Source organism: Campylobacter sp. 10_1_50 (assembly GCF_000238755.1).
Classification (GTDB): Bacteria; Campylobacterota; Campylobacteria; order Campylobacterales; family Campylobacteraceae; genus Campylobacter_A; species Campylobacter_A concisus_R.
Map to the genome: position 1 here is coordinate 52,665 of NZ_JH414889.1, position 50,255 is coordinate 102,919.

Consider the following 50,255-nt stretch of genomic DNA (forward strand, 5'->3'; position numbering starts at 1 on the left):
ACTAAACGCCTCACTCTTTTGGCAAAAGGGTCGAATTTGCATAAATTTTCTGCCTAAATTTAGTGAGAAAAATTTAGTAAATGGCAAAAAGCAGCTTAGTTCAGTTTTACCTTTGCCAAAGAGATTTGTGCTGGAGTTTTTAAGAAATTTTGGTTTAAAAGATAGGGCATTTTATGAATTTAGTGATGATGAAAAGAGCATCATAAAAAGGCTTTTTGCATATCATTTTGCCCCAGCTGGGACATTTGGCTTTGAAAGGGCTGAAGTTACAAAAGGTGGCGTAAAGACTAATTTTTTAAATGAAAATTTAGAGTGTAAAAGCGTAAAAGGGCTTTACTTTATAGGAGAAGTTTTAGATATCACTGGTATGCTTGGCGGATATAACTTGCATTTTGCATTTACAAGTGCTTTCAAGGTAGCTAGCGCTTTAAAAAATAGCTAATCAAATAGAAGTGAAATTTAGCTAGTGGCAGCAAAAACTGCCACTAAATTTATTGTTTCTCTCTTAGATACTCTTGCAAGCTTTTTACTTCAAGTGCTTTGCCAGTTTGAACCGTGCTTAATGACTTAGCAGCTGCAAGCGCTGCACGGATCGTTGTGAAGTAAGGGATCTTAAATCTAAGCACATTTTGGCGGATCTTTTTGCCATCATCCACGCTTGATTTAGTATCGCTTGTATTTATAACAAGCGCTATATCGCCATTTTTAAGCCTATCTTCGACGTTTGGTCTGCCCTCGCTTATCTTATAGACAAACTCAGCCTCCACGCCAGCTTCGCTTAAAATTTTATGCGTACCACCAGTTGCGACGATGCTAAAACCAAGCGCTATTAGCTCTTTTGCAAGATCAGGTGCGTAAGATTTATCAGCGTCAGCTAGCGTTAAAAATACCCTGCCCTTGCTTGGCAAAGTGTTGCTCGCAGCGATCTGGCTCTTTGCAAATGAGCTTGCAAAGTCGTGGCTTATACCCATGACCTCGCCCGTGCTCTTCATCTCAGGGCCAAGGATAAGATCAGCGCCACTTAGCTTGTTAAACGGCAGCACGCACTCTTTTACGCAAACATGCGAGCTTACGCGAGGTTTTAAGATGTCGCCATCTTCATAAACAACCTTGTAATCATCATAAAATTTAAGTGCCTCACGTAAATTTCCCTGCCACATAACTCTTGTCGCCACCTTTGCCATAGGCACGCCAGTAGCCTTGCTCACAAACGGCACGGTCCTGCTCGCACGAGGATTTACCTCGATCATATAAAGCTCATTTTCATAGATAGCAAACTGGATATTCATAAGACCGACAACGCCTAAATTTAGCGCGATATCTCTGGTTTGCTTCTCCACTTTTTTTATCATCTCATCGCTTAAGCTCATCGGTGGCAATATGCAAGCCGAGTCGCCAGAGTGAATTCCAGCCTCCTCGATGTGCTCCATTATAGCGCCGATATAGACCTCTTTGCCATCACATATCGCGTCTACGTCGAGCTCTTTTGCGTCTTGTAAAAATTTATCAAGTAGCACTGGCGAGTGGTTGCTAACCTTTACCGCCTCGCTCATATACTCTTTTAGCTCACTCTCGTTATGCACCCTTCTCATCGCTCTGCCACCTAGAACGTAGCTTGGACGAACGAGCACTGGATAGCCAATATTTGCGGCCTTTTGCAAGGCTTCTTCTAGGCTAGTGGCGGTGTCGTTTTTAGGCTGAAGGACGCCTATTTTATTTATAAATTCGCTAAATTTCTTTCTATCCTCGGCCACGTCGATCACTCTTGCGGTTGTGCCGATGATCTTAGCGCCGATCACGCTTAGGCGTTTTGCAAATTTAAGCGGAGTTTGGCCGCCAAAATGCACGATCACGCCGTCTGGCTTTTCACGCTCGATGACTGATCTAACGTGCTCAAAATCGATCGGCTCAAAATACAAAATATCGCTCGTGTCGTAGTCGGTTGAGACGGTTTCTGGGTTGCAGTTATACATTATCGTCTTTATGCCAAGGTCTCTTAGGGCGTAGCTTGCATGCACGCAGCAGTAGTCAAACTCTATACCCTGGCCGATCCTGTTTGGACCGCCGCCTATTATCATCACCTTTTTAGCGTCTTTTACAGGCTCTTTTTTAGGAAATTTAGTGATATTTGTGGTTGAGTAAAGATATGGCGTTAGCGCCTTAAATTCACCCGCGCAAGTATCGACCTCGTTGTATTCAAGCTCGATGCCAAGCTTCTCTCTCGCAAAATAGATATCATTTTGGCTAAGCTCAAGATCGTCTTTTTCATTTATAAGCACAGCTATCATCTTGTCTGAAAAGCCCATGCTTTTGGCCTCTCGCAGTAGCTCTTCGTTGTTTAAGATATCCATGTCGATCTTATCTTCAAATTTAACTATCTCATAAATTTGCTCCAAAAACCAAGGATCGATCTTGCTAAACTCATACACCTCAGCCACGCTAAAGTCATCTCTAAAGGCTTGTGCTAGATATAAAATTCTTCTCTCATTTGCATTTCTGATGCCATAAATCAAAGCGTTTTTCTCTAGGCTAAGGCTGTTAAATCCGCAAAGATCACGCTCTAGGCTACAAAGCGCCTTTTGGATGCTCTCTTTAAATGTCCTACCTATCGCCATGACCTCGCCAACTGACTTCATCGCAGTGCCTAGATATGGGTTTGATCCCGGGAATTTCTCAAATGTAAAGCGCGGGATCTTTGTCACGATATAATCAATCACCGGCTCAAAGCTAGCAGGAGTGCCAGTGATGTCGTTTTTGATCTCATCTAGGCTAAAACCAACTGCTAGAAGTGTCGCGACCTTTGCGATCGGATAGCCAGTAGCTTTACTGGCAAGCGCCGAGCTTCGGCTAACGCGTGGGTTCATCTCGATAACGATCATACGGCCCGTTTTTGGGTCTATGGCAAACTGCACGTTGCTGCCGCCAGTATCAACGCCTATCTCGCGAAGTATGGCAAAGCTAGCGTCACGCATCGCCTGATACTCTTTATCTGTGAGTGTGAGTGCTGGTGCGACCGTGATGCTATCGCCTGTATGCACGCCCATTGGGTCAAAATTCTCGATCGAGCAGACGATGATGCAGTTGTCATTTCTATCTCTAATGACCTCCATCTCATACTCTTTCCAGCCAAGCAAGCTCTCTTCTATCAAAATTTCATGTATCGGGCTTGCGTCAAGGCCAGTGTTGGCTAGCTCTTTAAATTCGTCCATATTGTAAGCCACGCCGCTTCCTGCGCCACCAAGCGTGTAGCTAGCTCTTATGATGAGCGGAAAGCCTATCTCGTTTGCCGCATTTAGCGCGTCGTCCATATTGTAGGCATATCTACTCTCAGGCAGATCCATGCCGATCTTTTGCATGGTCGCTTTAAAAATTTGTCTATCTTCGCCCTTTTTTATCGCTTCTGGGTTTGCACCAAGAAATTTGACATCCTTTAAAAGGCCACTCTCAAAGACCTCCATAGCGGCATTTAGCGCCACTTGACCGCCCATCGTTGGTAAGATGGCGTCAATCTTTTCTTTTTCGATGATCTTTAAAATGCTATCTTTTGTGATCGGCTCTATATACGTTGCGTCGGCGAAATTTGGATCAGTCATGATGGTGGCCGGGTTTGAGTTTATGAGCACTACGCGATATCCAAGCTCTTTTAGCGTCTTGGCTGCTTGCGTGCCTGAGTAGTCAAATTCGCAGGCTTGACCGATGACGATAGGGCCTGAGCCGATTAGCAAAATGGTATTTATATCTGTTCTTTTTGGCATCATTTTTCCTTTGTTACAACGTATAGGTAGTTTGGTATGTTTAGCTTCGCATAGGGCTCAACTATCACGCTTTGATAGGAGCTCTCTTTTAAAATTTTACTCACGCGCCCTACTGGCACCCCACTAAAAAATATCCCGTCAAGCCCGCTCGTAAAGACCTCGTCGCCCTCTTTTGGGCTGAGCCATTGTGGGATAAATTTCACCATTATTTGGCCTTGATTTCCATGCGCGACGCCTGGAATTTTGTCATTTCCTATATAGACTGCAAATATACTTTTTGGGTCATTTTGCAAGTAAGCTAGAGGCTTGCCATCTTTTGCGATGACGATGCCGGCGCTGCTTCCTTGATAGATGAGCCCATAAATTTTATTTGGGTCGTATCCTTCAAACTCGCTTATCCAAATTTTATTATAATCCCCGATATGCACGTAACTAAGCCCTTTTACTAGCTTTACGGCTGGGGCGTAGGCAGTTGAGTTTTTATCTTTTAAAATTTGATTTAGCTCGTTTGCAAAAGTAGATAGAAGCGTGGCTGAGCGCTCTAGCTCTTTGTTTTGCGCTCTTAGTTTTTCTATCTCGCTAGCCTGCCTAAAATATTCGTTTATATAATCTTTCACGCTTTTAGCAAAATTGTCGTATGAATTTATAGCGTAGTTGCTAAATTTAATAGAGATGTTGCTTAAAATTTCGCCCTTAAACATCGAGGCGCCAGCAAGCAACGCTATAAAAACAAAAAGAACAATCTTACTCTTCATTTGTTAGCTGTTGTAAAAGTCCGATCTCTTGAAGTGCCTTGCCTGTGCCTCTAGCAACAGCAAGAAGCGGCTCATCAGCTACAAATACTGGAAGCTTAACGATATCAGACAAGAACTTGTCAAGCCCTCTAATAAGCGCTCCACCGCCAGTTAGCACGATACCAGTCTCTACGATATCGCCCGCAAGATCAGGCGGCATCATCTCAAGCACGGTTTTAAGCGCATCAGCGATCTCTTTTAGTGGCTCTCTCATCGCCTCTCTCACATCCTCACTTGTTAGCTCAACCCTGCTTAAAAGACCGCTCACTTGATCGCGTCCTTTTACCACTACGCTTAGCTCTTTTTCAAGCTGCACAGCAGAGCCCACAGCGATCTTTATCTCCTCGCCTGTTCTCTCACCTATTAGTAAGTTGTATTTTTCTTTTATGTAATTAACAATGCTGCTATCTATCTTGTCGCCAGCTGTGCGGATAGATTTTGATATTACCAGACCGCCAAGTGAGACGACACCGATCTCAGTCGTACCACCGCCGATATCAACTACAAGGTTGCCTTGTGGTTCGCGAACTGGTAAATTTGCTCCGATAGCTGCTGCCATAGGCTCTTCTATCAAAAATACCTCTCTTGCACCAGCACTTAGTGCGCTCTCTCTAACAGCTTTTCTTTCAACCTGAGTAAGTCCGTAAGGAACTGAGATGATGATCCTTGGGCGTAAGAAATTTTTCCTTCTATGGGTCTTTTCTATAAAGTAGCGTATCATCCTCTCTGTCATGTCAAAGTCCGCGATAACGCCATCTCTCATCGGTCTTATCGCCTCGATGTCGCCAGGAGTTTTTCCCACCATCTCTTTTGCAGCGTGGCCGACTGCTAAAATTTTTTGTTTTCCATATTTCTCACGTCTTACTGCAACAACTGATGGTTCATTTATGATTATTCCCTTATCTTTTACCAAAACCAAAGTGTTTGCCGTACCTAAATCTATACCCATATCACTTGAGAAAAAACCTATAACCTGATCTAAAAACATCTATTTCCTTTACGCTATTTTCTTGTCGTGTTTTATTAAAATTGGCTTTGCACCATCTTTTACCGTCTCTTTTGAGATCACGATATCGTAGTCTTTTAGCTCTGGCAGATCATACATTATATCTGTCATGAGCTCTTCCATTATGCTTCTAAGCCCTCTTGCTCCAGTCTTTCGCTCGATAGCAAGGCTCGCTATCTCTTCAAGCGCTTCATCATCAAATTTAAGCGTAGCGCCGTCGATCGCACAAAGCTTTTGATATTGTTTTAATATCGCATTTTTTGGCTCGGTCAAAATTTTAACCATATCCTCTTTTGTTATCTCATTTAAAGTAGCCACTACGTGAAGTCTGCCGATGAGCTCTGGGATGAGGCCGTATTTTACAAGATCGTCTGGCTCAAGTAGGCTTAGTAAATTTTCTTTTTCGTTTTTGCCACGTTTTTCTTGGTTAAAGCCAAGTACGTTTTTGCCAACTCTGCGCTCGATAATGTCAAGAAGTCCGTCAAATGCACCGCCGCAAACAAATAAGATATTTGTCGTATCTATCTGGATGAAGTCTTGATTTGGATGCTTTCTGCCGCCTTTTGGTGGGATATTTACGACGCTACCTTCGATGATCTTTAAAAGCGCTTGCTGCACGCCCTCGCCTGAAACGTCTCTTGTGATGCTTCTGTTTTCGCTCATTCTAGCGATCTTATCGATCTCATCGACAAATACAATGCCCTGCTCCGCCTTTTTCACGTCGCCATTTGCAGCTTGCAAGAGCCTTGTAAGGATATTTTCAACGTCCTCGCCGACATATCCAGCCTCAGTTAGGCTTGTCGCATCGCAAATCGCGATAGGCACGTCAAGAAATCTCGCCAAAGTCTGAGCCATCAGCGTCTTGCCGCTTCCAGTTGGACCAACAAGCAAGATGTTTGATTTTGAAATTTCAGTATCGTCTTTGATGTCGCTTTGTTTAAAAATTCTCTTATAATGGTTATATACGCCGACGCTAAAGACCTTTTTAGCCCTATCTTGACCGATCACGTAGTTATCAAGTACCGCTTTTAGCTCCTTTGGTGTGAGCTTTTGATACTCTATCGCCTCTTCACTTTTACTCTCTTCTACACTTGTATCACCATGTATCATATCGTATGCTGCTGCTATACAGTACTCGCATATATAGGCGTTTCCTTCGATATCTGCTAATAACCTTCTCTCAGCAGACTCAGCCTCGCCACAAAAATTACACTTTCTAGCCATTAATCTCTTCCTTTTGCAAGCGGAATTCCTCTTGTCGTTTCTAATATAAATTTACACATTTTTTTAACATTTTCATCGCTGGTTTTTGCGATCAGCTCGTTTGCTTGATCTTTTAGGCTAATGCCTTGATTAAACAAAAATTTATAAGCGCGAACAAGCTCTTCAACCTGCTCTTTGTCAAATCTACGCCTAATGCCAACTAAATTTAAGCTTCTTATATAGGCTCTGTTGCCCTCAGCTAGGCAAAATGGCACTACATCTTGACTGAGTGCACTAGCACCTGCGACCATGCAGCTCTCACCCACTCTAACAAACTGGTGAATAGGCGTAAGACCGCCTACAACAGCGTAGTCGCCAAGCTCGACGTGGCCTGCTAGAGTTGCATTATTTGCCAAAATGACGTTGCTGCCTATTATGCAGTCGTGTGCGATGTGAGAGTATGCCATGATAAAGGCGTTATCACCGATCCTTGTTATACCATCGCCCTTGTGCGTGCCTGAGTTTATCGTGCAAAACTCACGTATAGTTGCGTGCTCGCCGATGATGACGCCAGTATCGACCTCATCTTTATAGCTGATATCTTGCGGGATGTCACCCACGATCGCGTAGCTAAATACACGAGAGTTATCGCCTATCCTCGTCTTGCCAAGCACTCTTGCGCCTTGTTTTATCGTGACGTTGTTGCCAAGGACCGCATCTTTACTTACAAATGCGTAAGCCTCGATATTTGCGTCATCTCCAATGATCGCTCCATCTTCTATAACTGCTGTTTGGTGGATATTTTTCATTGTCTCTCTTTTTTAAGCAAAAGCCTATTTATCGACTATCATCGCTTTTAGTTCAGCCTCGGCGCATAGCACATCATCAACATATGCTTTGCCCTCAAGCACCCAGATATTGCCTTTATGTTTTAATACATTTAATCTATACTCTAGCCTATCTCCAGGGCGGACTGGATGGCGAAATTTCGCTCCGTCTATGCTCATAAAATAGACCACTTTGTTCTCGATGCCAGCTTGATGCTCATCGCTCATACTCTTAAACGCTAGCACGCCGCCAGCTTGCGCCATGCCTTCTATTATCATCACGCCAGGATAGATCGGGTGACCTGGGAAGTGCCCCTGAAATATCGGCTCGCCAATGGTTACATTTTTATAAGCGACGATGTTTTTTGCAGGCTCTAGCTCGACAACTCTATCGATAAGCAAAAAAGGAAATCTATGTGGAAGAATTTTTTGAATTTCTACGACGTCTATCACGTTTTAGCCTTAGTAATGTAAATTTTGGCAGATTGTAACAAATTTATACTAAGAAAAAAATTATTAGTCTCTTTTAAAATCTCTGAAATTTAGCCTTAGTGGGTCTAAATTTAGCCCTCTAAAACCAAAATTTCTTCGCTGTCGTTGTAAAAAACAGCCTTTGCGTAAATTTCGTAGCTGCCCTTTTTGACCTCGTCTAAGATGATGATAGGATTTTGCGAAAACTCCCCGCATATCTGCCTACGAAATTTCATCTCGGCGTCAAGCTCAAGCGACCTTTTACAAAGCTCATCAACGCTTTTAAATTTACTATTTGTAAATTTATTAAAGCGCTCTATGCTCATAAATATCGCGCCCTCTTTTAGCTCATCATCGAACTCGCAGTCGCGCTCCACATTAAGCTTTAAATTCTCTCTTTTAAAGCCAGAGTAGAGCACAAAGTAGCTTGGCACCACAGCTCCATCAAATTTAACACTAGCGCGCAAAAGTCTGTAGTTTAAAAATCGCCTTCTAAAAAGGTGAAATTTCTCTCCTCTCGCCTCGCAAAGGCGCACCTTTTTGTAAAGCTCAAGTCTAGCCTCAATGCTGCCATAAAGTGCCCTTGCGTGCAGCTCGCTCATTAGCTCACTTTGGGGCAAATTTTGCGAGTCGCGCTGTTTTTTTAGCGCAAAGACGCAACCGCAGTAGTTTTGGTGATAGAGTTTGTCCTTTTTAGCGAGGATAAACTGCTCGCTTGTGCCGCCATTTTTTCTATAATCAACTGCAACGGCTTCTAAATTTGAGCCAGCCACCGCCTCATCAAGCGCCTTTTTAAGCTGAAAAAAGTCCTTTTTTGGGCTCATCAAAAGCGTTGTCGTGATCTTATTTAGACCAAGCTCTATCGCCTTTTTAGCAGAGTCTTTCATACGAAAATCAAAGCAGTATTCGCACCTTTTGCCCTTTTCTGGCTCATCTTCAAGTCCCTTTGTGCCGCCAAGCCACGCTTCGTAGTCGTATTCGCCACATATTAGCTTGATGCCAAGCTTCTCGCAGCTTCGCTTCACGTCCTCAAAACGCAGTAAAAATTCGCTATACGGGTGTATGTTTGGATCGTAAAAATAGCCTACTATTCGCTCATTTGGATGATCTTTTCGTAGGCGCTGTAAAAAGTAGTGGCTATCGACCGAGCAGCAGATATGAACTAGCAAATTTGACCTTTTTTGCTTGCATTATATCAAAGTTTGTCATCATAAAATTTAGCTGCATCAAGGTATTTTTTAAGGACATTTTGGCTTGCAAGATCATCAAATTTACCAAAAGCCACTTGCTTGCCAGATTCGATTATTAGCACCTTTTGCGCTATCTTCATCGCACTTAAAATATCGTGCGTGATAAAAATAATGCTGATCTTTTCATCCAAGCTTAAAAGCAAATTTATGATCTTTTGCTTCGTCTCGTTGTCAAGTCCGCTTGTTATCTCGTCGCAGATTAAAATTTTTGGCTTTGAAAGAAGCGCTAGCAGTATCCCAACCCTCGTCGCCTCGCCGCCACTTAGCTGTGATGGATATTTTTCTAAAATTTCATCTTTTAAATTTAAATTCGCTAGAAACTCTTTAAGCTCATTTTCGCTAAAGCTAAGCTTAAGATATGACCTCACGTGAGCGATGGCGGTTTTTACTTTTAGCGCTGGGTTTAGGGCTTGTTTTTGGTTTTGCAAGATATATCTGATGTCTTTTTTGAGCTCATTTTTATCGGTTATCTCTTCATTATTTATATAAATTTTGCCCCCACTTTTTGGCTCGCTAAATGATATGAGCTTTGCAAGCGTGCTTTTGCCACTGCCACTTTGACCCAAAATAGCTAAATTTTCGCCATCATCAAGCTCGCAACTTATCCCCTCTAAAAGGTGCAGTACTTCAGCTCTAGCGTTAAAATGCTCCTTAAAGCTTAAACTTTTTGATACGTTTTCAAGCCTGATTTTCACGCATTTTCCTTTAAATTTAGCCGCCCATCTCTCATCTGCCAAATTTCATCACTAAGATAGCTTGTCAGCGCCTCATCGTGCGAGATAAAAATGACACTCATCTTGCCCTTTAAACTCTCCAAGATGCCCGCCACGTGGCTACCACTAATGCTATCAAGCCCACTTGTTATCTCATCGCAGATTAGGATTTTTGGCTTTAAGCAAAGCGCAAGAGCGATCTGCACACGGCTCGCCTCGCCGCCACTTAGCTCGTATGAAAATTTGTGCCAGATGAGATTTGCATTACCCAGCCCAAACTCCCTAAAATAAGCAAACGCAAGCTCTTTATTTGATTTATTATCGCCGCCAAGATAGGCGTTAAAATGATCGCCCACGTTTAAGAGCGGATGAAGGCTTGCAACTGAGTTTTGAAAAACGAGCGCAGCGACCTTTTTTCGGTGCTCTTTTAGCTCATTTTGACTAAGTTTTAAGATATCTTTTTTATAAATGCTAAATTTATCCGCCCTCACTCTAAAATCATCATCAAAAAGCCTTATTAAACTCTTTGCAAAAAGCGATTTGCCACTGCCACTTGCACCCGTGATACCTATAAATTTACCCTCGCCCATGGCAAAATCAAGCTCACGCAAAAGCTTTTTATCCTTATAAAAAACGTTTAAATTTTTAATCTCTATCATATTTTTATATTGCCATTTTTTGAATTTGATGTGATGATCGAGGTTGCAAGGATGAGCAAAAAGAGCGTCACGCCAGGGAAAAGCACCATCCACCAAGAGCCAAGAAAAAGCGCCTCTTTGCTCTCATTTAGCATGATGCCAAGGCTTATTTTATTTGCGTCACTTCCCACGCCAAAAAAGCCAAGCGTAGCCTCCATGACGACCGCGTTTATCGCGTTTATGCCAAAGATGCTAATTATTAAATGCTTTAAATTTGGCAAAATTTCAAAGCAGATAAGACTAAATTTACTAGCTCCATTTATCACGGCTTGCTCGGCGTAGTCGCACTTTTTACTAAGTCTTAAATTTTGCATAAAAACTTTTGCGCCTTGCATAAAGGAGCAAATGGCGATAATAAAAGAGGTTATGAGCAGATCTCCGCTACTAAATGAGCTAAAAAGCATGATAAAAACGATGTTTGGGATACTTAAAAAGGCATCAAGCCCCTTATCAAAAAGGCTCTCACAAACCCTGCTCCTACTCGTGCCAAAATATGCGTAGATGAGCGAGAAAAGCGTCATTAAAAAGCCAGCTAAAAGCAAGATAAGAAGCGAGTTTTTAAGCGCGTAGGCCACTCTTATGAGATTGTCCCTGCCTAGGATGTCAGTGCCAAAGATATGCTCGCTACTTGGGGCTAAATTTACTGCCATAAAGTCAGTGAAATTTGGCTCAAATTTAGAGAAAAATGGCGTCACAAAGGCAAATGTGACAAGCGACAAAAAGACAAAACAGGCTAAGAAAAATATGACTTTTCTCATAAATTTCTCTTATCTGCTAATATGGCAAAAATTTTAGCTAGCAAATTTGCAAAAACGACAAAAACAGCCGTTAGCAAAATGGTCGCAAGTGCGACTGGATAGTCTTTGGCGATCACCGCATCAAGGCTAAGCTTGCCTATGCCTGGAAATGAAAAAATGCTCTCAATGACGTATGAGCCAGCAAAAACGCCAGCCACAAGGGTTGCGAAATAGTAGACTATGTCGGTGCTTGCGTGCTTTATGGCAAAGAGATAAATTTTGCCCCGTCCCAAGCCTCTAGCGTGGGCCGTCTGGATAAAGTCAGCGTTTAGGCTTTGATTTAGCCTGTCTCTTACAAATTTCACGTTTGCGCCAAGGTGTGGCAAGATGATAGCAAGCGTTGGCAAGATGATAAATTTCATCCCAACACCGCTAGAGCCTAGCTCGTTTGCGCCAGAGCTTGGCAGCACGTTTAGATAGACGCTAAAGATCGCAATTAGCACAAGTGCGATGTAAAAATGCGGCAATGAAGCCAGCAAAAAGGAGCTAAAGTTTATAAAGATATCGGCAAATTTATTCTTATAAATGGCGCTTAAAAGCCCCAAGAAAAATGACAAAAAAACTATCAGAAAAAACGAAGCAAAAAACAAAATAAGCGAATTTAATATCCGCTCTTTAATGAGTAGCGACACACTTGCTCCACTTACAAAGCTAGTGCCAAAGTCCCCCGCGACAAAGTGAGCCAGCCACCTAAAATACTGCACAAAAAAGCCATCTTTTAGCCCCAAATTTTCTAAAATTTGCTCTTTTATAGCCACGCTCACCGCCTCACTTCGCAAAAACATCGCGTCAGTGACATTGCCTGGCAAAAAATATATGAGCAAAAATAGAAAAAATGAGATAAAAAACAGCAACCCAAGGCTTGAGATCGCTGTTTTTAAAATGGCTCTAAACAATGCATTTATCCACTATTTTACTTGCCACTCTCTTATGTTCCATAAAAATCCAGCACCATGGTGGCCTAAAATTTGCGTCTTTATGCCTGAAATTTTGTTGTTAAAGACGAGCGGATAGTCAAGATAGGCTATAAAAATGTAAGGTGGATTTTCAAAAAGCGCTTTTAGAAATTCTTTGTAGTATTTTTTCCTAAGCTCCACGTCCTTTGTATATCTTGCGTTTTTTAGGGCAAGATCGACGTTTGCGTCCTTGTAGTGGCTAAAATTCCAGCCATTTTCATTGACATCGATGTCGGCAAATCCGCCAAAAATTCTATATGTGTGAAAGTCTGGATCAAATGGGCTTCCCCAGCCGATCACGAAGCTATCTACCTTGCTTATGCTAAAAGCTGTTTTTGGCTTTGCATAGGCTTTGGCTCTTACGCCAAATTTCTCAAACTCACTGCTTAAAATTTTGGCTAGATTGACCCTTAAGATGTCGTTATTAAAGGCGTATATGTCAAAGCCAAGCTCCTTGCCGTCCTTCTCAAAAAAGCCAGCCTTGTTTTTCTTAAAGCCACTCTTTTCAAGTAGCTCCCTAGCCTTTTGCGGATCGTAGCTAAATTTAAACTCGCTGTCGTTTGCAAAGCTTTTTTCTATAGGATTGTTCGCTACGCTTGCATATCCGTGAAATAGTTTTTTAACTATCTCATCTTTATTAACCGCGTAGTTTAGGGCTGTCCTTACATTTTTATCTTGAAAAAGAGGATCATTAAAGTTAAACATCAAAGCTCTATAGTCCGCACTTTTAAATTTAAGCAAGCTTAATTTTTTATCATCTTTTATGAAATTTACACCAGTTGGAGAAATGAGCGCAACGTCGATCTCACCGCTTTTAAGCCCAACAAGCCTTAAATTTTCATCGCCAACGATCTTTAAAAATAGCCTTTTTATCTTTGGCTCGCCTTTATAGAATTTATCATTTGCCACAAACTCCAAGCTCTCATCTTTTTTCCATTTTACAAGCTTATATGCGCCAGTGCCAATAGGAGCGTCGTTAAATTTATCAGTTGCAATATCTTTGCCCTTTAAAATGTGCTCAGGCAAAACGCCAAAGCTAAGCGCGTCAAGAAATGGCGGAAATGGCTCGCTAAGCGTGATCTTTACTTTATAATCGCCTAAAATTTCAACGCTTTTTACCACATCGTAGTTTGAGATAGCAGGCGCGTTTAGCTTCTTATCTTGAGCCGCTTCGATGGTAAATTTAACGTCCTTTGCGCTAAATTTCACCCCGTCATGCCAAAAAGCATCATCTCTAAGCTCAAAAACATACTCCAGCCCGTCATCGCTCACCTGCCAAGACTTGGCAAGCTCAGGCACGACGTGGCTATTTTCATCGTGGCTAGTAAGTCCAGAAAAAACCAGCGAAAGCGTAGGATCGTGATCCTCGTCGTAGAGTGGATTTATACGAGGTGTTTGCTCCTCGATAGCGACCACAACGGCATTTTCATTTGCATAAGCAAAGGCAGAAAACAACAAAAACAATAAAGCCAAAAATCTCTTCATCACTCGCTCCTTTGTTTAAAAAATATTTGACGAATAGTAATACGAAATGTATAAAAGTATTATTAAGATAAATGTAAATTTAATGTATAGAAAATTTGAAATTTCTAACTAACTTTTAACCTTTTTTAAAGTAAAATCAAGGCTCATTTTAGCTGACAAAAAGGTAAATTTCACAATGGATAAAAAGAAAAAAATAGCCCTAATCACCGGCATCTGTGTAGTCTCACTTTTGCTTATTTACACGCTTCTTGGCTTTTTTGGTCTGCCTTATGCTATCAAAAATATCGCGCCAAAGTACCTAAAAGACTACAACGCAACACTTTTTGTAAGTGATGCTAAATTTAACCCATTTACCTTCGAGCTAAACGCTACAAATGCCGAACTAAACACCACTTCTCCGCTTTTTAGCACAAAGCAGATCGATCTTAAGCTAAAGCCATTTTCTATCTTTAAAAAGCTAGTTGAGATAGACATTTTTAGGTTAGATGAGCCAAAGGTAAAGATCGCAAGAGATAAAAAAGCAAATTTTAACTTTAGCAATTTTATAAGCGATGATAACGCAACTAGCGAAGATAACAGCACTAGCTCGATAAATTTCGCGCTAAATAACGCAAAAATCATCAAAGGCTCATTTTCATATAGCGATCAAAATTTAACAAAGCCATTTAACGTAAGCTTTGATGATATAAACTACGAGCTAAGCTCGCTAAATACGAAGAAAAATAGCGCTGGTAATCACATCTTTGACTCAAACTCAAGCCTAGCACACAAGATCGATCTAAATGGCGATATCAAGCTAAATCCACTAAAAATAGAAGGCAACGTCAGCATAAAAGACTTTAGCATAAAGCCAGTTGCGATAAGTTTTATCGATAACGATACGTTAAATCTAAAAAATGCCATCATAAACCTAAAGATAAACTACGCTTTAAATGCCGATGAGAACGCAACTGGAATAAATTTAAAAGATGGCTTTTTAAATGTAAAAGGACTAAGCCTTGATGAAGGTGCAAATGAGCTTAGCCTTGGAGAGTTAGAGCTTCCAAAATTTGATCTTGTTAGCAAGATAGCTGACAAAACGGAGGCTGCGCTAAATTTAAGTGCCATAAATTTAAATGATATCTCTTTTAAAAATGCTGCCTCTGCAAACGTAAAATCACTAAATTTAAGTGATATCTCGCTTCTTGCAAATTTAAATGAAAAAAGCGAGCTAAACGCCACAGCCAAGCTAAAAAGCGTAGGCGCAAACGCTCTTAAAGTAGATGAAGCGGATAGAAATTTAGCAAATTTAAAAGATATAAATGCTTCAAATTTAAATCTAAATTTAGCAAATAACAAAACCGCTCTAACGCTAGAAAAAATAGCACTTAATGGCATAAATGCGCCACTTAGCAAAAGCGCAAATGCAAATGTAGCAAGCGCTGGCGTGACAAATACAAATTTTACAATGGATGGCAACAAGAGCCTTGCTAGCCTTGATGAGCTAAACGTAAAAAACATAGAGCTTAAAGCAAAAAATAAAGATATAGCAAGCGTCGCTGACGTGGCGATAAAGAGCATAAGCTTTGATATTTTAAAAACGGCTCTAAATATCGCTAGTGTCGATGTTAATAAGCCTAAATTTACTTCAGAACTAAACGACAATGGTCTAAGCGCTGTAAATGAGCTAGGATTTGGCGAGCAGAGCGCAAAAGCTACAAAGGTGGCAAAACACACTAAAAAAGTAGAGAAAAAGGCTGAAAATAAAAGTGCTTCAAAAAGCAAAGAAAATGAGTTTAAATTTGATGTAAAAAATATAAGCGTAAATAACGCAGATATCGCTTTGACGCACCTTTTTGAAGGCGAAAAGATCACTCATAAATTTGATAATCTTTTTGTAAAAGTAGCAAATTTAAGTAGCGATTTTAGCAAGCCATTTGATGCAAAAGTAGCGATGAAAAGCTCACAAAAGCTAAATTTAGATGTTGATTCAAAAATAAAGATCGAGCCACTTGACGTGAGCGCTAAAATCAAGCTAAATGATACAAATTTACCAAAGTATTTTGCCTATGCAAAGCCATTTTTAGAAGCATCTCTATCTAGCGGTCAGATGAGCGCAGATGCCCAGCTTCACTACGCAAAAGATATCAAAGCAGACGCAAAAGTTAGCATCAAAGATATAAGATTAAACGGCAAAAAAACCGAAAAACTAATCGCCTTTAAAAGCCTAGATCTTGAAAAAATTTCATTTGCCAAAAATGACCTTGCCATAAGTGGAGTGAGCTTAAATTCGCCATTTATCAAGGCTCATCTAAGCAAAGAGCGTAAATTTAACCTATCTCAGATCGTAAAAGAGGATAAAAATAAGGCTAAAACCGAGGCAAAACCTGAAAGCAAAAAGGCAGCTAGCAAGAAAGATGACGAGCTAAAATTTAGCGTGAAAAACTTCTCTTTAAAAAATGGCGAGGTTGATTTCTCGGATGCATCGCTATTTATGCCATTTGCCACAACGATCTCAAAGCTAAATGGCAAGCTAACAGATATCGATAAAAAGCGCCCAAGCTCAGGCGAGTTTCAAGGTGTGGTTGGCAAAAATGGCTTTGCGCAGATCACTGCAAAACTCTTTCCATTTGAGCTAAAGCAAAATACCGACATAAAGCTTGACTTTAAAGATATCGATCTAACTGATATAACGCCATATAGTGGGCAGTTTGTGGGCTATAAGATCAAAAAAGGCAAGCTAAATTTAAACCTCAACTATAGCGTCATCGACTCAAAACTAAATGGCTCAAATTTCATAAATTTTGACTCACTTACACTTGGAGAAAAGGTTGATTCAAAAGACGCTGTAAATTTACCACTTTCGCTTGCTATCTCGATACTTAGCGATCAAAATAATCAAATAAACATCGACCTGCCAGTTGAGGGAAATTTAGACGATCCTGACTTTAAATATGGCGGCGTCATATGGGCAGCTGTGAAAAAGCTCTTTGCTGACATCACGCTAGCTCCGTTTAGATTTTTAGGCAACGCTCTAGGACTTGGCAGCAAAGATCTTAGCTCTATTGATTTTCTTGCGGGAAGCAGCGAGCTTATAAGCTCAGAAGCGCCTAAGATAGCTGATTTTATAAAGCTAACTGGCTCAAAACCTAAGATGAAACTTAGCATAACGCCAACATACTCAAAACTCGATGAGAGCTTTTATAAAAACAAAAAACTAGATCAAAAGATCAATCAAATCATCGCTTCAAGCGGCAAAGACTACATAGCAGTTTTAAATGAGCTTGTGCCAAATTTAAAAGATAGAAGCGAAAAAGCTTTAAGAGAAGAGGCGCTAAAAGGCATCGAGGTTGATAAAGAAAAGCTAATAGAGCGTGCAAATGAGCGTGCAAATGCCGTAAAAGAGGCGCTTATCAAAGCTGGGCTTGAGGCTAGTCGCATAAATATAAACGATGCAACAAGCTCAGAGCCTAAGCAAAACACCTATACAAGCGTGCTAATGGGAGTGGCGAACTAAATTTCATTTATCTCGCTGCTTCTTGCGTTGTAGACAAACCAGCTAAGAAGCATAAGCATCATAAATGCCCCAAAAACGAGACTTGCGTAAAAGTATAGGTTAAACTCCGCACCTAGTAAATTTGCGTTGTGAAGGGCGATCATGACGCCAACTAGGCTGATGAGATAGCCTGCGAGCTTGATGATGAAAATTTTAGGATTTACAAAGATCAGCAAAAGGCCGCAAAGCATGACGCCAAGGGCTATTTGTAAATTTAAAACGTCAGCTTCGCCAGAATTTAGCGTCAAAAAACCGAGTAAAAATGCGACCAGCACCATCAAAACAGCATAAACCGCTCTGCTTCGTCCAAAGCCATACATAAAGCAAACAAAGCCCTTATTTTGCCTATTATAATCCATTTTTCGCTCCTTTTGGAAGTTTGCTTATTTTAATGCCAAATTCTTAAATAACGGCTTTAATCTGAAATTTCACTCATTTTGGCTAATATTTTGTATCTTAAAAAAGGAGCAAAAATGCCTTATGTTAATATCAAAATAGCAGGCCCAGAGCCTACAAAAGAGCAAAAAGATCAAGTTTTTAAAGAAGTAACCGAGACGCTTGTAAGAGTGCTTGGCAAGAAAAAAGAGGCGGTTATGATCTTTATCGAAACTCACGACGCTGGCAATATCGGCGTAGGCGGCGAGAGCGTAGAGGACAAAAGAAAGGGGATGAAATGAGCGAATTTAGCAAAGCAGACATTGAGAGAAAGATAACGCTTGAAGTTGGTGATAAAGCGCCAGAGTTTGAAGCGCTAAATCAAGACGGCGTAAAGGTCGCATTAAAGGACTTTATAGGCAAAAACGTGGTGCTTTACTTCTACCCAAAAGACAACACTCCAGGCTGCACGACTGAGGCTTGCGAATTTAGCGCAAACTACGATCAGTTTATCAAAAATGACACCGTCATCATCGGCGTTAGCCCAGATAGCGTGAAGTCACATGTGGGCTTTATCGCAAAGCAAAATTTAAAGCACATCCTCTTAAGCGATGAGGATAAAGAAATTTCAAAGCTTTATGGCGTTTGGCAGGTCAAGAAAAACTACGGCAAAGAGTATCTTGGCATCGCCAGAAGCACCTTTGTGATCGGCAAAGACGGCAAGATAGTTAAAATTTACAAAAGCGTAAAAGCCAAAGACCACGCCGCAAAAGTGCTAGCTGATCTAGTAAAATAAGGAGCAAAGATGAAGCTTATAAAAATGCTAATTTTAAGTGCGTTTTTTGCGCTAAATTTATCAGCACTGACTGAAGGCGTGGAGTATCAAACTCTAGCAAAACCGCTTAACGTGCCTAAAAACTCAGTCGTCAAGGTCTTTAGCTACGACTGCCCTCACTGCTATAAATTTGACCGAACGATCACAAGAAAGCTGATGTCAAAGCTTGACGGGGTTAAATTTATCCCATATCACCTAAGCACCAAAGGCAAGCTTGGCGAGACAACAAGTAAAATTTTCGCCGCTCTTATATCGATAGATGAGGCAAATGGGACTGATCTGCTAAGCGATGAGTCTAAATTTAAGCAAGCTAAATTTGCGATCTATAAAGCAAGACACGATGAAAAAGATGACTTTAATGACGGCAAAGATAAGCAAAGATTTATCGATCTAGCGCTAAATGCGGCTCACGTGAGCAAAGACGAATACGAAAAAGCGCTAAGTTCAGAGCGTGCAAAAGAGCTTTTAAACGAGTGGTTTGCCTCTTATGATGTAGCAAGTATCAGCGGTGTGCCAGCCTTTGTGGTAAGTGGCAAGTATCTGATAAATTTAAGCGCAGCTTCGTCGATCGATGAGATGGCAAAGACGATAAAAGAGCTTTTAGATAAGTAACTTTAGCCTAAAATTTACGGACATTTTGGGCTTAGAAATGTAAATTTAAAGCAATTTTAGATAAACTCGGATCAAATTTCTAAAAAAGAAAGGTTTAATTATGAACGCTTCAGAATTCATCTGGATGGATGGAAAACTAGTAAAATGGGACGATGCGAAAGTACACGTTCTAACTCACTCTTTGCACTACGGCAATGCCGTATTTGAAGGCACAAGAGCTTATAAAACAAAAAAAGGTCTAGCTATTTTTAGACTAAAAGACCACACAAAAAGACTTTTAAGATCAGCAAAAATGACCGTTTTAAACGTACCTTACACTGAAGAAGAGCTTGAAAAAGCACAGATCGAGCTACTTCGCGCAAATAAATATAACAGCAACGTCTATATCCGCCCACTTATCTTTTTAGGATACGGCGTAATGGGCGTAGCGCACACAAAAGCACCAGTGCAAACTGCTATCGCTTCATGGGAGTGGGGCGCATATCTTGGCGATGAAGGCTTAGAAAAAGGCATCAGAGTTAAAATTTCAAGCTTTGCTAAACTAGCCCCTGCTGCTCAAATGAACAGAGCAAAGGCTAGCTCAAACTACCTAAGCTCACAAATGGCAAACTACGAAGCAAAAGAGGCTGGATACGACGAGGCGCTGCTTCTTGATAGCGAGGGCTTTGTGGCTGAAGGTCCAGGCGAGTGCTTTTTTATCGTTGAAAATGGTGCATTGATCACTCCACCAAACGATAACAGCCTACTTAGCATCACTCAAGATACAGTCATAAGACTAGCTCACGACCTTGATATCGAAGTAAGAAGAGAGCGCATCACAAGAGATCAAGCATACACAGCTGACGAGGCATTTTTCACTGGCACTGCAGCTGAAGTAACGCCGATAAACAGCATAGATAACCGCACCATCGGCAACGGTGCTAGAGGCGAAGTGACAAAGAGACTACAAAAAGCTTACTTTGACGTAGTTTATGGTCTGAACAAAAAATACGAATCATTTTTAACATATATTTAAGATTTAAAGGAACGAAATGCCCGCTGATTTAAATGATTATTTCAACAAAAAAAAGCCAGGTAATGACAACAGGGGCTCAGGTCAAAATAACGACAAAGAGCCACCTTTTAAAAAGGATTTTAAAATGCCAAATATACCAAGCGGCTTTGGCAAATTTGGTGCGCTAGCCTACATAATAATCGCAATTATCGCGATCCTTGCTATCACTCAGCCATTTAAAGTGATACACTCAGGCGAGGTCGGCATCAAAGCCACAGCGGGTAAATATGAGCCAAATCCTTTGCAACCAGGATTTCACTTCTTTTTGCCATTTATCCAAAATATCATCGTAGTTGATACTAGAGTTAGGATCATCAACTACACTTCAGGCGAAGATATGGGCGAGAGCTTGCAAAAGTCTTATCAAGGAGCTGGAATTTTACGCAAAAACTCTATCTCAGTTTTAGACGCTAGAAATTTACCAGTTAGCATCGATATCACCGTGCAGTACCGTCTAAATCCAGAAAATGCACCACAAACTATCGCATCTTGGGGTCTTAGCTGGGAGAGCAAGATCGTTGATCCTGTCGTGCGCGACGTTGTTCGCAGCATCGCTGGTAAATACACAGCCGAAGAGCTACCAACTAAGAGAAATGACCTAGCAAGGCAGATCGATGAGGGCATAAGAAAAGACATCGACTCTCAGCCAAACAAGCCAGTTGAGCTTCTAACAGTGCAGCTTCGTGAGATCATCTTGCCTTCAAAGGTAAAAGAGCAGATCGAGCGTGTCCAGATCGCTAAACAAGAGGCCGAGAGGACAAAATATGAGGTCGAGCGTGCAAATCAAGAGGCTTCAAAACAAGCTGCCCTTGCAGAAGGTACTGCAAAAGCTGCTATCATCGAAGCAAAGGGTAAGGCTGACGCTATCAAGATCGAGGCTGATGCGACTGCTTATGCAAACAAAGAGATCGCAAAAAGTGTCGATCAAAATTTATTAAATTTAAAGCAGATCGAGACGCAAAATAGATTTAACGACGCTCTTAAAGAGAACAAAGATGCCAAAATTTTCTTAACACCTGGCGGGGCTGTGCCAAATATCTGGCTAGATGCAAAAGATAGGGCAAAAGCCAGCTCGGTTAGCGAAAGGTAAAAATGAATAGCGTAGCAAAAAGTATAGACTGGCAAAAAGTTGGTGGATTGCTCCCAGTGGTGGTTTGCGATCACGCTACAAACGAGGTTTTGATGCTTGCTTATATGAACGAAGAAGCGCTAAATTTAAGTCTATCTAGCCGCTACGCTCACTACTTTTCACGCACTAAAAATAGAATTTGGAAAAAAGGCGAAGAGAGTGGCAACACGCAAGAGATCAAGGCTGCGTTTTTAGACTGCGACAACGACACTTTGCTCTTAAAAATCGTTCAAAACGGAGGCGCTGCTTGTCACACTGGGGCAAGGTCTTGCTTTTTTAACGAGATAAATTTAGAAAATTTAGAAATTTCAGATGAAAAATGCGAGGTTAAAAAGCCAAGTTACGGCGTCATTGACGAGCTTTATCACGTTATAGAAGATAGAAAGCTAAATGCTGATCCGCAAACTTCATACGTGGCAAGTCTTTTTAAAAAGGGTGAAAATCAAATTCTAAAAAAAGTTGGCGAAGAGGCTACAGAGCTTGTTATGGCGGCAAAAGAGCTTAGTTTTGCCAAGCAGATAAAACAAGATGAGCAAAAAGCAAAAAATGACCTCATCTATGAAGCAGCCGATCTTTGCTTTCACGCACTTGTGGCACTTTCAGCCCACAACATACATCCAGATGCCGTCAAAAACGAGCTTGCAAGGCGTTTTGGCATGAGTGGCATCGAAGAAAAAAGATCGCGAGATGTTAAATAGCATCAAGCATAACATACTTTTCATACTTCAAAACGCCAAACTTATCGACTTTCTAGCCTATGGTTGGGTCTTTTTAGCCTTTATATTTATCGTGCTTTTAGGAATTTTCGTCGCGATAAAATCATGGTGGCAGATAGGATTTTTATTTATCCTAGCTGGTTTTTTGGGACTTTTTGCAGGCAACTACTACGCAAACAAATATATAAATGAAAATCTAAGACCAGTTAGCATAAGCAAAATAAACACAAAACAGCTTCAATATGTCGATGCGTTGATGGTTGATTTTAACATCACAAATAACTCAAACTACACATTAAACGTTTGCAAAATCGAGCTTGGCTTCTATCTTGGTTCAAAGCAAAGCACGAGAAATTTTCTAAATTCACTAAACCCTTTTGCTAAAAAACGTATCATTTTAAATGAAGCGCTTTTGCCAAAGCAGAGCAAGCAGATAAGAGAATTTGTCAATGACTTTGCCTTCATTGACTACAATATCACCAAAAAAGCGGAGTGTTTTTGATGAGTTCAGCCTACTTTACCATCGTTCATATCATTGTGCTTTTCGCGATCGCACTACTTTCTATTTTATTTCTTGTGCTCTCACTTAGAGCTGAGCGAAAGCTATTTTTATCACTACTTTTTACAAACATTTTGGTCTCAACCACGCTTGCCATTTTTTTGATGCTAGTTCTTGATAAATACACCAAAAAAGGCATAGTCGAAGGCGTAAAAAGCGAGCGAGTGTTAAGAAATGAAAGCATTGTATTTCGTGGTCAAGTAAGAAATGTCGGTAAATTTACCATTAGCAAATGCACTCTTACAATTAAGCTCATTAATCAGCCGCTAAATAAAAACGATCTTGGTGGCGAGGCGTTTTTTAAACCAAGTGGACTCTCATTTTTTTCATGGTTTATTGGAGGTGATGAGAACGAGAGGCCAAACACTGTGGCATATAAATTTGACGTAGCTCAAAATTTGCCAAAGCAAAAAGCGGTGCCATTTACAGTGACTATGCCCTATCCGCCATATTTTAAAAATGGTATGAATATCACAAAACTTAGTTGCTACTAATAAATTTAGATAAATTTTTAGTCTTTATTACGTTTTGCAAATAATTATAAACTGGCTAAATTTCTCTTAAATCTAAATAAAATTTGGCTTATATATAAAATAAGAAATTTTAAACCAAAGCCAAAAGACAATGGTTTAAAATTTAGTTTTAATGTCTTGAAAGATAGTTTGTATCGTAGTTGTTGCTTAAAAAGTCTTTGTTTTCCATCATGGCGATGTGAAAGTCTTTTGTTGTTTTGATGCCGCTTATTATGAGCTGATCAAGAGCAACTTTCATCTTGTGAATAGCTCTGTTTCTATCAGTGTCCCAAACTACGAGCTTTCCGATCATACTGTCGTAATACGGCGGTATAGAGTAGTCTTGGTAGATGTGGCTATCCATTCTCACGTTGCGGCCGCCTGGGCAGACATATTTTGTAATCTTGCCAGGGCACGGAGTGAAAGTATTTGGATCCTCAGCTGTGATCCTGCACTCGATCGCATGGCCTTTTAGCTCGATGCTCTTTTGTGACGGTAGCTTTTCGCCCTCGGCCACTTTTATCATAAGTTCGATGATATCAAGCCCACTTACCATTTCGCTTACTGTGTGCTCGACTTGGAGCCTTGTGTTCATCTCGATGAAGTAAAAGTCTAAATTTTTATCAACCAAAAACTCAAACGTACCTGCTCCCTCGTAGCCGATCGCTTTTGCCGCTTTTATGGCAGTTTCATGTAGCCTCTCTCTTGTTTTTTCATCAAGCAAGATAGCTGGGCTCTCTTCGATCAGCTTTTGGTGACGGCGCTGCATAGAGCAGTCGCGCTCGCCTATGTGAAGCACGTTGCCGTGGCTATCGCCGATGATTTGAACCTCGATGTGGCGTGGATTTAGGATATATTTTTCCATATACATCGTGCCATCGCCAAATGCACTCATCGCCTCACTCTCAGCAGACCAAAACGCTTTTTCTAAATCAGCCTCTTTTTCAACCACGCGCATACCGCGTCCGCCGCCGCCTGCAGCAGCTTTTAAGATGACAGGATAGCCAATCTTTTTGGCTAGCTCTTTTGCAGCTTTTGTATCAGCCACAGCGCCGTCTGAGCCAGGGATGACTGGCACGCCAGCTCTTTGCATGACCTGTTTTGCCTTACTCTTGTCGCTCATCAAAGCCATCGCAGCAACGCTTGGTCCAATGAATTTGATCTTGTGGTGTGAGCAAATTTCAACGAAATTTTGATTTTCACTTAAAAAGCCATAACCTGGAAAGATAGCGTCTGCTTCGCTGATCTCAGCTGCGCTTATGATAGCTGGGATATTTAGGTAGCTGTCACTTGAGCGCTCTTTACCGATGCAGATGGCCACGTCGGCGTATTTTACGTAAAGTGCGTCTTTGTCAGCGGTTGAATAAACTACAACGGCTTCTTTACCCATCTCCTTTATCGTTCGCAAAGCACGAAGAGCGATCTCACCGCGGTTTGCTATTAAAATTCTTTTTAATTCCATTAATTTTTCTCCACGCCAAATAACGGCAATCCAAACTCAACTGGCTGTCCGTCAGAGACTAGCATCTCAGTGATCTGGCAGTCAAACTCAGCCTCGATCTCGTTCATGATCTTCATAGCTTCAATGATGCCCACTACATCGCCTTTTCTCACTCTTTGACCTACTTTTACAAATGGTGCAGCGCCTGGGCTTGGAGCAGCGTAGAAAGTACCTACCATAGGAGATTTTATGCTATCTTTTGGCGAATTTGCAGCTGGTTTTACCTCTGAGCTAACGACAACATTTACAGGTGTTGGCGCTGGAGCTGCTGCTTGTGCCGCTGGCTTTGCAGGCGCGCAATAATCAGCAAATTTCTCTACCTCAACCTCAAAATCACCACTTTTTATCTTGATATGATTCATCTCCATACCATTAAAAAATTCGATAAGCTCTTTTATATCTTCTTTTTTCATAGAAAATTCTCCTAAATTTTTATATAAGCGTCTAATTGTAGCGAAAAATAGATAAAAAATTTTTTTATGACATAAAAATTTATCTTTCTAAATATAATTACAGCTATCTAAAACTTTTACTTCTACCTACTTTCTCGTGTTTAAAATTTTTAATTACCTATAAAATTTATAAAGATAATTTTACAATCAGTACAGATTATTAATTTTTATTTTAAATTGACTTAGCATGTTAAATATGTTAAACTCAGCGCCCAATTTAACTTAAAAAGGACAAAAAATGAAAAAGGTTATGTTATCGTTATTAGTAGCAGCTTCTACAATGTTTGCAGCTGTAAATTTAAATACTGCTTCAAAAGAAGAGTTAATGAGTCTAGATGGTATAGGTGCTTCAAAAGCAGATGCTATTATTGAGTATAGAAAGGCAAATAAATTTAACTCGATAGAAGATCTCAAAAATGTAAATGGCATAGGTGATAAGACATTTGAAAATTTAAAATCAGAAATTTCAACATCTGGCGAGACAAAAATAGACGAAACGAAAGCTAAAGCAAAATCTAAAAAAGATGAGCTAAAAGAAAAAGTAAGTAAAAAGAGCAGCGAAGTAAAAGAAAAAAAAGACAACGCTGAAGATAAAGTAAAAGAAAAGAAGGAAAAAGTAAAAAAAGAGGCTAAAAGTAAAGCCAAAGAGAAGATAGAAAAGTAAAATACAAAATTACTCTTAAAAAGGAACGCTAAGCGTTCCTAATCCTTCTTATATTTATCTTTTTTATTATCACTTTTTCGTATTTTATGTCTTATTTAGTTTTAGTGAACAAATTCCAATTTATTCTTATGCAAATCAAGCTGTGTTTAATGCAGTTGATAGTTCATTATAACATTAGAAGATGATCTAAATTTAATGCTGGTAAGGGGTGCAGTATTTACCATAGATGACACTAAGTCAGGCTCTTAATGCGAAAACTGTTGTGGATAAAACTGGCTTTACATGAACTAAATATAGATTTGGTATGTATTACAACGAAACAAAGCATGGAGCCAAGCTAGTTGCATGCTGGACACTTAGTAAGAAATAGATAAATTTATATAAGATTTAGTTAAAGGCGCAGAGTTTAGAGAGAGTTTGCCTACTAAATTAACTATATTGATATATCAAGCATATGATGTTCTTCTACGTCACTTTCATCATCTTTTTCATCTTCCAAATTCTCTTCATCTTTAGCTTTTGCGTTTTGCTCTTCGTTCTCAAACTCGCTCGCCTCTTCTTCGCTTTTTTGACGCTCGTGCTCTTTTTCAGGGTCTATTTTATATGACTCCTCCATCGGACGCACCTCTTTGATCTCCTCATTTTGCTGGGTAGCTAGCTCAGATGCCATTAGTGCTTGCATGTCAAAGCGTGCTTGCTGGTTTGCATGCACCTGCGAGACGACTGGGGCATTTTGGTTGATGAAGTTGCTGTTTCCTAAAGGTGTTACCGCCATTTTTAGCCTTTATTTATGATGATCGTTTTGTAGTTTGTGTAAGTGACATTTGCACCATTTTCACGCCTTAAATTTTCGCGTTTGGTGTAATCCACCTCGTATCTACTAGCCCCTTTTACGCTAAATTCCACGCAAAATTTAGCAGCCATTTCTAGCACGTCCTCTGGCACCTTGCTTTTGTTTGTTTTTATGATGACGTGAGCGCTTGGGGCGTCTTTTAGATGAAGCCAGATGTCGTCTTTTTTGGCGAGATCAAGCAAATTTATATTGCCTTTTTCATTTCTGCCAACTAAAATTTTAAACTCTCTAACGTAAAAAATTTCAGTATTTTCGCCCACATCTTTTATGTGCCTCTCTCTTTGTTTTGCCTTGTTTTTTGGGCTTAAAATTTCAAGCTCGTAAGCACTTTTTGCCTCTTTTAAAAGCGACTTTAGCCCTTCTAAAAACTCGATCTTTTCGCTTAAATTTCTCTTTTCTATCTCCACACCAAGGGCTTTTGCACGAAGTTTTTTTGACCTTGAGTAAAATTCATTTGCGCTATTTTTTGGCGTATCACTAAGAGTTAGTTTTATCTCATTGCCGTCAAAATCATTAAGAGAAATTTCTCTCTCATAGCCCTTAAAATTTGCCAAATTTGCAAGCAAAAGTGAGCCGTAGCTTGCAAACTCCTCGCTCTTTTTCATAAGCTCATCTTTATCTTCAAGCGAGTTTAAAATTTCACTCATGCTATCTATCTTTTTTTGCACGCTAGCAAGCTTTGCCTCTTTTAAGCTAGCTATCCTATCCTCGTTTATCCTAGCTGCTTCACTTCTAAAAAATGCCTCAAAGTCAGTTATCGGCTCGCACGGCTTTTCTTTGATGGCGATGGCTGGCAGCTCTTTTAAAACCTCGCCAGTTTCTATCTTGCGGTAGCTATTGTCGATATGTCTTAGCGCCTCGATGATCACGCTATTTTCATCAGTTATCACAGCGTTTGTAAAGCGACCGGTAAATTCAAGATAAAGGATGAAATTTTCGCTTTTATATGAGCCACTTTGCGTGCAGATAAATTTTAAAATTCTATTGTCTTTTAGGCACTCGACGCTTTTTATATGCGAGGCGTTAAAGCGTTTTTTTAGGACATTATCAAAGGGTGCTTGATAAATTTTCGCCTCTTTTAGCTCATCATCTTTATAGACCGCTGAGTTTGACTTATTTAGATCAAAAATAATCTTTTCGCCGCTAAATTCGATAAGTATAGCCATGTCGCTTACGCGCTTTGCTTGGCTTATCTTTTTAAATTTTGATAGATAACTTGCTATTTGAACTAAATGTGCATACTTCATGCGGGGATTATATCAGAAATGTTGCAAAAATATAATGTAAATTAATTCATAAAAAATTAAATTTCAATTTTATATAATGATAATGATTTTTAAAATAATTAATTTTTAAAGGAGACCAGTTGAGTAAATTTCGCATTAGTATCGCACTTTGTTTTGCGGTTTTGGCTTTAAATGGCGCTGATGTAAATTTAGAAGGTGTTAGCGTAGAAGATAGCGCGGATGATGGTTATAGGGCGACAACTAGCGAAGTTGGCAAAACAAACACGCCTATCCTTGAGATACCACAAACTGTAAATGTCGTGACGGCTCAGCAACTAAAAGACAAAAAGCCAGAGACGTTAGCCGAGAGCCTTCAAAACGTGAGTGGCGTTAGCTATGGCAACACAACAGGCGGCATTTTTGACTCTATCATCAAGCGAGGTTTTGGTGGCGGACGTGATGGCTCTATAATGCGAAATGGCGTGCCAGCTAGCGTCATTCATAGCTTTAACAAAACCGTAGAAAGCGTCGAGGTGCTAAAAGGACCAGCTAGCTTGCTTTACGGCGCACAAGAGCCAGGCGGCATAATAAACATGGTAACTAAAAAGCCAAAATATGACTTTGCAAATGAAATTTGGGCTGGTTTTGGCAACCGCAACTACTGGAACACTGGCTTTGACACCACAGGGCCGATCGCAGAGAGCGGCTTTGCGTATAGATTTATATTTGATACGATGAAAAAGGACTATTGGAGAGAGTTTGGCGAGTATAAAAACGTTCTTTTTGCGCCATCACTGTCATATAAAGGCGATGACTACCGCATAAATTTCGCCTACACTCACACTCGCTCAACCGATCCGATCGACCGCGGCATGTATCTCGTCCCAAACACTGGAAAGCTACTGCCTATAGATAAGAAAAGACGACTTGACGAGCCATTTAATAAGCTTAAAACAAAGCTTGACACTGCTGATATAAATTTTGAGAAAAATCTCGGCGAAAACTGGATGCTAAAGGGCGCTTATGCCTTTTCTAGGTCTCGTCATGAGTATGGTCACATCAGGCTAATGAACGTAAATTTAAACACTGGCGTTGCATCTAGGCGAAACGAGGCGTATGACGGCTTTATCCACCGCACGCACGCAGGTTCATTAAATTTAAACGGCTATGTTAAAACAGGCGAGCTGGAGCACAACTTGCTCTTTGGCATCGATGCAAAGGAGTACTACCGCTATAGACCCGGCGCACTAAATAGCTATAGCTCTGGCACGACGCCAAGAAATTTCCCTATAAATATCTATAACCCAGTTTATGGCACGGTCGCCTATCCGTCTGATAGAGCCTCAAGTATCCAGTACCAAAAGCTAAAAACGATCGGATTTTACGCGCAAGATAGCATAAATTTGACCCAAAATTTGATCTACTCTTTAGGAGCTAGATATGAATACTACGACCAAGTAGCTCGCGGCACGACTAGCGGACCAAATAGCACAGATCAGCAAGATGGCAAATTTACGTGGCAAACTGGGCTTTTGTATCTGCTAACGCCTGAGTGGTCGGTCTATACCAACTACGCGCAAAGCTTCAACCCACAAATGGCGATCAGCGGCGCTGACATAGGCGATATAAAGCCAGAAGAGGGCAAGAGTATAGAGTTTGGATCTAAATTTCAAAACGATAGCATAACAGCAAGTGCAGCAGTTTTTAACATCAATAAGAAAAACATCATGCGCACCGTAGATGGCGTGAGTACGCCAGTTGGCGAAGCGCGCTCTAGAGGATTTGAGTTTGATTTTAATGGTCGTGTAACGCAAGGGCTAAGTCTTGGCGCTAGCTACGCATACACTAAAACCGAGGTGCGAAAAGATAGTGGTGCCTATGCGGTACTCGTTGGCAAACCGCTTGAAGCCACGCCAAAGCATCAAGCAAGCCTCTTTGCCAACTATGACTTTAGCCATCTTGGCGCAAAAGGGCTAAGGATCGGCGGTGGAGCTAGGTATTTTGGCTCGTGGTATACATACTATATGAGGACAAATTTACCTGCGGTGCCAGCAGGAACAGCCTTTAAGATAAATAGCGCGGTTGTTTATGACGCTTTTATCAGCTATGATACAAAGATCGCAGGCTATGAGACAAATTTCTCATTTAACGTCAAAAACCTAACCGATAAGCTCTACTACACATCTTCATCGACTGGCACGCAGGCAAATATCATACCGATACAACCAGGCTATGCTCGTCAGTTTATGCTCACTGCGTCGGTTAAATTTTAACTTCACTAAGCCTTTTGGCTTGGTGAATTTTCTTTAAATTTAGCTATTTTTGTTAAAATCGCCCCAAAATTTAAAGGAAATTTATGAAACAAACCATCACAGAAAAAATATTTTCAGATCACGTTGGCAAAGAGGTAAGCGCAGGAGAGATCATCGAGAGCAAGATCGATATGATCATAGGCAACGACATCACGACGCCTATCTCGATCAAGCAGTTTGAGCGAAGTGGTGCCAAAAAGCTAGCTAACCCAGACGGCTTTGCCATCGTGATGGACCACTACATCCCGACAAAGGACATCCTAAGCGCAAATCAAGCCAAAATTTCACGCGAATTTGCCTACAAACACGACCTTAAAAACTATTTTGACGAAAAAGATATGGGTATCGAGCACGCGATTTTGCCTGAAAAAGGGCTAGTCATCCCAGGCGACGTCATCATCGGCGCAGACAGCCACACCTGTACGCACGGCGCTCTTGGAGCATTTAGCACCGGCATGGGTAGCACCGACCTAGCTTACGCGATGATCACTGGCAAAAACTGGTTTAAAGTGCCTGAGAGCATCAAAGTCGTCTTTAAGGGCAAGCTTGATAAGCACGTCTACGGCAAGGACCTCATCCTTGAGATCATCCGCCAAATAGGCGTTGATGGCGCACTTTACAAAGCGCTTGAGTTTAGCGGCGAGGTGATAGATAGCCTTAGCATGGATGATAGATTTTCAATGTGCAACATGGCGATCGAAGCTGGCGCAAAGAGTGGCATCATCGCGGTTGATGAGATCACGAAAGAGTTTTTAAAAGATAAAAATTTACGCAATAAACCAAAATTTTTCTACTCAGATGAGGGCGCAAAATACGACAAAATTTTAGAGATAGATGTCACAAACCTTGATCCAGTCATCGCATATCCATTTTTGCCAAGCAACGGCAAGAGCGTAAGACAGGCGGTTCGCGACGATCTAGCTATCGATCAGGCATTTATCGGATCATGCACAAATGGCCGTCTAAGCGACCTTCGCATCGCAGCGCAAATCCTAAAAGGCAAAAAAGTAGCCCGCAAAACAAGGCTCATCATCACTCCAGCGACGCAAAAGATCGCAAGAGCTGCTGAAAAAGAGGGGCTTATCGACATTTTCATCGAAGCTGGCGCAGTTGTGAGCAACCCAACATGTGGTGCTTGTCTTGGCGGATATATGGGCATTTTAGGTGCAAATGAACGCTGCATCTCGACTACAAATAGAAATTTCGTCGGCCGTATGGGCGATAGAACTAGTGAAATTTATCTAGCTAACTCGGCTGTTGTGGCGGCGAGCGCGATAGCAGGTAAAATCGCCGATCCAAGGGACTTATAGGCGTTAGCTTTTAAGGCAAAAGATTGTTATATAAGAAAAGTTTAAATTATTTTGCAAATTTACAAGAAAATTGATTTCCAAGATCACAAGCTTTTTTGTTAAGTTCTTTTGCCTTTGTCTTATCTTTTTCTATACCTAAACCTTTATAGTATAATGAGGCTAGACGACCACAACCATATCCGTCTTCATCGTCACAAGCTTTTTGATACAATTCAAATGCTTTTGCATAGTTTTGCTCTCTAAAGAACATCTCTCCAAGACCAGCACAACCATTTGCATTACCACCGTCACAAGCTTTTTGATAAAGCTCCTTTGCTTTTTTAGCACTTTCAAATAGACTAAGAATTTTTAGATCACCTTTTGCGTATAAAAATGCTAGCTGATTGCAAGCCCATGCCCTATTTTGTCCGCACTCTTTATTAAGAATTTTCTCAGCCTTTTCATAGTCTTTATTTTTTAACGCAGATTGAACTACATCATATTCATTAGCAAAACAAAAGCATAATGCAAACAATATCACAGAAAAAATCTTTTTCATTTTTGATCCTTTAGCTTATCTTCAATATTAGTTATAACTCTAAATTCAACCCTTTGTGAGTTTAGATAATTTTCTTTTAGCCCGCTTTTTGAGGTTAAATTTGAATTATCGTCGAGCGTTTTAGCCGATGCAAAACCTATAGCCCTAAAATGTTCTTTTAGAAAATTACTTTCTTTTGAATGTCTCAATATGTATTCTAAAACAGACTGTGCTCTCTTGGAGGATAAAGCCATGTTTTTAATATATGCATCATCTTTACTCGCATCATTCCAAACTGAGCTTGTATGACCTTCTATGCGTATTTCATCTATATTGCTTATAATACTTTTGTCTGTTATTATTTTTATGTATCTTGGGAAAAAGTTATCTAAAATTTTTTCAAAATCTTTAGATAAGTCAGCTTCACCAGTTTTAAAAAGAATTTCTGGCTTATTAAATCTAATAGTTAAATCATCTCCAATAACCGCATTAAATTTCGATAAATCATCCTTGAATTCTTCTTTTAACATAGCTGTTAATTTTAATCTTAGATCTTTATAATTTTTTGGTATAGCCTGGCTTTTTTCAAGTTTTTCTTTTAAATTTATAATATTTGAGTTTTCATTTACCTTTAACATATATAGAGAAAACAACAACAAAAACACAAGCATTAAAGCCGTCATTATGTCACTTAATGCTATCCAGTAACTATTCTTTCCAGTTTTTTTAAAGAGACCCATTTTATTTTTCGCTAATTTTTTTAAGCAACAATATGATTTCTTCTTGATTTTTTATAAGCTCAGCTACATCAAACTCTTCATTCTTATTTTCTTTATTCATAGCGCCAAAAAAGAAAATCTCAATTAGTTTTAAAAATATGGATCCAAAAATAGCAAAGATAGATATACTAAAAGCTGTTTTTATACCATTTATAAGCTTAGGAATGCTATTTTCGACATCATTAGCATCAAAGTCAATTAATCCCAAAAATATGCCTAAAAAAGTAAAGCCTATACCTATGGTGATTAAAATATCTGAACTTTGACTATGTAGTCTTTTACTTTTTATCAAATTTGTTAAAAAAAAGATAAAAAAAACAAGAATGATACCAACACCGATAACAATATGAGTATTTGAGAATAGAGAATAAATAAAATCGCCCAAGATAAAGTCCTATGTTTTTGTTCCACATTTTAACACTGACATACTTAAACGATTTATAAATTTATTCTTTAAAACGCTGTTATAGTTGCCAAAAGTCCAAAGATTATGCCTGGGAAGTTTGCAGCAGAAAGTGGATAGTCTTTTTTAGCTTTTAGTAGGCCGTAACTTGTCCAGATCGTGCAGTTTAGCGCAGTCGCTAGTGGCTGAATATAAGGCGTTTTGTTGCCATCGAGGTTGCCCATTATCTGTGGGATGTATGAAAAGTAGATAACAACCGATAAGCACGTACCTATCCAACCTAAAATTTATAAATTTCTTTCACTCATGTGATCTCCTTTAAAAGTAAGCCGTTATTTTCTAGTTTTATGATTAGTGAGGGGAAAAAATTAATTTTGTCTGCTAAAAAGCACTCTTTTTGCAAATTTAAGGGCAAAGCTTTGTCAAGTAATAATAAATTTAAAACAAGATGAGTTAGAAAATTTGGTTATACTTTTGTAATTTTTGAAATTTAAAAGGATAAAAGATGCAAACTTGCGTCATTTTAGCAGGTGGCAAGAGCTCGCGCATGGGTCAGGATAAGAGCTTGCTGCCATTTGGGGGATTTGAAACACTCACGCACTATCAGGTCGCTAAATTTAGCAAAGTCTTTGATGAGGTTTTTGTAAGCTCTAAATTTGAGAAATTTAACCCGCCACTAAAGCTCATAAAAGATGAGAACAGTGAGGATTATTCGCCGATGCTAGCGCTCTACTGCGTGCTAAAAAGCTTTGATCATAGCGTCTTTATCATCCCAGCTGATATGCCATTTTTTGATCTTGTAAGTCTTGGCGAGCTGACTAAATTTAAAGATGAATTTGAGATGGTCGTGGCTGGCGATGATGAGCATATACACTCACTTTGTGGCTTTTTTAGCCCAAGCTTAGCCCCACTTGCGCGTGAGCAATACCAAAAAAATGAGCATAAAATCGGACTTTTACGAAAAAACTGCAAGTGCAAGATAGTAAATTTTGAGGACAAAGAGCAGTTTTTTAACGTAAATTTCCCAGACGAGTACAAAATAGCAAATGAAAAGATGAAAAATGAGTAAATTTACATTGCTTTTAAGCCTTAGCCTTACATTTTTGATGGCAAGCAGGACAGATGACTTTAAAAGGGCGCAAGAGCTTGAGCAAAGTGGCGATATAAAGGCTGCGATGCAAATTTATAAAGAGCTAGCCAAAAGCTCTTTAGGCGAGCAAGAAGCGGTGCAAAATGTGCAAGCGAGCGAGCCAGCACCAAATGATGCGAAGCTAAAGCAGGCTGATCTTTTAAGAGATAAAAGCGATAAAAATTTACAAAATGCACTTGGCATCGAGCTTTATAAATTTAACTACCTTTTACCAGTAACTTACGCTAAAACTGTCCCAGATGATGGGCGAAAGAGCGTTGAGACGAAGTTTCAAATAAGCCTTGCAAAGCCGCTATTTTACGATGTTTTTGGTCTTAGAGAGAGCCTTGTGGCAGCATATACGCAAACTTCTTGGTGGCAGATAACAAAAACCTCAGCTCCGTTTCGTGAGACAAACTATCAGCCTGAAATTTTCTTAAATTTTGCCTCTCCAAAATATCTAGAGCAAATAGGCGTGAAAAACCTAAAATTTGGACTTTTGCATGAGTCAAACGGACGAGATGGCACCAACTCAAGGAGCTGGAACAGAGCCTACGTGCAAGGCGATCTCGTCTATGGAGATTTAACCATTTCGCCAAGAGTTTGGAGTGTGATCGGCGAAAAGAACGACAATAAAGAAATTTTAAACTACATCGGACACGGAGATCTAAGGCTTAGTTACAAGCTAAATGATCAAATTTTTAGCCTAATGCTAAGAAATAACTTACATTTTGATAAAACAAATAAAGGTGCAGCTGAAATTTCATATATGTTTCCGATATTTTCAAGCGGCGTTTATGGCTATTTGCAGTATTTTACAGGATACGGCGAGAGTTTGATTGATTATGATAGGCACACTGACAAGGTTGGTCTTGGCTTTGTTATTTTAAAATAGCCTTAAAAATTTAATCTTATAAAGTGGCTAAATTTGGGCAGATGAGATAAATTTCAGAAAAATAACGAAAAAAATTTAACTAATAGAAAAACTTAAAAATATTAGAAAAAATATAAGCAAATTTTGCTAAAATCACTGGCAAAATCTCACAATAAAGGAGTTTTCATGAGCGGTATAGCTTTGATTGTCTGTTTTGTTATAGCAATCATCCTTATGATCCTTATGATCTCAAAGTTCAAGGTGCATCCATTTTTGGCACTTATGAGCATTTCTTTGGTGCTAGCAATCGTCGCAGGCATAGATCTATCCAAGATCCCAGCGATGATAGGCGTTGGTTTTAGTGGCACATTTAAGAGCATCGGCATCGTCATCATCTTTGGAACGATCATCGGCACAGTGCTTGAAAAAACTGGAGCTGCGCTAAAGCTAGCAGACATGGTCGTAAAGCTAGTCGGGCAAAGACGCCCTGAGCTTGCCATGCTTATAATGGGCTGGGTTGTTGGCATCCCTGTGTTTTGCGATAGCGGTTTTGTCGTCTTAAACTCTATCCGCGAGGCACTTTATAAGAAAATTTCAGCAAGCCCAGTTGCTATGTCAGTAGCACTTAGCGGCGGTCTATACGCTTCTCACGTCTTCATCCCACCAACTCCTGGACCGATAGCTGCTGCTGGCACACTTGGCCTTGGAGGAAATTTACTTCTTGTCATCATCATGGGTACGGTAGTTTCAGTACCTGTTTTGGTAGCTGTTTATTTCTTTTCAAAAAGTATCGCTAAAAGCGTAACTATCAGCGACAAAGAGGCTGACGCTACGATAACAGCTAGCTATGAAGAGCTTTTAAAGAAATTTGGCACGTTACCTTGCGGATTTTTGAGCCTTGCTCCTATCATCATGCCTATCATTTTCATGGCGGTTGGCTCTGTTGTAGATGTTTTAGCAAAACAAGGCATGCTTGATAAAGCAGCGCTCTTGCCAAAGATATTTTTATTTTTAGGTAACCCTATCATCGCCCTTGCGATCGGCGTGATCTTTTGCGTATTTTTACTAGCTGAAACTAAAAAGATGAGAGAATTTGACCATATAACAAACGAATCATTAAAGATCGCTGGTCCGATACTATTTATCACCGCAGCTGGCGGCGTTTTGGGCAACGTCATAACTGAGGCTGGCTTTGTAAATTTCATAAAAGAAAATGCCTCAACCATAAAAGCGATAGGAATTTTCTTCCCATTCATCATCTCAGCCGTGCTAAAAACCGCTCAAGGAAGCTCGACCGTGGCTATCATCACGACAGCCTCTATCATGGGCGCATTTAGCGCTGACAACTCGCTCATGCACACACTTGGTTTTACGAGTGAAATTTCAGCCGCACTTTGTGTCATGGCGATAGCATCAGGCGCTATGTGCGTATCTCACGCAAACGATAGCTACTTCTGGGTCGTGACAAACTTTAGTAAAATGACCGCAGATCAAGGATATCGCACACAAACGGCGATGACATTTATCATGGGTGTTGTTGGAATGATCAGCGTTTATATTTTATCTTTGGTGCTTTTATGAGAATTTTGGTTGCGATAGATTCATTAAAAGGCTCGCTAAGCTCGCTTGAAGCGGGTCTTGCTATAAAAGAGGCGCTTGAAGATTTTTGCGACGTCGTCGTAAAGCCAGTGGCTGACGGTGGCGAGGGCAGCGTGGAGGCTATGGCTGACGCGCTTGATGCGAAATTTATAGATACCATCGTCAAAAACCCTCTTGGCACTGAAATTTTAGCTAGATATGCCCTAAAAGACGACCTTGCTATACTTGAGATGTCAAGCGCTTCAGGACTTACTCTCATAAATCCTGATGAGAGAAATCCTATGAAAACTAGCACATTTGGCTTTGGTCAGATGATAAAAGATGCCATTAGCAAGGGTGCTAGGAAATTTATCATAGGCATCGGCGGAAGTGCGACAAATGACGCTGGCACAGGCATGCTAAGTGCTCTTGGATTTAAATTTTATGATAAAAATGGCGCCTTGCTTGAGGGCAAAGGCGAGGATCTAGCTCAAATTTGCGACTTTTCAGATGAAGAGGCACTAAAGGAGCTAAAAGAGTGCGAATTTTTAATCGCCTGTGACGTGGATAATCCACTTTACGGACAAAAGGGTGCAGCCTACGTCTATGCTCCACAAAAGGGCGCAAATGGTCGCATGGTAAAGCAGCTTGATGATGGGCTAAAGCACTTTGCGGGGCTTGTAAAAGAGAAAAATGGCACTAAATTTCACACGCAAAAGGGCGCTGGAGCAGCTGGCGGACTTGGCTTTGCTTTTGTTGCATTTTTGGGCGCAAAGCTTAGGCCTGGCATCGAGATCATCACGCAGACCATCGCACTTGAAGATGAGATAAAAAAGGCCGATCTTGTCATCACTGGCGAGGGGCGTATGGACTTTCAAAGCACCATGGGCAAGACCCCAACAGGCGTGGCAAAGCTAGCTAAGAGGCATCATAAGCCAGTCATTGCGCTTGCTGGAAGCGTGCAAAGGTGTGCCAAAGACTGCCATAAACACGGTATAGACGCATATTTTTGCATACTAAATGAACCAATGAGCCTTGAAGAGGCCATGCGAAAAGATAATGCCATTAGAAATTTAAAGATGACCGCCGAGCAAGTCATCCGCCTTTATATGCTAAATCATAAAGCATAAATTTAAAAAAGATAGAAGCTAAATTTCTATCTTTTTTATAAATTAACAATTTATAATCTTTTTACAAAGACATTTGTCTTATACAAAGGCTAAAAATTACTAAGCCAAATATTTTTATTTAAACCTATAAACTTTTTCAAAAATTACACGATATAGTTTTCATGCGGCACGAAGTCGTAACTAAAAAAATTAAAAGGATTTACAATGAGTTTTCGTATTAACACAAACGTAAACGCACTTAACACACACGCTAACGCAGTTAGCAACAACGTTGACCTATCTAAGTCACTTAACAAACTTAGCTCAGGTCTTAGGATTCAAACAGCTGCAGATGACGCTTCAGGTCTATCTATCGCAGATAGCTTAAGAAGCCAAGCTTCAGCTCTAGGTCAAGCTATTGCAAATGGTAATGATGCTATTGGTATCATTCAAGTTGCCGACAAAGCTATGGACGAGCAGCTAAAAATTCTTGATACTATCAAGACAAAAGCTACTCAATCAGCTCAAGACGGCCAAACAACTCAATCACGCCAAGCATTGCAAGCTGATATCGTTCGTCTAATGGAGGAGCTTGACAATATCGGTAACACTACTTCATTTAACGGTCAGCAACTATTAAACGGAACATTCTCTAATAAAGAGTTCCAAATAGGTGCTTATTCAAACCAAACTGTTAAAGCAAGTATTGGTGCGACTACATCTGACAAGATCGGTCTTACACGTTTTGAGAGTTCAAAACTTCTAGATAAGATGGAAAAAGTCACATTGACATTTAAAAACGTCGATGGTGTAAACGATGTTAAGATCGCAGCTGCTACTATCTCAACTGGCCTTGGCAAAGGTGTCGGTGCTATAGCTGAGAATATCAACAAAGTTGCAGATAAAACTGGCGTTAGAGCTACATTTGACGTAACAAGAGTTATGTCAAAAGCAATCGCTGCAGCATCTATTAAAAGTTTTATTATCAATGGCGTTAAAATCGGCGACCTTGAAGTAAAAGAAAACGATAGCAACGGCGCACTAGTAAACGCTATCAACGCTGTTAAAGATCAAACTGGTGTTGAGGCTTCAGTAAATACTGAAGGTAGGATGGTTCTAACAAGCCGTGATGGACGTGCGATGAGTTTCCAAGGTGGTGACATAGATAAAGTTATCGGCGCTAAAGATAAATCAGGCTTTATAGGAAGACTAAACCTAGTTCGCCTTGATGGTCGTGACATTAAAGTTCAAGGTGGCGGTGCAACAAACGTTTTCTCTAAAGCATTTAGTGCTGATGGTAACGGCAACGGTGGCGCTCAAGTATCTGTTTCTCTAAGAGATGTTAGAGGTCAAATAGATAAGACTGTAGCTGCTGCTATGGGCTTCCAAAGAATGAGCAAAGCTGCTATGACATCAAATCAATCTGCAGGTGTTATGACACTTCGCGGTGCGATGGCTGTTATGAGTATCGCTGAGTCAGCTCAAAAAACACTTGATCAAGTTCGTTCAGACCTTGGTTCAGTTCAAAACCAACTTCAAGCTACAGTTAATAACATAACTGTAACTCAAGTTAACGTAAAATCAGCAGAATCACAAATCAGGGACGTAGATTTTGCTAGCGAGTCTGCTAACTTCTCAAAACATAACATCCTAGCTCAATCAGGTGCTTATGCTATGAGTCAAGCAAACAGCGTTCAACAAAATGTAATGAAACTTCTACAATAGTAGTAGCAAATGAGGTTTTGTAAAAGCTACTATAATAGTGGCTTTTAAATTTTAAGACTTTGTAGCAGTAGCAAAGCCTTAAATGTGTTAATGCTTTTACAATACGCAAACCCCCAGCCCCAAAGCTAGTCTTTGGGGTTTTAATCTACTAAAATACCAAGACATTAATCAATTTATAGTTATAACCTTTTTAGCTAGTTTAGTTTAAGAGGTTTGCATTTTTACTTTTTTAGGGACCATGAAATTTATAAAATTTAGTGAGTTAAATGAAGAAAGATGCAAGTAGAAAACTCTACTTGCAAGTTAGTTTATATGCTTAGTGTAAAATTTTCCTTCGCATTTCCTATCTCATTTTTGGTTATAAGATTTCTTTTTTTAAGCTCGGCTATAAGCGCTTTTGAAGCCTTTTTAGTTACCTCTATATCAGCATTTATGCCTCCAGCTGCAGAGAACATCCAGTACTTGTGCATCTCGACCCACTCAAGTAGCTTATTTACTTTTTGAATCTTAGTATCGCTAGGAGCTACTGAAATTTTAGCAAGCTCAAGCTCTTGAAAATATATAGAAATTTGAAGAATGTTGTCTAAAAACATTTTATGTTTTTTAGAACTCATATATGTTTTTAGCTTATCTAGTTTAGAAGTTATTTTAACAAGTTTAGAAAACATCTTTTCGCTAACTTCACCTGCCTCTTTTTTTGCTATTAGCTCATCTATCTTCGGCACTAGCTCTAAAAATACCTCTTCTATCTTTTTCTTAGCCTCTTTTTGCGTTTTAACTTTTTTGGCTATATAGGTATATGCTTTTAACAAATCCTTGCTTCTTTGCTTTTCTGAAATTTTAGAGATATTTGGCTCTTTTTTAGGTATTTTATCCTTACAAAGCTCATTCATAGTCTCTAAAAATGGTTTTTCTATACTCCCTTCTATCCTAGCTCCACCCTCAGTGCAGTTATATGTGACATATCCCTCTTTAGAAGACTGTTCTATATCTTTTTCATACTGGTTTTTAAATTTATCCCAGATATAAGTAGTCCTAACTTCGCCCTCTCCTCCGTAAGCCTTTACATATAAGTACTCATCAGCCTGAGCAAAGGCATGTCCTGTGGCATGACTCTTACCATCTGGTGCAAAGGCTAAGTCTTGTCCGATCAGAACTATATTTTTATGACCTAATGCATAAGCTAGCTGAAATGCTTGATTGGCTGTTGAGTGACCGATCCCTAAGTAGCCATATTTTTTCATATTAAAAGCGATTTCGCTTTGCTGCGGTCTCATAGTAAGAACAAGACGCCTTGGCAAGATATTTTTTATAGTTTGAGGATGCGTTAAAGAGGCTACGACAAAGTAGATATCTTTATCAAATTCTTTATCGCGAGTACTAAAAAATGTTGATGTCGCCTCAACTCTTTCGATGGATGTCACATAATCAGGCACGATGCCATGTTTTTTTAGTATAGGATACGAAGCATCAAGGCTTATGATAGTAGCATAAGGCACAAATTTTTTAAGTGTATCAAGCTGCTTATCTAAGCTTGGCCCGGTTGCTACAATAATAGCTGTTTTATTTAGCTCATAACGCTTTAAAACAAGCTGCGTATAGCAATAGTTTTCAAGCATGATCGGAATATTTTGTATATGATGCTTGATGCCTATAAGCATATCATCGATACTATTGCCATGAGCCACGACCATTTGAGAGATGGCCTTTGCAAAGTCTGAGTTTATCCTTAAGATATCTTCACTATAACTTTCGTAAAATGGTGAGTGAATATGAAGATCGTAAGTCTTTGCGTAAGATGTAAATTCTGGAACGGTTATTAGGAAATAAAACTGCGTATAGCTTGCAAATTCTGAATAAAACAAGACAAGCCTATGGCTAAGTAGCTCACTGCTTAGATCAACAACGTTAAGCGTGGCATAAATAATATCTATCTCTGGCTCGATAACTGCTATCTTTTTGTGAGTTTCATTTTTTAAAAGGGCTTTATATAAGATGCCATTTCCAAGACCATAAAAAAACATCATCGGATATCTTTTATACTCTTTTTCTAAATTTTCAAGAGAGACAAGCGTGTCATTTACTGGGCTTTCATAGACATATTTTAAGGTTTTATTATTTATCAAATTTATATCTATCGGATCTTTACCAACAAAGATATCAAAGTCCTTTGCTGTCTCCATACCCCAAAGCTTAGCAGCTAAAATTTCATCTTGTTGAAAGAGCGCTTGGAGGTTTTTTTGAAAGATAGGATTTTGTATATTTGTCATCTTACTTTCAAGTACTTTTTGCTTCGCCTCATCTATCTTTTTACGTTTTTTGTTTTTATGTACCTCAAGGTCATCTAGTTTATAAACTTTGTTTTCATCACTCATATTAGATCCTCCTTTGTTATCCTCTCGCTAAATTTTATATCTCTTTTTGCTTTTTTGCCGATCAGCTCTTTTAAAAATTTAGGGTGCAGGCCGTACCCTGGACGCACGCTCCTTATATTTTGCTCGCTAAAATTTTCACCCTTTTTTATATCTGCGCTTGCATAAAGTGAGCGTGAAAATCTCCTATTTAAAACCGCTTTTTCATCTAGCTCGTAGTTTACCACACCCAAAAGCTCCTCGGCCTCTCTAACGCATTTTGTCATAAGAGCAAATTCGTTCTCATCAAGACTAAATGCGCTATCAACGCTTTTTACGCTTTTATCAAGTATAAAATGCTTTTCAATTATCCTAGCACCCAAACTAACCGCAACAACTGGAGCTGTCACGCCTAATGTATGATCAGAAAAGCCGACCTCTACGCCAAATTTCTTTCTCATATCAGCTATCGTTTGCAAATTCATACCATTTAGCGGTGCTGGGTAGCTTGAAGTGCATTTTAAAAGGGCGATATCGCTATTGCCTGCATTTTTGCAAATTTGCACCACGGCTTGTATCTCTTCTTCGTAGGCTATGCCAGTTGAGATGATGATGGGCTTGCCTTTTTTGGCTACAAATTCTACAAAATCATAGTCCGTCACCTCAAAACTTGCGATCTTATAAGCTGGCGGGTTAAACTGCTCTAAAAAGTTGGCGTCCTCCTTACAAAATGGGCTTGAAAAGCAGACAAGCCCCTCCTCTTTTGCCACTTTAAAAAGCTCAGCATGCCACTCTTTTGGCGTTAGCGCCTCTTGGTAAAGCTCGTATAAATTTCTCCCATCCCAAAGTCCGCCTTTTATGACAAAGTCGTCTAGGTGCGAATTTAGAGTCAGGCTATCAGGCGTATATGTCTGAAGCTTTATCGCGTCAGCTCCAGCGCGCTTAGCCGCCTTTATCGTATCTACCGCCGTTTTTAGGCTACCGCTGTGATTAGCAGAGAGCTCTGCTATTATAAAGACCTTTTTGTCTGTATCAAAATTTCCTATTTTCATCCGCTAGTCCGTTTTATTTTTTAGCTCAAGATAGCTAAACTCACCATCTTTTGCATAGATCCTAAAGCCAAAATTTTCATAAAGTGCGAGCGCTTTTTTGTTGTTATTATAAGCTTTTGCCTTTAGCGAGCCAACTTTTAATGTAAAAAAAGCGTAGTCTTTTATGAGATCAAGCAGCTTTTTACCCACTCCTTTTAGCTCTGGGTTTTTATAAACGCCAAATTCGCAACTCTCTTTCGTTATATCAACGAAGCTCACCACTCCGATAAATTCACCCTCGTCTTTTACTAAAAAGTAGATCTTATCTTGAATGCTCTTTAATCTCTCTAAAAAAGCAAAATGCTCCTCTTTGCCAACGCTTTTGTTTTTCATAAATTTGGCTATACGCTCGTCATTTCGCCACTTTAAGACCATCAGTTTTTGCTCGCCACTAAGCGAGGTAAAATTTATAAGCTCAAGCAAATTTCATCTCCCCAAAAAGCTTCATATCCATTTTCTTTTAGCCAAGCAAAGATCTCTTTTTGATTATCCGCTACGCAAATGGCTTTAAATTTAGCTCCCAAAACGTAAGCCTCATTTACAAGCGAGCTTGCTGTTATGATGAGCGTTTTGGCTTCGTTCATCAGCCTTGCTACATTTTTACTATCTACAAAAAGGCTAAAATTTTCGTTTTTACTAGATAGCTCTTTTAGTGCGCTTAAGTTTTTATTTCCACTAGTTGTTATGACTGCTGCTTTTAGCCCTTTTAAGAGCAGTTTTTCTGAAATTTTAGCACTTAGCCCTGAGATATCAGTGCCTCCAAGAATGATAGCGTAGTCGTAAATTTTCCCCCTTTTTACCTGCGCTTCTTCATAAAACTCATCTCTAACTAGCAAAAACTCACTCCCACAAAATACCTCGCAGCCTTTTTCTACAAGCCCCTCATATCTTGCCTTTTGCGCATATAAATTTACATTTAAAATATAGTCTGCAAAATGTTTTTCATAAGTGTCGTCAAATGATAAAATTTTAACGTCGGTTTTTTCTTTTATAGCTCTTTCGTCTTCAAAGCTAAAGCCGTAGTGGTCGATGATAAGAAGCTCAAATTTATTATCTTTTATAAGCTCGCAAAGCTCATCTATCTCGCCACTTGTTAAGCTAAATTTAGAGTAGTTTATCTCATCAAAAATATCACCATCTAGTCTTAGTGAAGCAAATGAGATGTCGCTAAATTTTTTAGCAAGCAAAAGGTCTCGCCTAATGTGCCCATGCCCTATCTTGCTGCTACTATCAGCACGCACGAGCGTTTTTAGCAGGGGGAGTCCTTTAAATTCTTTCAATCAAATCTTTCCATTATTTATCAAATAAAGCTTTTTAGCAAACTCAAAATCCTCTAGCGTATCGATGTCGCAGACTAAATTTCTTGGCAGCAAATACGCCTTTGAATGTGGCGCAAACAAGGCACTGCACTCCAACCAAGCCTCTTTTTTACCAAAATAAAATGCCCCAGCGTCATGAAACGCAGGCTCAAGATCTTGCGAGCGTGTCTTTTCAAACTGCGGATAAAACATGCTAACTCTAGCATTTTCATCAAGTTTTATCGCCCTTTGTATAGGAAAATCAAACGCAGTCGCTGAAAATAAAAATTTACACTCCTGCTTTTTAAACTCGTCTGCGGCTTCTTTTAAAATTTCAGCCGTTATGAGTGGTGCTGTAGCATAAAGGCAGCAGACGTCACTAATGCCAAAATTTACGCGCCTTATCGCGTCTTTTATCACGTCAGTACTTGTCGCGTAGTCATCGCTTAGGCTAGCCTCTCTAAAAAATGGCACGCTAGCTCCAAATTTTCTAGCCACATTTGCGATCATTTCATCATCGGTGCTTACGATCACTTCGCTAAAAACTTTAGAATTTAACGCAGCCTCGATGCTATATGCGATTAAAGGCTTGCCTAAAAAGTCTTTGATATTTTTGCCAGGTATTCTCTTGCTGCCGCCTCTTGCTGGGATGATACAGATCATTTTTACTCGCTAAAACTTTTTAGCACGTCAAAAAGCGTGCTTGCAACAAATTTAGCATCATCCACGTTCATGCCGTGATGGCATGGGATGCTAAGCTCGGCACTATAAAATTTCTCCGCATTTGGCAGTGAAATTTCGCCAAGGAGCGCTTTATAAAAGCTAAATTTATATGTTGGCTTGTAGTGCACCTGCACGCCAACGCCTTTTTGTAAAAGCGCTTCAAAAATTTGCTCTTTTTTATCCCAAAGTTTCTCATCCAAAAGTACTGGATATAGGTGCCTTGAGCTAGTTGTATTTGCTGGGATCTTTATAGTTTTAAAATACTCGCACCCACTAAATTTATCATCATAAAATTTAGCTATCTCATTTCTTTTAACGATAAAGTCGTCCAGTCTTTTTAGCTGGCTAAGCCCCAAAGCGCAGGCCACGTCTGTGATCCTATAGTTGTATCCAAGTAGGCTCATATCGCTATCCCAAAGCTTTGTTTTGGTGATGCCGTGGCTTCTATAAAGCCTTGCAAGCCTTGCTAGCTCATCGTCGTTTGTAGCAAGTGCGCCGCCCTCAAGTGTGGTGATAGGCTTTACTGGATGAAAGCTAAATATGCTAATATCAGCCTTAACGCCCACTTTTATGCCGTTTTGCACGCTACCAAGAGCGTGAGAGGCGTCGTCTATCACTTTTATACCGTGCTTTTTGGCTAAATTTATGATCTTATCTAGCTCTACTGGGTTGCCACCATAGTCGACTGCTGTTATCACTTTTGTCTTTGGCGTGATAAGAGCTGGAATTTTCTCTTCGTCAATGTTGCCATTTGCTTTTACGTCGCAAAATTTGACCTGTGCTCCTGCCATCAAAGCCGCATTTGCAGTGGCTGCAAAGGTGATAGGCGTCGTGATCACTTCATCACCGTCCTTTACGCCAAGGCTAAGATAGGCTACGTGAAGGGCCGAAGTGGCTGAGTTCATAGCGATCACGTGTTTTACGCCAACATACTTTGCCAACTCCTCTTCAAATTTACTGACCTTTTGGCCACCTGTTAAGATGTCGTCTCTTAACGCATCTGCTACTACTTTGATATCTTCTTCTGTGATCTGCTGACGGCTGTAAGGTATCATTTAGCATCTCCTATCATCTCAAGAAGACCTGCTCTATCGAGCCAAATTTTATTTGTATTTGAGCTATATTCAAAGTCCTCGCTCACTGGTTTGCCCTTTTGATGAAGGGCATTTGTCGAGAAGTCTTGCGCTGTTAAGAACTGAATAGACGGACTAATAACGTAGTAATCATCAAATTCGTATGTAAGATGCGCGTCGTCTCTTGATATCATCATCTCATGCATCTTTTCGCCTGGGCGAATACCTATAATCTTGACGCCAAGATCTGGTGCAAGGGCTTTTGCAAGATCGACCATCGTCATTGACGGGATCTTTGGTATGAAAATTTCGCCGCCTTTCATCCTCTCAAAGTTTTTAAGGACGAAATTTACACCTTGTTCAAGCGTGATCCAAAATCTAGTCATCTTCTCATGCGTGATAGGAAGCTCTTTTTCTCCTTGTGCGATCAGCTTTTTAAAGAGTGGCACGACTGATCCACGAGAACCAACGACATTTCCATATCTTACGACGCTAAATCTTGTTTTTTTGTCTCCAACGATGTTATTTGCAGCGACAAAGAGCTTGTCGCTCGCTAGCTTTGTAGCTCCATATAAATTTACAGGGTTGCACGCTTTGTCAGTTGAGAGTGCGATCACCTTGCTAACACCACACTCCAAAGAGGCGTCGATGACGTTTTGAGCGCCATCTATGTTTGTTTTGATGCACTCCATTGGGTTGTATTCTGCGATTGGTACGTGTTTCATCGCAGCTGCGTGGATGACGTAGTCTATGCCGTTCATCGCAGTTCTTAAGCGCTTATAGTCCCTCACGTCGCCGATGAAAAAACGCATGGCCTTGTCTTTAAACATTTGAGCCATTTCATATTGTTTTAGCTCATCGCGTGAGTAGATAACTAGCCTTTTTGGCTTGTATTTTTTTAACAAAATTTCGGTGTACTTTTTACCAAAACTTCCTGTTCCGCCGGTGATCAATATCGATTTGTTGTTAAACATTTTGCGCCTTTTTGCTAGTCATTTTTTGATTTATAAATGGCTAATTTGAATTATTTTTTATAAATTTTTAAGCAAAAGCTGTGCCAAATTTAAAATTTGTTTATCAAAGCTCTGCTCTTTCTAGCTTCTATTTCGTCAAAATTTCGTTATTGTTTAGGGTTTTTATAAAAAGTGGGCGATAAATTTAGCCTTTGCAAGGTCGCAAAGGCATGAAAATTACTTCAAAATTCTAGGTAGTGTAATGCCTTCTTGGGCTTGGTATTTGCCGTTTTTATCAGCATAAGTCACCTCGCAAGGCTCATCACCCTCGATAAATAGCACCTGTGCGATGCCCTCGTTTGCATAAATTTTCGCAGGTAACGGCGTCGTATTTGAGATCTCTATCGTGATATGTCCCTTAAATCCCGGCTCAAAAGGTGTCACATTTACGATGATGCCGCACCTTGCGTATGTGCTCTTGCCAAGGCAGATCGCTAGCACGTTATCAGGCATGTTAAAGTACTCGATCGTGCGCGCCAAAGCAAAAGAATTTGGCGGCACTATGCAGACATCGCCCTTAAAATCAACCACATTTTTCTCATCAAAATTCTTTGGATCAACGACGGTTCCGCCGATGTTTGTGAAAATTTTAAACTCATCGCCCACGCGGATATCGTAGCCATAGCTAGAAACGCCGTAGCTAACGACGCCACGCCCCACTTGCTCCTCGGCAAATGGCACGATCATCTTCTTTTCAACCGACATTTTCCTTATCCAAGAGTCTGATTTTAAACCCATTTTTGCTCCTTTTTTGGGGCGATTATAACGCTTTGCGTCTTTAAAGTAAATTTAATGGCATTTTTCAATAAATTTTGAGAAAATCAGTATAATTTTGAGAGAAAAATTTAATAAAGGACAAAAATGCAAGAGAGAAACGCTGAAATTTTCACAGGAGAACGCGCGATGTTTGGGGCAAAGGGACTAAATTTTACTAACTGCATCTTTGAAGATGGCGAGTCGCCGCTAAAACACAGCTCAAATTTAAAGCTAAATGAGTGCGTTTTTGCCTACAAATATCCACTTTGGTACGCAAGCGATATCACGCTAAATGGCGGATACTTGGAGCCTCTAGCAAGGGCTGGCATGTGGTACAGCACAAATTTAAGCTTTAAAGACTTGGTCATCAATGCACCAAAAAGCTTTAGAAAAAGCTCGCAAATTTCACTTGAAAATGTAAATTTCTCAGACGCTGCCGAGACACTTTGGGGGTGCGAGAACGTGAAGATAAAAAACGTCTTTGCAAAAGGGGATTACTTCGGGGCAAATAGCGAAAATTTAGAGGTTGACGGGCTAAGCTTAGACGGCAACTACTGCTTTGATAGTTGCAAAAATCTTTGCATCACAAACTCAAAGCTCATCTCAAAAGATGCCTTTTGGAACTGCGAAAACGTGGTCGCACAAAACTGCCTCATCTCAGGCGAATACCTAGCATGGAACGCTAAAAATGTAACACTCATAAACTGCACGATAAAGAGCTTGCAAGCGCTTTGCTATGTGGAAAATTTGGTCGTGAAAGATTGCATTTTTATGGACACAAGCCTTGCTTTTGAGTATTCAAGCGTCGATGTGAGCACAAAAAGCAGCATAAAAAGCGTAAAAAATCCAAAAAGTGGCATCATAAGAGCTGGCAAGATAGAGGAGATCATCATAGATGGCAGCTTGGTTGATGCAAGCAAGATAGAGATAGCCACGGATGAAATTTAGGCAAAATTTAAAGAAATAACATGCAAAATGAAAAATTTAGAGCGAAATTTAGTATAAAAAACAATGCTAAATTTAAAAAACTACTACGCAAGGTTTCAAGCACCGTATATAAGAAGAATAAATTTGTATTTTTGATGAGAGCGATCGAGCTGCCATTTGCTGCGCTATGCGCAGTAGCTTTGGTTGTGCTTTTTGACATTTTTGAGAACGACTTAACAGTTTTTTCGGATATAACTGACATCTCTTTTTTTGGCAAAAAATTTAGCCATTGTTCTTTGTGTCGGCATAGTCTTGCTCTATATTTATGCGACTATAGTTAAACCAGTTTTATTTACTAGAGCCATTTACTCAAAAATCGATGTTGAGCGCGAACAAGAGATCGTTATATATGATGATGAGGTCTTGTTTGTCACAGCAACGAGCACGGTTCATTTTTCATATGGTGCGTTTCTTGGGACTTGCGAAACGGATGATTTTATAGCTTTGATCTTAAAAGAAGGCAGCTTCTTGCAGATCCCAAAAGAGTCACTAAATGAAAAATCACAAGAAATTTTGGAATTTCTAGAAGAAAAGATAGGTCAAAATTAGTGAAATATTTTTGGATATTTTGAATTGAAAACCATACAAATTTGCTATGCCAGCAAATTTGTTGGCTATATTCAAACTAAATTCTCTAAAAGCATAGATATTATTGCTTTAGTGATACCAAATATCAATTTTTCAGCGATAAATTTTAATATTAAAATAATTATTTGATGTCAAGAATGATATCTAAACACTATTTTATTGATAGCTGGTTTTAATTCCGCACCGATAAACATATCTTTTGGAGTTGTGCCTGCGTTCCAAATGTTTTGAAGTAGTTGAGACAAGATAGTTTCAGTTAGTGCTGCTGGAGTGCCTTTCCAGTCGCCTGAGCTATCAAATGCTACAACGTTACCACGCTTGCCACTTGCAAACGCTGCTGAGCCTTTAGCCAAGAAGTAAAATAAGCCTGCCATTTCACCCGCTGTTGCGTCAGTTCTAACAGTTGGTGCTTTAAACACACTCTTTTTAACATCAGCATCACGACCAAGACCAAAAATAGCATACTCCATATCTAGCTTATGTTCTTTTGCTCTTTTAGCTGTCTCACGCTCTAACTCTTTACCGCCGTAAGTAGCCACTGCTTGCATACTTCTTGAAACACTAACGTTTGAAGTAAAAATTTGCACTGCATTTGAAGTCTTTTGCACACTTGATTTGATCTGATCGTCAAAGTCAGAAATCTCTAGCTGTGTCGTTTTTC

Annotated in this window: 51 protein-coding genes; 21 read left to right on the forward strand and 30 right to left on the reverse strand. The window is 39.9% G+C overall.

Annotation, left to right across the window (positions count from 1 at the left end; genetic code table 11):
- On the forward strand, positions 1 to 442 hold a 442-nt coding region (locus tag HMPREF1019_RS08825; RefSeq protein WP_009295377.1), incomplete at its 5' end, for an NAD(P)/FAD-dependent oxidoreductase.
- Between the two features lie 49 nt (positions 443 to 491).
- Here the strand turns inward: HMPREF1019_RS08825 and carB are convergent.
- From carB to HMPREF1019_RS08885, 12 genes are all read right to left on the reverse strand, one after another.
- Complete coding sequence (gene carB, locus HMPREF1019_RS08830; RefSeq protein WP_009295378.1) at positions 492 to 3,755, reverse strand: carbamoyl-phosphate synthase large subunit; 3,264 nt, start codon at positions 3,753 to 3,755, stop codon at positions 492 to 494.
- Positions 3,755 to 4,510: a rod shape-determining protein MreC gene (gene mreC, locus HMPREF1019_RS08835; RefSeq protein ID WP_004317872.1), complete on the reverse strand. Its 756-nt coding sequence runs from the start codon at positions 4,508 to 4,510 to the stop codon at positions 3,755 to 3,757. Before mreC ends, carB begins: the two co-directional genes overlap by 1 nt.
- Positions 4,500 to 5,537, reverse strand: a complete 1,038-nt coding sequence (locus HMPREF1019_RS08840; RefSeq protein WP_002939972.1) for a rod shape-determining protein — start codon at positions 5,535 to 5,537, stop codon at positions 4,500 to 4,502. The genes mreC and HMPREF1019_RS08840 overlap by 11 nt, the downstream gene beginning before the upstream one ends.
- A 9-nt stretch (positions 5,538 to 5,546) precedes the next feature.
- Complete coding sequence (gene clpX / locus HMPREF1019_RS08845; protein WP_009295379.1) at positions 5,547 to 6,779, reverse strand: ATP-dependent Clp protease ATP-binding subunit ClpX; 1,233 nt, start codon at positions 6,777 to 6,779, stop codon at positions 5,547 to 5,549.
- Positions 6,779 to 7,567, reverse strand: a complete 789-nt coding sequence (lpxA, locus tag HMPREF1019_RS08850) for an acyl-ACP--UDP-N-acetylglucosamine O-acyltransferase (protein ID WP_009295380.1) — start codon at positions 7,565 to 7,567, stop codon at positions 6,779 to 6,781. The genes clpX and lpxA overlap by 1 nt, the downstream gene beginning before the upstream one ends.
- A 24-nt stretch (positions 7,568 to 7,591) precedes the next feature.
- Positions 7,592 to 8,038 carry a 3-hydroxyacyl-ACP dehydratase FabZ gene (gene fabZ / locus HMPREF1019_RS08855; RefSeq protein WP_004317884.1) on the reverse strand — a complete coding sequence of 149 codons (447 nt, stop codon included), beginning with the start codon at positions 8,036 to 8,038 and terminating at the stop codon, positions 7,592 to 7,594.
- 110 nt (positions 8,039 to 8,148) lie between these two features.
- Positions 8,149 to 9,225: an epoxyqueuosine reductase QueH gene (locus HMPREF1019_RS08860; RefSeq protein WP_009295381.1), complete on the reverse strand. Its 1,077-nt coding sequence runs from the start codon at positions 9,223 to 9,225 to the stop codon at positions 8,149 to 8,151.
- A 26-nt stretch (positions 9,226 to 9,251) separates the two neighbouring features.
- Positions 9,252 to 10,001 (reverse strand): ATP-binding cassette domain-containing protein, encoded by a 750-nt coding sequence (locus tag HMPREF1019_RS08865; protein ID WP_009295382.1) that lies wholly within the window; start codon positions 9,999 to 10,001, stop codon positions 9,252 to 9,254.
- Positions 9,998 to 10,678, reverse strand: coding sequence for an ATP-binding cassette domain-containing protein (locus HMPREF1019_RS08870; RefSeq protein WP_009295383.1), 681 nt, complete (start codon positions 10,676 to 10,678; stop codon positions 9,998 to 10,000). Before HMPREF1019_RS08870 ends, HMPREF1019_RS08865 begins: the two co-directional genes overlap by 4 nt.
- Entirely contained in the window at positions 10,675 to 11,475 is an 801-nt protein-coding gene (locus HMPREF1019_RS08875; protein WP_009295384.1) for an ABC transporter permease, read from the reverse strand. Before HMPREF1019_RS08875 ends, HMPREF1019_RS08870 begins: the two co-directional genes overlap by 4 nt.
- Positions 11,472 to 12,410 (reverse strand): ABC transporter permease, encoded by a 939-nt coding sequence (locus tag HMPREF1019_RS08880; protein ID WP_009295385.1) that lies wholly within the window; start codon positions 12,408 to 12,410, stop codon positions 11,472 to 11,474. The genes HMPREF1019_RS08875 and HMPREF1019_RS08880 overlap by 4 nt, the downstream gene beginning before the upstream one ends.
- 12 nt (positions 12,411 to 12,422) lie before the next feature.
- Positions 12,423 to 13,955, reverse strand: coding sequence for an ABC transporter substrate-binding protein (locus tag HMPREF1019_RS08885; RefSeq protein ID WP_009295386.1), 1,533 nt, complete (start codon positions 13,953 to 13,955; stop codon positions 12,423 to 12,425).
- Between the two features lie 175 nt (positions 13,956 to 14,130).
- Here HMPREF1019_RS08885 and HMPREF1019_RS08890 point away from each other — a divergent pair, with 175 nt between their 5' ends.
- Positions 14,131 to 17,451, forward strand: a complete 3,321-nt coding sequence (locus tag HMPREF1019_RS08890) for a DUF748 domain-containing protein (RefSeq protein WP_009295387.1) — start codon at positions 14,131 to 14,133, stop codon at positions 17,449 to 17,451.
- Here HMPREF1019_RS08890 and HMPREF1019_RS08895 read toward each other — a convergent pair.
- Positions 17,448 to 17,849 carry a hypothetical protein gene (locus HMPREF1019_RS08895; RefSeq protein ID WP_009295388.1) on the reverse strand — a complete coding sequence of 134 codons (402 nt, stop codon included), beginning with the start codon at positions 17,847 to 17,849 and terminating at the stop codon, positions 17,448 to 17,450. The genes HMPREF1019_RS08890 and HMPREF1019_RS08895 overlap by 4 nt on opposite strands.
- 114 nt (positions 17,850 to 17,963) lie before the next feature.
- On the opposite strand from HMPREF1019_RS08895, the gene HMPREF1019_RS08900 reads away from it, so the two are divergent.
- The 8 genes from HMPREF1019_RS08900 (at position 17,964) to HMPREF1019_RS08935 (ending at position 23,264) form a co-directional block, all read left to right on the forward strand.
- Complete coding sequence (locus HMPREF1019_RS08900) at positions 17,964 to 18,167, forward strand: tautomerase family protein (protein WP_009295389.1); 204 nt, start codon at positions 17,964 to 17,966, stop codon at positions 18,165 to 18,167.
- Positions 18,164 to 18,661, forward strand: a complete 498-nt coding sequence (bcp, locus tag HMPREF1019_RS08905) for a thioredoxin-dependent thiol peroxidase (RefSeq protein ID WP_009295390.1) — start codon at positions 18,164 to 18,166, stop codon at positions 18,659 to 18,661. The genes HMPREF1019_RS08900 and bcp overlap by 4 nt, the downstream gene beginning before the upstream one ends.
- A gap of 9 nt (positions 18,662 to 18,670) precedes the next feature.
- Entirely contained in the window at positions 18,671 to 19,312 is a 642-nt protein-coding gene (locus HMPREF1019_RS08910) for a thiol:disulfide interchange protein DsbA/DsbL (protein WP_002939987.1), read from the forward strand.
- Between the two features lie 100 nt (positions 19,313 to 19,412).
- Positions 19,413 to 20,327 carry a branched-chain amino acid transaminase gene (locus HMPREF1019_RS08915; protein ID WP_009295391.1) on the forward strand — a complete coding sequence of 305 codons (915 nt, stop codon included), beginning with the start codon at positions 19,413 to 19,415 and terminating at the stop codon, positions 20,325 to 20,327.
- A 16-nt stretch (positions 20,328 to 20,343) separates the two neighbouring features.
- Positions 20,344 to 21,456, forward strand: a complete 1,113-nt coding sequence (locus tag HMPREF1019_RS08920; RefSeq protein ID WP_009295392.1) for a prohibitin family protein — start codon at positions 20,344 to 20,346, stop codon at positions 21,454 to 21,456.
- A gap of 2 nt (positions 21,457 to 21,458) precedes the next feature.
- The gene (gene hisIE, locus HMPREF1019_RS08925) at positions 21,459 to 22,193 is read left to right on the forward strand and encodes a bifunctional phosphoribosyl-AMP cyclohydrolase/phosphoribosyl-ATP diphosphatase HisIE (RefSeq protein WP_009295393.1); all 735 of its coding nucleotides are present in this window, start codon (positions 21,459 to 21,461) and stop codon (positions 22,191 to 22,193) included.
- The gene (locus HMPREF1019_RS08930; protein WP_009295394.1) at positions 22,183 to 22,713 is read left to right on the forward strand and encodes a DUF2393 family protein; all 531 of its coding nucleotides are present in this window, start codon (positions 22,183 to 22,185) and stop codon (positions 22,711 to 22,713) included. Before hisIE ends, HMPREF1019_RS08930 begins: the two co-directional genes overlap by 11 nt.
- Entirely contained in the window at positions 22,713 to 23,264 is a 552-nt protein-coding gene (locus HMPREF1019_RS08935; protein ID WP_009295395.1) for a DUF2393 family protein, read from the forward strand. Before HMPREF1019_RS08930 ends, HMPREF1019_RS08935 begins: the two co-directional genes overlap by 1 nt.
- 148 nt (positions 23,265 to 23,412) lie before the next feature.
- On the opposite strand, the gene HMPREF1019_RS08940 is transcribed toward HMPREF1019_RS08935, so the two are convergent.
- Together HMPREF1019_RS08940 and accB are read right to left on the reverse strand one after the other, a co-directional pair.
- On the reverse strand, positions 23,413 to 24,744 hold the full coding sequence (locus HMPREF1019_RS08940; RefSeq protein ID WP_004317853.1) for an acetyl-CoA carboxylase biotin carboxylase subunit: 1,332 nt from the start codon (positions 24,742 to 24,744) through the stop codon (positions 23,413 to 23,415).
- Positions 24,744 to 25,196 carry an acetyl-CoA carboxylase biotin carboxyl carrier protein gene (gene accB / locus HMPREF1019_RS08945; RefSeq protein ID WP_002940019.1) on the reverse strand — a complete coding sequence of 151 codons (453 nt, stop codon included), beginning with the start codon at positions 25,194 to 25,196 and terminating at the stop codon, positions 24,744 to 24,746. The genes HMPREF1019_RS08940 and accB overlap by 1 nt, the downstream gene beginning before the upstream one ends.
- Before the next feature lie 277 nt (positions 25,197 to 25,473).
- Between accB and HMPREF1019_RS10685 the strand changes: the two genes are divergently transcribed.
- Entirely contained in the window at positions 25,474 to 25,899 is a 426-nt protein-coding gene (locus HMPREF1019_RS10685) for a ComEA family DNA-binding protein (protein ID WP_009295396.1), read from the forward strand.
- A 433-nt stretch (positions 25,900 to 26,332) separates the two neighbouring features.
- Here HMPREF1019_RS10685 and HMPREF1019_RS08955 read toward each other — a convergent pair whose 3' ends face one another.
- Both HMPREF1019_RS08955 and HMPREF1019_RS08960 read right to left on the reverse strand, forming a co-directional pair.
- Positions 26,333 to 26,674 carry a hypothetical protein gene (locus HMPREF1019_RS08955; protein ID WP_009295397.1) on the reverse strand — a complete coding sequence of 114 codons (342 nt, stop codon included), beginning with the start codon at positions 26,672 to 26,674 and terminating at the stop codon, positions 26,333 to 26,335.
- A gap of 2 nt (positions 26,675 to 26,676) precedes the next feature.
- Positions 26,677 to 27,999, reverse strand: coding sequence for an NFACT RNA binding domain-containing protein (locus HMPREF1019_RS08960; RefSeq protein ID WP_009295398.1), 1,323 nt, complete (start codon positions 27,997 to 27,999; stop codon positions 26,677 to 26,679).
- Between the two features lie 119 nt (positions 28,000 to 28,118).
- On the opposite strand from HMPREF1019_RS08960, the gene HMPREF1019_RS08965 reads away from it, so the two are divergent.
- The gene (locus tag HMPREF1019_RS08965) at positions 28,119 to 30,251 is read left to right on the forward strand and encodes a TonB-dependent siderophore receptor (protein ID WP_009295399.1); all 2,133 of its coding nucleotides are present in this window, start codon (positions 28,119 to 28,121) and stop codon (positions 30,249 to 30,251) included.
- Between the two features lie 83 nt (positions 30,252 to 30,334).
- A complete protein-coding gene (leuC, locus tag HMPREF1019_RS08970) occupies positions 30,335 to 31,600 on the forward strand; it encodes a 3-isopropylmalate dehydratase large subunit (RefSeq protein WP_009295400.1) in 1,266 nt (421 codons plus the stop codon).
- A 46-nt stretch (positions 31,601 to 31,646) separates the two neighbouring features.
- Here the strand turns inward: leuC and HMPREF1019_RS09740 are convergent, their stop codons facing one another.
- From HMPREF1019_RS09740 to HMPREF1019_RS08990, 4 genes are all read right to left on the reverse strand, one after another.
- A complete protein-coding gene (locus tag HMPREF1019_RS09740) occupies positions 31,647 to 32,138 on the reverse strand; it encodes a tetratricopeptide repeat protein (RefSeq protein ID WP_009295401.1) in 492 nt (163 codons plus the stop codon).
- Positions 32,135 to 32,857: an OmpA/MotB family protein gene (locus HMPREF1019_RS08980; RefSeq protein WP_009295402.1), complete on the reverse strand. Its 723-nt coding sequence runs from the start codon at positions 32,855 to 32,857 to the stop codon at positions 32,135 to 32,137. Before HMPREF1019_RS08980 ends, HMPREF1019_RS09740 begins: the two co-directional genes overlap by 4 nt.
- A gap of 1 nt (position 32,858) precedes the next feature.
- Positions 32,859 to 33,281 (reverse strand): hypothetical protein, encoded by a 423-nt coding sequence (locus tag HMPREF1019_RS08985; protein ID WP_009295403.1) that lies wholly within the window; start codon positions 33,279 to 33,281, stop codon positions 32,859 to 32,861.
- A gap of 68 nt (positions 33,282 to 33,349) precedes the next feature.
- Complete coding sequence (locus tag HMPREF1019_RS08990; protein WP_232210193.1) at positions 33,350 to 33,586, reverse strand: SWEET family sugar transporter; 237 nt, start codon at positions 33,584 to 33,586, stop codon at positions 33,350 to 33,352.
- A 218-nt stretch (positions 33,587 to 33,804) separates the two neighbouring features.
- On the opposite strand from HMPREF1019_RS08990, the gene HMPREF1019_RS08995 reads away from it, so the two are divergent.
- The 5 genes from HMPREF1019_RS08995 (at position 33,805) to HMPREF1019_RS09015 (ending at position 39,714) form a co-directional block, all read left to right on the forward strand.
- Complete coding sequence (locus tag HMPREF1019_RS08995) at positions 33,805 to 34,368, forward strand: molybdenum cofactor guanylyltransferase (protein WP_009295405.1); 564 nt, start codon at positions 33,805 to 33,807, stop codon at positions 34,366 to 34,368.
- Positions 34,361 to 35,323, forward strand: a complete 963-nt coding sequence (locus HMPREF1019_RS09000) for a phospholipase A (protein WP_034901768.1) — start codon at positions 34,361 to 34,363, stop codon at positions 35,321 to 35,323. Before HMPREF1019_RS08995 ends, HMPREF1019_RS09000 begins: the two co-directional genes overlap by 8 nt.
- A 165-nt stretch (positions 35,324 to 35,488) precedes the next feature.
- The gene (locus tag HMPREF1019_RS09005; RefSeq protein ID WP_009295407.1) at positions 35,489 to 36,883 is read left to right on the forward strand and encodes a GntP family permease; all 1,395 of its coding nucleotides are present in this window, start codon (positions 35,489 to 35,491) and stop codon (positions 36,881 to 36,883) included.
- On the forward strand, positions 36,880 to 38,010 hold the full coding sequence (locus tag HMPREF1019_RS09010) for a glycerate kinase family protein (RefSeq protein WP_009295408.1): 1,131 nt from the start codon (positions 36,880 to 36,882) through the stop codon (positions 38,008 to 38,010). The genes HMPREF1019_RS09005 and HMPREF1019_RS09010 overlap by 4 nt, the downstream gene beginning before the upstream one ends.
- 204 nt (positions 38,011 to 38,214) lie before the next feature.
- Complete coding sequence (locus HMPREF1019_RS09015; protein WP_009295409.1) at positions 38,215 to 39,714, forward strand: flagellin B; 1,500 nt, start codon at positions 38,215 to 38,217, stop codon at positions 39,712 to 39,714.
- 308 nt (positions 39,715 to 40,022) lie between these two features.
- Here the strand turns inward: HMPREF1019_RS09015 and HMPREF1019_RS09020 are convergent, their stop codons facing one another.
- The 8 genes from HMPREF1019_RS09020 to dcd form a co-directional block, all read right to left on the reverse strand.
- Positions 40,023 to 42,089 (reverse strand): motility associated factor glycosyltransferase family protein, encoded by a 2,067-nt coding sequence (locus tag HMPREF1019_RS09020; protein ID WP_009295410.1) that lies wholly within the window; start codon positions 42,087 to 42,089, stop codon positions 40,023 to 40,025.
- On the reverse strand, positions 42,086 to 43,117 hold the full coding sequence (gene pseI / locus HMPREF1019_RS09025) for a pseudaminic acid synthase (protein ID WP_009295411.1): 1,032 nt from the start codon (positions 43,115 to 43,117) through the stop codon (positions 42,086 to 42,088). The genes HMPREF1019_RS09020 and pseI overlap by 4 nt, the downstream gene beginning before the upstream one ends.
- 3 nt (positions 43,118 to 43,120) lie before the next feature.
- Positions 43,121 to 43,579, reverse strand: a complete 459-nt coding sequence (pseH, locus tag HMPREF1019_RS09030) for a UDP-4-amino-4,6-dideoxy-N-acetyl-beta-L-altrosamine N-acetyltransferase (protein ID WP_009295412.1) — start codon at positions 43,577 to 43,579, stop codon at positions 43,121 to 43,123.
- The gene (gene pseG / locus HMPREF1019_RS09035) at positions 43,564 to 44,436 is read right to left on the reverse strand and encodes a UDP-2,4-diacetamido-2,4,6-trideoxy-beta-L-altropyranose hydrolase (protein ID WP_009295413.1); all 873 of its coding nucleotides are present in this window, start codon (positions 44,434 to 44,436) and stop codon (positions 43,564 to 43,566) included. Before pseG ends, pseH begins: the two co-directional genes overlap by 16 nt.
- The gene (gene pseF / locus HMPREF1019_RS09040; RefSeq protein WP_009295414.1) at positions 44,437 to 45,117 is read right to left on the reverse strand and encodes a pseudaminic acid cytidylyltransferase; all 681 of its coding nucleotides are present in this window, start codon (positions 45,115 to 45,117) and stop codon (positions 44,437 to 44,439) included. It abuts the gene before it with no gap.
- 2 nt (positions 45,118 to 45,119) lie between these two features.
- Positions 45,120 to 46,232, reverse strand: coding sequence for a UDP-4-amino-4,6-dideoxy-N-acetyl-beta-L-altrosamine transaminase (gene pseC, locus HMPREF1019_RS09045; protein WP_009295415.1), 1,113 nt, complete (start codon positions 46,230 to 46,232; stop codon positions 45,120 to 45,122).
- The gene (gene pseB / locus HMPREF1019_RS09050; protein ID WP_009295416.1) at positions 46,229 to 47,224 is read right to left on the reverse strand and encodes a UDP-N-acetylglucosamine 4,6-dehydratase (inverting); all 996 of its coding nucleotides are present in this window, start codon (positions 47,222 to 47,224) and stop codon (positions 46,229 to 46,231) included. Before pseB ends, pseC begins: the two co-directional genes overlap by 4 nt.
- A 216-nt stretch (positions 47,225 to 47,440) precedes the next feature.
- Positions 47,441 to 48,001, reverse strand: coding sequence for a dCTP deaminase (gene dcd / locus HMPREF1019_RS09055; protein ID WP_002939953.1), 561 nt, complete (start codon positions 47,999 to 48,001; stop codon positions 47,441 to 47,443).
- A 123-nt stretch (positions 48,002 to 48,124) separates the two neighbouring features.
- Between dcd and HMPREF1019_RS09060 the strand changes: the two genes are divergently transcribed.
- The 3 genes from HMPREF1019_RS09060 to HMPREF1019_RS09065 are packed head-to-tail and all read left to right on the forward strand — an operon-like array spanning position 48,125 to position 49,555.
- Positions 48,125 to 48,967, forward strand: coding sequence for a DUF3737 family protein (locus HMPREF1019_RS09060; RefSeq protein WP_009295417.1), 843 nt, complete (start codon positions 48,125 to 48,127; stop codon positions 48,965 to 48,967).
- A 20-nt stretch (positions 48,968 to 48,987) separates the two neighbouring features.
- Positions 48,988 to 49,287 (forward strand): hypothetical protein, encoded by a 300-nt coding sequence (locus tag HMPREF1019_RS10170; RefSeq protein ID WP_187364913.1) that lies wholly within the window; start codon positions 48,988 to 48,990, stop codon positions 49,285 to 49,287.
- A complete protein-coding gene (locus HMPREF1019_RS09065) occupies positions 49,259 to 49,555 on the forward strand; it encodes a YcxB family protein (protein ID WP_187364914.1) in 297 nt (98 codons plus the stop codon). Before HMPREF1019_RS10170 ends, HMPREF1019_RS09065 begins: the two co-directional genes overlap by 29 nt.
- A gap of 170 nt (positions 49,556 to 49,725) precedes the next feature.
- Here the strand turns inward: HMPREF1019_RS09065 and HMPREF1019_RS09070 are convergent.
- On the reverse strand, positions 49,726 to 50,255 hold a 530-nt coding region (locus HMPREF1019_RS09070), incomplete at its 5' end, for an SU10 major capsid protein (protein WP_009295419.1).

Excerpts from the sequence above, each read along its gene's own strand:
- carB (WP_009295378.1), bottom strand. The coding sequence starts at position 3,755 with ATGCCAAAAAGAACAGATATAAATACCATTTTGCTAATCGGCTCAGGC.
- mreC (WP_004317872.1), bottom strand. The coding sequence starts at position 4,510 with ATGAAGAGTAAGATTGTTCTTTTTGTTTTTATAGCGTTGCTTGCTGGC.
- HMPREF1019_RS08840 (WP_002939972.1), bottom strand. The coding sequence starts at position 5,537 with ATGTTTTTAGATCAGGTTATAGGTTTTTTCTCAAGTGATATGGGTATA.
- clpX (WP_009295379.1), bottom strand. The coding sequence starts at position 6,779 with ATGGCTAGAAAGTGTAATTTTTGTGGCGAGGCTGAGTCTGCTGAGAGA.
- lpxA (WP_009295380.1), bottom strand. The coding sequence starts at position 7,567 with ATGAAAAATATCCACCAAACAGCAGTTATAGAAGATGGAGCGATCATT.
- HMPREF1019_RS08870 (WP_009295383.1), bottom strand. The coding sequence starts at position 10,678 with ATGATAGAGATTAAAAATTTAAACGTTTTTTATAAGGATAAAAAGCTT.
- HMPREF1019_RS08875 (WP_009295384.1), bottom strand. The coding sequence starts at position 11,475 with ATGAGAAAAGTCATATTTTTCTTAGCCTGTTTTGTCTTTTTGTCGCTT.
- HMPREF1019_RS08885 (WP_009295386.1), bottom strand. The coding sequence starts at position 13,955 with ATGAAGAGATTTTTGGCTTTATTGTTTTTGTTGTTTTCTGCCTTTGCT.
- HMPREF1019_RS08890 (WP_009295387.1), top strand. The coding sequence starts at position 14,131 with ATGGATAAAAAGAAAAAAATAGCCCTAATCACCGGCATCTGTGTAGTC.
- HMPREF1019_RS08895 (WP_009295388.1), bottom strand. The coding sequence starts at position 17,849 with ATGGATTATAATAGGCAAAATAAGGGCTTTGTTTGCTTTATGTATGGC.
- HMPREF1019_RS08900 (WP_009295389.1), top strand. The coding sequence starts at position 17,964 with ATGCCTTATGTTAATATCAAAATAGCAGGCCCAGAGCCTACAAAAGAG.
- bcp (WP_009295390.1), top strand. The coding sequence starts at position 18,164 with ATGAGCGAATTTAGCAAAGCAGACATTGAGAGAAAGATAACGCTTGAA.
- HMPREF1019_RS08910 (WP_002939987.1), top strand. The coding sequence starts at position 18,671 with ATGAAGCTTATAAAAATGCTAATTTTAAGTGCGTTTTTTGCGCTAAAT.
- HMPREF1019_RS08915 (WP_009295391.1), top strand. The coding sequence starts at position 19,413 with ATGAACGCTTCAGAATTCATCTGGATGGATGGAAAACTAGTAAAATGG.
- HMPREF1019_RS08920 (WP_009295392.1), top strand. The coding sequence starts at position 20,344 with ATGCCCGCTGATTTAAATGATTATTTCAACAAAAAAAAGCCAGGTAAT.
- hisIE (WP_009295393.1), top strand. The coding sequence starts at position 21,459 with ATGAATAGCGTAGCAAAAAGTATAGACTGGCAAAAAGTTGGTGGATTG.
- HMPREF1019_RS08930 (WP_009295394.1), top strand. The coding sequence starts at position 22,183 with ATGTTAAATAGCATCAAGCATAACATACTTTTCATACTTCAAAACGCC.
- HMPREF1019_RS08935 (WP_009295395.1), top strand. The coding sequence starts at position 22,713 with ATGAGTTCAGCCTACTTTACCATCGTTCATATCATTGTGCTTTTCGCG.
- HMPREF1019_RS08940 (WP_004317853.1), bottom strand. The coding sequence starts at position 24,744 with ATGGAATTAAAAAGAATTTTAATAGCAAACCGCGGTGAGATCGCTCTT.
- accB (WP_002940019.1), bottom strand. The coding sequence starts at position 25,196 with ATGAAAAAAGAAGATATAAAAGAGCTTATCGAATTTTTTAATGGTATG.
- HMPREF1019_RS10685 (WP_009295396.1), top strand. The coding sequence starts at position 25,474 with ATGAAAAAGGTTATGTTATCGTTATTAGTAGCAGCTTCTACAATGTTT.
- HMPREF1019_RS08955 (WP_009295397.1), bottom strand. The coding sequence starts at position 26,674 with ATGGCGGTAACACCTTTAGGAAACAGCAACTTCATCAACCAAAATGCC.
- HMPREF1019_RS08960 (WP_009295398.1), bottom strand. The coding sequence starts at position 27,999 with ATGAAGTATGCACATTTAGTTCAAATAGCAAGTTATCTATCAAAATTT.
- leuC (WP_009295400.1), top strand. The coding sequence starts at position 30,335 with ATGAAACAAACCATCACAGAAAAAATATTTTCAGATCACGTTGGCAAA.
- HMPREF1019_RS09740 (WP_009295401.1), bottom strand. The coding sequence starts at position 32,138 with ATGAAAAAGATTTTTTCTGTGATATTGTTTGCATTATGCTTTTGTTTT.
- HMPREF1019_RS08980 (WP_009295402.1), bottom strand. The coding sequence starts at position 32,857 with ATGGGTCTCTTTAAAAAAACTGGAAAGAATAGTTACTGGATAGCATTA.
- HMPREF1019_RS08995 (WP_009295405.1), top strand. The coding sequence starts at position 33,805 with ATGCAAACTTGCGTCATTTTAGCAGGTGGCAAGAGCTCGCGCATGGGT.
- HMPREF1019_RS09000 (WP_034901768.1), top strand. The coding sequence starts at position 34,361 with ATGAGTAAATTTACATTGCTTTTAAGCCTTAGCCTTACATTTTTGATG.
- HMPREF1019_RS09005 (WP_009295407.1), top strand. The coding sequence starts at position 35,489 with ATGAGCGGTATAGCTTTGATTGTCTGTTTTGTTATAGCAATCATCCTT.
- HMPREF1019_RS09010 (WP_009295408.1), top strand. The coding sequence starts at position 36,880 with ATGAGAATTTTGGTTGCGATAGATTCATTAAAAGGCTCGCTAAGCTCG.
- HMPREF1019_RS09015 (WP_009295409.1), top strand. The coding sequence starts at position 38,215 with ATGAGTTTTCGTATTAACACAAACGTAAACGCACTTAACACACACGCT.
- HMPREF1019_RS09020 (WP_009295410.1), bottom strand. The coding sequence starts at position 42,089 with ATGAGTGATGAAAACAAAGTTTATAAACTAGATGACCTTGAGGTACAT.
- pseI (WP_009295411.1), bottom strand. The coding sequence starts at position 43,117 with ATGAAAATAGGAAATTTTGATACAGACAAAAAGGTCTTTATAATAGCA.
- pseF (WP_009295414.1), bottom strand. The coding sequence starts at position 45,117 with ATGATCTGTATCATCCCAGCAAGAGGCGGCAGCAAGAGAATACCTGGC.
- pseC (WP_009295415.1), bottom strand. The coding sequence starts at position 46,232 with ATGATACCTTACAGCCGTCAGCAGATCACAGAAGAAGATATCAAAGTA.
- pseB (WP_009295416.1), bottom strand. The coding sequence starts at position 47,224 with ATGTTTAACAACAAATCGATATTGATCACCGGCGGAACAGGAAGTTTT.
- dcd (WP_002939953.1), bottom strand. The coding sequence starts at position 48,001 with ATGGGTTTAAAATCAGACTCTTGGATAAGGAAAATGTCGGTTGAAAAG.
- HMPREF1019_RS09060 (WP_009295417.1), top strand. The coding sequence starts at position 48,125 with ATGCAAGAGAGAAACGCTGAAATTTTCACAGGAGAACGCGCGATGTTT.
- HMPREF1019_RS10170 (WP_187364913.1), top strand. The coding sequence starts at position 48,988 with ATGCAAAATGAAAAATTTAGAGCGAAATTTAGTATAAAAAACAATGCT.